This is a genomic window from Halogeometricum sp. S3BR5-2 (assembly GCF_031624635.1).
Taxonomy (GTDB): Archaea; Halobacteriota; Halobacteria; order Halobacteriales; family Haloferacaceae; genus Halogeometricum; species Halogeometricum luteum.
In genome coordinates, this window is sequence record NZ_JAMQOQ010000002.1 from 981,688 (window position 1) to 1,037,223 (window position 55,536).

At 68.3% G+C, this 55,536-nt stretch carries 56 protein-coding genes (2 of these 56 cut by a window edge); 28 read left to right on the top strand and 28 right to left on the bottom strand.

The window, feature by feature from the left end; translation table 11 throughout:
* Positions 1-807: the 5' portion of an MFS transporter gene (locus NDI79_RS11700; protein WP_310928736.1), read on the bottom strand. The gene continues 492 nt to the left of window position 1, outside the view; 807 of the gene's 1,299 nt are visible here — the first part of the coding sequence; the start codon lies at positions 805-807; its stop codon lies beyond the left edge, outside the window.
* Positions 808-1,100: 293 nt separating this feature from the next.
* Here NDI79_RS11700 and NDI79_RS11705 point away from each other — a divergent pair, with 293 nt between their 5' ends.
* A complete protein-coding gene (locus tag NDI79_RS11705) occupies positions 1,101-1,349 on the top strand; it encodes a DUF8015 family protein (protein ID WP_310928629.1) in 249 nt (82 codons plus the stop codon).
* A 122-nt stretch (positions 1,350-1,471) separates the two neighbouring features.
* Positions 1,472-2,470, top strand: a complete 999-nt coding sequence (locus NDI79_RS11710; RefSeq protein WP_310928630.1) for an ornithine cyclodeaminase family protein — start codon at positions 1,472-1,474, stop codon at positions 2,468-2,470.
* A 9-nt stretch (positions 2,471-2,479) separates the two neighbouring features.
* Here the strand turns inward: NDI79_RS11710 and NDI79_RS11715 are convergent, their stop codons facing one another.
* The 6 genes from NDI79_RS11715 to rqcH form a co-directional block, all read right to left on the bottom strand.
* Positions 2,480-2,914, bottom strand: coding sequence for a DUF8215 family protein (locus tag NDI79_RS11715; protein ID WP_310928631.1), 435 nt, complete (start codon positions 2,912-2,914; stop codon positions 2,480-2,482).
* A gap of 43 nt (positions 2,915-2,957) precedes the next feature.
* Positions 2,958-4,025 carry an mRNA surveillance protein pelota gene (locus tag NDI79_RS11720; protein ID WP_310928632.1) on the bottom strand — a complete coding sequence of 356 codons (1,068 nt, stop codon included), beginning with the start codon at positions 4,023-4,025 and terminating at the stop codon, positions 2,958-2,960.
* 108 nt (positions 4,026-4,133) lie between these two features.
* Positions 4,134-4,565, bottom strand: coding sequence for an ester cyclase (locus NDI79_RS11725; RefSeq protein ID WP_310928633.1), 432 nt, complete (start codon positions 4,563-4,565; stop codon positions 4,134-4,136).
* Between the two features lie 155 nt (positions 4,566-4,720).
* On the bottom strand, positions 4,721-5,401 hold the full coding sequence (locus NDI79_RS11730; RefSeq protein ID WP_310928634.1) for a DUF4013 domain-containing protein: 681 nt from the start codon (positions 5,399-5,401) through the stop codon (positions 4,721-4,723).
* Positions 5,402-5,473: 72 nt separating this feature from the next.
* On the bottom strand, positions 5,474-6,190 hold the full coding sequence (locus NDI79_RS11735; RefSeq protein WP_310928635.1) for a DUF4013 domain-containing protein: 717 nt from the start codon (positions 6,188-6,190) through the stop codon (positions 5,474-5,476).
* Positions 6,191-6,455: 265 nt separating this feature from the next.
* The gene (gene rqcH / locus NDI79_RS11740) at positions 6,456-8,561 is read right to left on the bottom strand and encodes a ribosome rescue protein RqcH (protein ID WP_310928636.1); all 2,106 of its coding nucleotides are present in this window, start codon (positions 8,559-8,561) and stop codon (positions 6,456-6,458) included.
* Positions 8,562-8,760: 199 nt separating this feature from the next.
* Here rqcH and NDI79_RS11745 point away from each other — a divergent pair, with 199 nt between their 5' ends.
* From NDI79_RS11745 to NDI79_RS11755, 3 genes are all read left to right on the top strand, one after another.
* A complete protein-coding gene (locus NDI79_RS11745) occupies positions 8,761-8,979 on the top strand; it encodes a DUF7835 family putative zinc beta-ribbon protein (RefSeq protein ID WP_310928637.1) in 219 nt (72 codons plus the stop codon).
* Between the two features lie 82 nt (positions 8,980-9,061).
* On the top strand, positions 9,062-9,571 hold the full coding sequence (locus NDI79_RS11750; protein ID WP_310928638.1) for a GNAT family N-acetyltransferase: 510 nt from the start codon (positions 9,062-9,064) through the stop codon (positions 9,569-9,571).
* 60 nt (positions 9,572-9,631) lie between these two features.
* The gene (locus NDI79_RS11755; RefSeq protein ID WP_310928639.1) at positions 9,632-11,137 is read left to right on the top strand and encodes a methyl-accepting chemotaxis protein; all 1,506 of its coding nucleotides are present in this window, start codon (positions 9,632-9,634) and stop codon (positions 11,135-11,137) included.
* A 262-nt stretch (positions 11,138-11,399) separates the two neighbouring features.
* Here the strand turns inward: NDI79_RS11755 and NDI79_RS11760 are convergent, their stop codons facing one another.
* The 7 genes from NDI79_RS11760 to NDI79_RS11790 all read right to left on the bottom strand — a co-directional run bounded on the left by NDI79_RS11760 (position 11,400) and on the right by NDI79_RS11790 (position 21,112).
* Entirely contained in the window at positions 11,400-13,583 is a 2,184-nt protein-coding gene (locus NDI79_RS11760) for a PAS domain S-box protein (protein WP_310928640.1), read from the bottom strand.
* A gap of 254 nt (positions 13,584-13,837) precedes the next feature.
* On the bottom strand, positions 13,838-14,908 hold the full coding sequence (locus NDI79_RS11765) for a DUF2891 domain-containing protein (protein WP_310928641.1): 1,071 nt from the start codon (positions 14,906-14,908) through the stop codon (positions 13,838-13,840).
* A 76-nt stretch (positions 14,909-14,984) separates the two neighbouring features.
* Positions 14,985-16,658 (bottom strand): tRNA uridine(34) 5-carboxymethylaminomethyl modification radical SAM/GNAT enzyme Elp3, encoded by a 1,674-nt coding sequence (locus tag NDI79_RS11770; protein ID WP_310928642.1) that lies wholly within the window; start codon positions 16,656-16,658, stop codon positions 14,985-14,987.
* Between the two features lie 175 nt (positions 16,659-16,833).
* Positions 16,834-19,014 (bottom strand): DHH family phosphoesterase, encoded by a 2,181-nt coding sequence (locus NDI79_RS11775; RefSeq protein WP_310928643.1) that lies wholly within the window; start codon positions 19,012-19,014, stop codon positions 16,834-16,836.
* Between the two features lie 222 nt (positions 19,015-19,236).
* The gene (locus tag NDI79_RS11780) at positions 19,237-19,839 is read right to left on the bottom strand and encodes a YIP1 family protein (RefSeq protein WP_310928644.1); all 603 of its coding nucleotides are present in this window, start codon (positions 19,837-19,839) and stop codon (positions 19,237-19,239) included.
* A gap of 9 nt (positions 19,840-19,848) precedes the next feature.
* Positions 19,849-20,436, bottom strand: a complete 588-nt coding sequence (locus NDI79_RS11785; protein ID WP_310928645.1) for a thymidine kinase — start codon at positions 20,434-20,436, stop codon at positions 19,849-19,851.
* A 94-nt stretch (positions 20,437-20,530) separates the two neighbouring features.
* The gene (locus NDI79_RS11790; protein WP_310928646.1) at positions 20,531-21,112 is read right to left on the bottom strand and encodes an NADPH-dependent FMN reductase; all 582 of its coding nucleotides are present in this window, start codon (positions 21,110-21,112) and stop codon (positions 20,531-20,533) included.
* Positions 21,113-21,220: 108 nt separating this feature from the next.
* Here NDI79_RS11790 and NDI79_RS11795 point away from each other — a divergent pair, with 108 nt between their 5' ends.
* A complete protein-coding gene (locus tag NDI79_RS11795) occupies positions 21,221-21,559 on the top strand; it encodes a DsrE family protein (RefSeq protein ID WP_310928647.1) in 339 nt (112 codons plus the stop codon).
* A 72-nt stretch (positions 21,560-21,631) separates the two neighbouring features.
* On the opposite strand, the gene NDI79_RS11800 is transcribed toward NDI79_RS11795, so the two are convergent.
* A complete protein-coding gene (locus NDI79_RS11800) occupies positions 21,632-22,009 on the bottom strand; it encodes an SHOCT domain-containing protein (protein ID WP_310928648.1) in 378 nt (125 codons plus the stop codon).
* A gap of 109 nt (positions 22,010-22,118) precedes the next feature.
* Positions 22,119-23,384, bottom strand: a complete 1,266-nt coding sequence (locus tag NDI79_RS11805; protein WP_310928649.1) for a cation:proton antiporter — start codon at positions 23,382-23,384, stop codon at positions 22,119-22,121.
* 92 nt (positions 23,385-23,476) lie between these two features.
* On the opposite strand from NDI79_RS11805, the gene NDI79_RS11810 reads away from it, so the two are divergent.
* The 5 genes from NDI79_RS11810 to NDI79_RS11830 all read left to right on the top strand — a co-directional run bounded on the left by NDI79_RS11810 (position 23,477) and on the right by NDI79_RS11830 (position 28,307).
* Entirely contained in the window at positions 23,477-24,025 is a 549-nt protein-coding gene (locus NDI79_RS11810) for a DUF8159 domain-containing protein (protein ID WP_310928650.1), read from the top strand.
* A gap of 84 nt (positions 24,026-24,109) precedes the next feature.
* The gene (locus NDI79_RS11815; RefSeq protein WP_310928651.1) at positions 24,110-24,862 is read left to right on the top strand and encodes a helix-turn-helix domain-containing protein; all 753 of its coding nucleotides are present in this window, start codon (positions 24,110-24,112) and stop codon (positions 24,860-24,862) included.
* Between the two features lie 140 nt (positions 24,863-25,002).
* Positions 25,003-26,517: an amidohydrolase family protein gene (locus tag NDI79_RS11820; RefSeq protein ID WP_310928652.1), complete on the top strand. Its 1,515-nt coding sequence runs from the start codon at positions 25,003-25,005 to the stop codon at positions 26,515-26,517.
* 107 nt (positions 26,518-26,624) lie between these two features.
* Positions 26,625-27,515 (top strand): carbonic anhydrase, encoded by an 891-nt coding sequence (locus tag NDI79_RS11825; protein WP_310928653.1) that lies wholly within the window; start codon positions 26,625-26,627, stop codon positions 27,513-27,515.
* A 297-nt stretch (positions 27,516-27,812) separates the two neighbouring features.
* Positions 27,813-28,307, top strand: coding sequence for a universal stress protein (locus NDI79_RS11830; protein ID WP_310928654.1), 495 nt, complete (start codon positions 27,813-27,815; stop codon positions 28,305-28,307).
* A gap of 60 nt (positions 28,308-28,367) precedes the next feature.
* Here the strand turns inward: NDI79_RS11830 and NDI79_RS11835 are convergent, their stop codons facing one another.
* On the bottom strand, positions 28,368-29,315 hold the full coding sequence (locus tag NDI79_RS11835) for an HhH-GPD family protein (protein WP_310928655.1): 948 nt from the start codon (positions 29,313-29,315) through the stop codon (positions 28,368-28,370).
* Positions 29,316-29,459: 144 nt separating this feature from the next.
* On the opposite strand from NDI79_RS11835, the gene NDI79_RS11840 reads away from it, so the two are divergent.
* A complete protein-coding gene (locus tag NDI79_RS11840) occupies positions 29,460-29,783 on the top strand; it encodes a ribbon-helix-helix protein (protein WP_310928656.1) in 324 nt (107 codons plus the stop codon).
* 285 nt (positions 29,784-30,068) lie between these two features.
* Here the strand turns inward: NDI79_RS11840 and NDI79_RS11845 are convergent, their stop codons facing one another.
* Positions 30,069-31,685 (bottom strand): methyl-accepting chemotaxis protein, encoded by a 1,617-nt coding sequence (locus NDI79_RS11845; protein ID WP_310928657.1) that lies wholly within the window; start codon positions 31,683-31,685, stop codon positions 30,069-30,071.
* Positions 31,686-31,911: 226 nt separating this feature from the next.
* Between NDI79_RS11845 and NDI79_RS11850 the strand changes: the two genes are divergently transcribed.
* Entirely contained in the window at positions 31,912-32,181 is a 270-nt protein-coding gene (locus NDI79_RS11850; protein WP_310928658.1) for a BolA family protein, read from the top strand.
* Between the two features lie 28 nt (positions 32,182-32,209).
* Here the strand turns inward: NDI79_RS11850 and NDI79_RS11855 are convergent, their stop codons facing one another.
* The 4 genes from NDI79_RS11855 to NDI79_RS11870 are packed head-to-tail and all read right to left on the bottom strand — an operon-like array spanning position 32,210 to position 36,657.
* The gene (locus NDI79_RS11855) at positions 32,210-33,349 is read right to left on the bottom strand and encodes an ABC transporter ATP-binding protein (protein WP_310928659.1); all 1,140 of its coding nucleotides are present in this window, start codon (positions 33,347-33,349) and stop codon (positions 32,210-32,212) included.
* A complete protein-coding gene (locus tag NDI79_RS11860) occupies positions 33,350-34,246 on the bottom strand; it encodes a carbohydrate ABC transporter permease (protein ID WP_310928660.1) in 897 nt (298 codons plus the stop codon). It abuts the gene before it with no gap.
* Positions 34,243-35,262 carry a carbohydrate ABC transporter permease gene (locus tag NDI79_RS11865; protein ID WP_310928661.1) on the bottom strand — a complete coding sequence of 340 codons (1,020 nt, stop codon included), beginning with the start codon at positions 35,260-35,262 and terminating at the stop codon, positions 34,243-34,245. The genes NDI79_RS11860 and NDI79_RS11865 overlap by 4 nt, the downstream gene beginning before the upstream one ends.
* A gap of 9 nt (positions 35,263-35,271) precedes the next feature.
* The gene (locus NDI79_RS11870; RefSeq protein WP_310928662.1) at positions 35,272-36,657 is read right to left on the bottom strand and encodes an ABC transporter substrate-binding protein; all 1,386 of its coding nucleotides are present in this window, start codon (positions 36,655-36,657) and stop codon (positions 35,272-35,274) included.
* 349 nt (positions 36,658-37,006) lie between these two features.
* Here NDI79_RS11870 and NDI79_RS11875 point away from each other — a divergent pair, with 349 nt between their 5' ends.
* The 3 genes from NDI79_RS11875 (at position 37,007) to gatE (ending at position 40,822) form a co-directional block, all read left to right on the top strand.
* Positions 37,007-38,413, top strand: a complete 1,407-nt coding sequence (locus tag NDI79_RS11875; protein WP_310928663.1) for a class II fumarate hydratase — start codon at positions 37,007-37,009, stop codon at positions 38,411-38,413.
* Positions 38,414-38,587: 174 nt separating this feature from the next.
* Entirely contained in the window at positions 38,588-38,752 is a 165-nt protein-coding gene (locus NDI79_RS11880) for an HVO_2901 family zinc finger protein (protein ID WP_008383308.1), read from the top strand.
* 201 nt (positions 38,753-38,953) lie between these two features.
* Positions 38,954-40,822 carry a Glu-tRNA(Gln) amidotransferase subunit GatE gene (gene gatE / locus NDI79_RS11885; protein WP_310928664.1) on the top strand — a complete coding sequence of 623 codons (1,869 nt, stop codon included), beginning with the start codon at positions 38,954-38,956 and terminating at the stop codon, positions 40,820-40,822.
* Here gatE and NDI79_RS11890 read toward each other — a convergent pair.
* From NDI79_RS11890 to NDI79_RS11905, 4 genes are all read right to left on the bottom strand, one after another.
* Positions 40,819-41,226 carry a hotdog family protein gene (locus NDI79_RS11890; RefSeq protein ID WP_310928665.1) on the bottom strand — a complete coding sequence of 136 codons (408 nt, stop codon included), beginning with the start codon at positions 41,224-41,226 and terminating at the stop codon, positions 40,819-40,821. The genes gatE and NDI79_RS11890 overlap by 4 nt on opposite strands.
* Positions 41,227-41,674: 448 nt before the next feature.
* Entirely contained in the window at positions 41,675-42,601 is a 927-nt protein-coding gene (locus NDI79_RS11895) for a M48 family metalloprotease (protein ID WP_310928737.1), read from the bottom strand.
* Positions 42,602-42,716: 115 nt separating this feature from the next.
* Positions 42,717-43,478, bottom strand: a complete 762-nt coding sequence (locus tag NDI79_RS11900; protein ID WP_310928666.1) for an RNA methyltransferase — start codon at positions 43,476-43,478, stop codon at positions 42,717-42,719.
* A gap of 5 nt (positions 43,479-43,483) precedes the next feature.
* Entirely contained in the window at positions 43,484-44,059 is a 576-nt protein-coding gene (locus NDI79_RS11905) for a DUF8114 family protein (protein ID WP_310928667.1), read from the bottom strand.
* A gap of 115 nt (positions 44,060-44,174) precedes the next feature.
* Here NDI79_RS11905 and NDI79_RS11910 point away from each other — a divergent pair, with 115 nt between their 5' ends.
* The gene (locus tag NDI79_RS11910) at positions 44,175-45,374 is read left to right on the top strand and encodes a dihydropteroate synthase (protein WP_310928668.1); all 1,200 of its coding nucleotides are present in this window, start codon (positions 44,175-44,177) and stop codon (positions 45,372-45,374) included.
* 185 nt (positions 45,375-45,559) lie between these two features.
* On the top strand, positions 45,560-46,234 hold the full coding sequence (locus NDI79_RS11915) for a 6-hydroxymethylpterin diphosphokinase MptE-like protein (RefSeq protein ID WP_310928669.1): 675 nt from the start codon (positions 45,560-45,562) through the stop codon (positions 46,232-46,234).
* A gap of 38 nt (positions 46,235-46,272) precedes the next feature.
* On the opposite strand, the gene NDI79_RS11920 is transcribed toward NDI79_RS11915, so the two are convergent.
* Positions 46,273-47,205 carry a DUF8054 domain-containing protein gene (locus NDI79_RS11920; RefSeq protein WP_310928670.1) on the bottom strand — a complete coding sequence of 311 codons (933 nt, stop codon included), beginning with the start codon at positions 47,203-47,205 and terminating at the stop codon, positions 46,273-46,275.
* A 271-nt stretch (positions 47,206-47,476) separates the two neighbouring features.
* On the opposite strand from NDI79_RS11920, the gene NDI79_RS11925 reads away from it, so the two are divergent.
* From NDI79_RS11925 to NDI79_RS11940, 4 genes are all read left to right on the top strand, one after another.
* Positions 47,477-48,895, top strand: a complete 1,419-nt coding sequence (locus NDI79_RS11925; protein WP_310928671.1) for a cryptochrome/photolyase family protein — start codon at positions 47,477-47,479, stop codon at positions 48,893-48,895.
* A gap of 74 nt (positions 48,896-48,969) precedes the next feature.
* On the top strand, positions 48,970-49,584 hold the full coding sequence (locus NDI79_RS11930) for a DJ-1/PfpI family protein (protein ID WP_310928672.1): 615 nt from the start codon (positions 48,970-48,972) through the stop codon (positions 49,582-49,584).
* Between the two features lie 102 nt (positions 49,585-49,686).
* Positions 49,687-50,286, top strand: coding sequence for a superoxide dismutase (gene sod, locus NDI79_RS11935; RefSeq protein WP_310928673.1), 600 nt, complete (start codon positions 49,687-49,689; stop codon positions 50,284-50,286).
* Between the two features lie 147 nt (positions 50,287-50,433).
* A complete protein-coding gene (locus NDI79_RS11940) occupies positions 50,434-50,739 on the top strand; it encodes a DUF5827 family protein (RefSeq protein ID WP_310928674.1) in 306 nt (101 codons plus the stop codon).
* A 15-nt stretch (positions 50,740-50,754) separates the two neighbouring features.
* Here NDI79_RS11940 and NDI79_RS11945 read toward each other — a convergent pair whose 3' ends face one another.
* Entirely contained in the window at positions 50,755-51,333 is a 579-nt protein-coding gene (locus NDI79_RS11945; protein ID WP_310928675.1) for an MBL fold metallo-hydrolase, read from the bottom strand.
* A 122-nt stretch (positions 51,334-51,455) separates the two neighbouring features.
* On the opposite strand from NDI79_RS11945, the gene thyA reads away from it, so the two are divergent.
* The 6 genes from thyA to NDI79_RS11975 all read left to right on the top strand — a co-directional run.
* On the top strand, positions 51,456-52,454 hold the full coding sequence (gene thyA / locus NDI79_RS11950; protein WP_310928676.1) for a thymidylate synthase: 999 nt from the start codon (positions 51,456-51,458) through the stop codon (positions 52,452-52,454).
* A 1-nt stretch (position 52,455) separates the two neighbouring features.
* A complete protein-coding gene (locus NDI79_RS11955; protein ID WP_310928677.1) occupies positions 52,456-52,968 on the top strand; it encodes a dihydrofolate reductase in 513 nt (170 codons plus the stop codon).
* A gap of 57 nt (positions 52,969-53,025) precedes the next feature.
* Positions 53,026-53,205 (top strand): HVO_2922 family protein, encoded by a 180-nt coding sequence (locus NDI79_RS11960; protein ID WP_310928678.1) that lies wholly within the window; start codon positions 53,026-53,028, stop codon positions 53,203-53,205.
* A gap of 121 nt (positions 53,206-53,326) precedes the next feature.
* On the top strand, positions 53,327-54,079 hold the full coding sequence (psmA, locus tag NDI79_RS11965) for an archaeal proteasome endopeptidase complex subunit alpha (RefSeq protein ID WP_310928679.1): 753 nt from the start codon (positions 53,327-53,329) through the stop codon (positions 54,077-54,079).
* Positions 54,080-54,085: 6 nt separating this feature from the next.
* Positions 54,086-54,979: an MOSC domain-containing protein gene (locus tag NDI79_RS11970; protein WP_310928680.1), complete on the top strand. Its 894-nt coding sequence runs from the start codon at positions 54,086-54,088 to the stop codon at positions 54,977-54,979.
* A gap of 96 nt (positions 54,980-55,075) precedes the next feature.
* On the top strand, positions 55,076-55,536 hold the beginning of the coding sequence (locus NDI79_RS11975) for a metal-dependent hydrolase family protein (RefSeq protein ID WP_310928681.1). Its footprint extends 757 nt past the window's final position; only the first 461 of its 1,218 coding nucleotides appear in the window; it begins with the start codon at positions 55,076-55,078; its stop codon lies beyond the right edge, outside the window.

Here is a 55,536-nt window from a genome sequence, read left to right on the forward strand (position 1 = left end):
CGCGGTGACGCCGAGCGCCCCCGCGAGGCCTGCGGGCAGCAGCGACGCCAGCGGCACCGGTTCGAACGTCCCCAGCCCCGACAGCAGGTCCGGGAGGAAGGTGAGGACGCCGCGGTAGTACAGCCCCGAGCACATGACGACGAGGAAGACGACGACGAAGCCGCCCGCGACCATCCGCCTCGACTCCGCGAGGAACTCCTCGACGGAGTCGACGCCGGCGTCGGCCTTCGAGGAGCCGCCCGCGCCGGCGTCGACGGCGGCGTTCTCGTCGAACTGCGCGCGCGTGGCGTAGGCGCCGGCCGCGAGAGCGGGGAGCGAGAGGAGTATCGCCACCGTCGTCCAGTCCAAGAACATGAGGAGGACGGCGGTCAGAAGCGGGCCGAGGCCGATGCCGACGTTGCCGGCGATACCGTGGTAGGCGAAGCCGGTGCCGCGTTCGTCGACGCCCTTCGAGATGAGGGCGAGGCCGGCGGGGTGGTAGACGCTGGCGGCCGCGCCCCAGCAGAGCAGCGCGAGGGTGACGACGACGAGGTTCGGCGAGAGACCCAGAAGGACGAACGAGCCGGCCATGCCGAACAGGCACAGCGAGATGAGCCGCCGCGAGCCGATGCGGTCGACGAGGACGCCGCCGGGGAGGGCGCCGACGCCGAACAGCCCGTAGCCCGCCGTCACGACGAGACCCAGCGTCGCCGCCGTCACCTCGACCTGCGTGAGGCCGAGATTCACCACGTCGAACTCCGTCAGCCAGATGGAGACGAAGATAGGGATGGACAGCTCGTAGGTGTGGACCATCCCGTGCGCGAGCATCACGAGGGCGACTATCGAGCGGTCGTTGCGGTTCACGTCGGTAGGTCCGACCAGCGCACAGTTGAACGCTCGGATGGGGGCAGAATGTGGGACAGTTACATAAGAAATAATACCTGTTTTGGCGTGTATATGTTTACATCCTGAGTAAACCGCCTGTACGATGTGCTAACAGCCCACGTGCCCGTGGTTCGGGACTCATAACTTATGAGAATCCTACGCGGTGCTAACGGAATAGATACTGGTGAGCAATGGGAAAGAACTATATGACGTGTACCCGTAGAATACTATGTATTATGACAGGGTACTACGACTACGTTCTCGGCCTCATTCCGCTCACACTGTTCGGTCTCACCGGCACGCTATCGCTCGTCGGCTTCGATCTGACCCAGGCGGTTCCCGTCGCCGCCGCCGTCGCCGCCGGCATCGTCGGACACGCGCTGTTCGTCAACGGGCCCGTCTCCGCCCGCGCGGGGCGGACCTTCGAGGCGGACGCGCCGACCAACGCGCACTCGAACCCCGCGACGCCCGTCGACGCCGACTAGTCGTTTCGCCCTGTCACCCCGACGACGTCCGCGTTCGCGTTACCACTTTTCTGATACCTTCCCCGCGAGCCACGGCGCCGCCGTCCCGCACGTTCATCACGGTGGCGTTCGATGTACCCCCCATGACGGAGACGCTGTTTCTGACGAGCGACGACGTGACGGGACTCGCGACGCCGGCCGAGTTCGTCGACGCCGTCCGCGACGCCTACCGACAGCGCGGCGAGGGGGCGCCGGCCGAACCGCGGACGAAGCTCACGAACGAGGAGCCGCCGGGCTTTCTCACCACCTACGCCGCCGTCCTCCCCGAGACGGGCGCGATGGGCGGGTACGCCTACAGCGCCGGGTTCGGCGCGGGCGACGCGTGGTTCATGACGCCGCTGTTCGACGCCGAGTCGGGCGAACCGCTGGCGCTCCTCGACGGCGCGAGCATGAACCCGTTCAAGACGGGCGCCGCCGGCGCCGTCGGCGTCGACGCCCTCGCCCGCGAGGACGCGACGACGCTGGCGATAATCGGAAGCGGCGCGCAGGCCCGGGGACAGCTTCGAGCCGCCGCGACGGTGCGGGACTTAGAGACGGTCTGGGTGTACTCGCCGACGAAGGAGAGCCGCGAGTCGTTCGCCGGCGAGATGGACCGCACGCTGGACGCCAGCGTCGCCGCCGTCGCCTCCCCGGCCGCGGCCGTCGAGGGGGCGGACATCGTCGTGACGGCGACGAACGCCTCGGAACCGGTGTTCGACGGCGACCGGTTGGAGGACGGCGCGCACGTCACCGCGATGGGCCAGTACACGCCCGGAAAGCGCGAACTCGACGCGACGACCATCGAGCGCGCGAAGTACGTGCCCGACCTGCGGGCGCGGGCGACGCAGGACGCGGGGTCGTTCATGCACGCCCTGGAGGAGGGCGTCGTCGACGAGGACCACATCTACGCCGAACTCGGCGAGGTGGTCGCGGGCGAAGTCGAGGGCCGCGAGGACGACGAGGAGGTCACCGTCTTCGACAGCGGCGGCACCGGCATCGAAACCGTCGCCGGCGCGTACCTCCTCTACGAGAAGGCGAAGTCGGAGGGCCTCGGCACGACCATCGACTTCTCGCCGGCGAGCGAGTCATTGACCGGCGAGTAGTCGGGAGCCTCACAGCGAGAGCCGAGAGAGTCGAGCGAGCGACCGGAACGCCCGCGGCAGCGCCGAGACGGCGACGGCGCAGGCGACGGCGGGCACGAGCACCCCGAGCGCGAACGACCCCCAGTGCAGGTTGGCGGCGACGCCGAGGTACGTCCCGCCGCCGACGACGAGGCTGTAGTACGCCGACCGGCCGGCGAGCGTCCCGAGGTGGCCGGGCGCGGGCCACTGTGCGCCGCCCACGTACCCGCCGCGGAACGCCGCGACGGCCAGCGGGGTGGCGCAGAGCGCCGTCAGCGCCGACAGCGCCACCGCTTCCGCCGGCCGGGCGAACAGCAGGAACCAGAGCGTCGGCACCGCTAAGGTGGATACTTCCATCCCGGCGGTCAGACTCTGGTTCAGGTACCGGTCGAACCGCCGGATCGTTCCCGCGGCGCGTCGAACCACACGAACGATTAGGGAAGAGTCGGCAAAACGCTTCGGTCGACGTTCACTGTAACCGATAGCGCAGGATAGCCGCGATGCCGCCGAGGTTCTTCAGTTGGCGGCCGGGGTCGAACTCCGAGGAGAAGACCGCAACTTCGCCGCCCTGCCGTTCGACGGTCTGGATGACCTCGTTGACGTCGACGTCCCACTCGCCGGCGCCCTGTCGCTCCTCGCGGAGTCGCTCGTCGAGGACGAGAAGCGTCTCGACGGCGCCGAAGTCCGCCGCCTCCGCGACTTCCTCGATGCCGTACGACACCTTCTCGCCCGTGGCGATGCCCTCCATCAAGTCGTCGATGAGGTCCGCCTCCTTCGAGATGCGCGTCTGCGTCTGCACCTCGTCGACGGCGCCCCGCTTGAGCACCTCGTGGACCCCTCTGTCGCCGACGCCGGAGGTGTCGACGACGGTCATCTTCTCGACGAGGTCGCGGTGGTTCTCCGCGATGTAGTCGCGGGCGTCCTGCTTCGTAAAGCCCGGCCCGGCGAGGATGATGGCGTCGACGTCCATCCGGGCCAGCGCCTTTCCGAGTTCCGCGAACAGTTCGGACCGGGGCCGGGCGTACTCGCCCTTCCCCGTCGGTGCCGTGAACGAGAAGCGCTCCTCGGTGCCGTACTGCGCCACCGTGTGGATGTACGCCGCCCCCTCCTCGACGGTGGCGATGACCACGTCGGGGTTCTCCGCGGCCTCCTCGGCCTCCTCGATGCGCTTCTTCTGGTCGGGCTTGAAGTGCTTCTCGATGGTCACCTCGTCGTGCTCCTCGACGTTCAGCGTGTGGTGGTGGCCGAGTTGGTCCTCGCGGGAACTGCCGACGATTTCGCCGCCGACGCGGAGGCGGTTGGCGAAGCGGGCGAACTCCACGTCGCCGACGCTGATGGTGACGTTCATGTGTTCGCGCTGGCCGCCGGTGTCCCGCATCTGGTCGTCGTCGCGTTGGATGCGGCGGGTGGTGTCGCCGGAGACCAAATCGCCCGATTCGAGGACGTGCGAGAGGTGCCAGAGGTCGTCCACGTTCTCGGGGACGAGCGTGATGCGTTCGCGGCCCTCCTCGCCGCGCCCGCGACTCGAAATGCGCATGTCCGGACGTGCGGCGCGGGCGGGGAAAGGTGCTGCTATACTCGCGTCCGGCGGACTGACGGCCGACGGAATCGGTCGGATCCGAAAAGTCGAGAGGGGTCTACGGGCTCACGCGGGAATCTCGGACGCGCCGAGTTGCCGCAGCAGTCCGAGGGCGTCCGGGTGGACCCACCGCTCGGCTATCTTCCCGTCCTCGATGCGAGTGAACACCGCGTTCGAGACTTCGACGCGCTCGCCCGTCGGTTCGAGACCCATGAACGGGCCGTCGTGCGTCCCTCGGAGCGTCACGCGCATCGCCACCGTGTCCCCCTCCGCGACCACGTCCTCGACGGTGGCCGAGAAGTCCGAGAACGCGCCGACGAAGGCGCCGACGCTCTCTTTGATCCGCTCGCGTCCGCGGTGTTCGCCGAACGGGTCGTGTTCGACGGCGTCCTCGGCGTACAGTTCGTCTATCAGGTCGAGGTCGCCCCCCGTGGCGACGTCCTCCGGGACGCGCCGCGCGATTCGTTCGTTCTGTTCGGTACCGGTCGTCATCTCCATCGTGCTCACGCCTCCACCGCGCTCCCTCCGCGGCCGCCCGTTCGCGCGGCTACGCGGCGAGCGCTACCCGTATATACGACTCGCGAGACGTTAATCGTTACCGGATATCACGGTTTCGGCGGGAACGTCCGAAGCGCCGGGTTCGTCGCCGTCGGTCAGACGCTCGACTCGACGACGCCGCGGCGCTTCTTGCTCAGTCCCTCGGCGAAGCCGCGGCCGTAGAGGTAGTACATGGCGACCTGCACGTAGAACAGGACGAGAAAGCCGACGAGGACGGGGGAGAGCAGCGACCCGATAGCGCCGAGGACGAGGCCGACGAGGGCGGCGAGCACCCACGCCTTGAAGTACTCGCCGGTCGTTGCCGCCGAGGCGATAGTCGAGATATCGAACGCCGCGCCGAGCGAACCCTCCACGGCGAAGTTGGCGAACCCGGCGGGGGCGAAGTAGCCGACGACGAGACCGAACAGGGCGAGGACGAGCGACCCGAGGAGGAAGGTGGCGCCCACGGCGGCGCTCGGGTCGCCGGACGGACTCGTGAGCGATCCGACCACCCCGAGGACGACTGCGAGACCGAAGAACGGGACGACGACGACGAGCGCGTACGCGAGGTTGACGACGAGCAGTTTCAGACCGTCGACGACGAGGCCACCCCAGTCGGTGAACGAGGGAGCGGCGCGTTCGCCCTTCGCTGCGCTCTCGAGAACGCGGACGAGGTAGCCCTGGACGATGACGACGGGGAGCACGAAGATGGACAGGAGCGTGAGTACCCCGCCGATGATGACCGTCGGTATCCAGTCGTCGCTGTTCTTGAGATACGAGAGCGCGTCGCCTAACATCGACCGAACCGAGAGCGGTCGCTCAGTTAACTCTTTGCGAAAAAACCGAACGACGGCGGGGGACGGGGGCGCTCAGATGACGGCCTGTTCGTCGGGCTGTTCGCCCATCTCGCGCATCTCGATGTTGCGCAGGTCGCCCCACGCGTGACCGATCATGTAGTAGGCGGCGACCGCGGCGTAGAAGCCGAGGAACGCGCCGGGTATCGCGCCGATGAACGGGAGGATGCCGCTCAGCATCCCCGCCACGATACCGGCGACGAAGATGACGGCGAAGCCGCTGATCCACGCCGTGAAGTACTTCCCCGAGGTGAGCACGGGGCGCAGGTCGCCGAACGAGAACGCCTTGCCCACGCGGTCGGTCTCGACGAAGTTCGCCACCGCCGCGGGGATGACGTACGCGGCGAGGAGGCCGAGCACCACGGAGACCAGCAGTCCCGCGAGGAAGCCGAGGCCGCCGAGCACGTTCGCTCCGTTGGAGCCCTGCCCCACGAAGATGGTGAACAGGCTCCCGGCGACGAGAACGCCGGCGACGACCATGGGCACGAGACCGTACACGAGGGCGATGGCCGCGGCCTTCAGGCCGTCGACGGCCATGTCGCCCCACTCGTCGAACACGGGGGGTTGCTCGTCGCCGCGCATCGTCGCGCGGACGACGCGGACGAGGTAGCCGGCGACCAGGATGGTGGGAACGACGAGGAAACCGAGCAGGCTCAGGATACCGCCGATGAGGACGGTCCGTATCCAGCCCTCCTCGTCGTTTCGTAAGTAGGTGAGTGATTCGCTAATCATGGTGTATCACGAGCGTCCCTCCTCCCCCGCGTTGCGCCGCACGTACGGTTGACCGGCGCGCCGGATTTCGGTCGCGCCGGGCCGTCGTTCCGCCGAAAGGACGGAGTGGTACGCTCGGGTGTAATGACTCCGTTCCGAAGGATAAATATATATTATAGTTCTGTCCGAATAACGGAACGTTATAGCTCTTTTGGCCGTCCTACCGTCGGCGATGACGGACGACGGCCGCCGACTCGGAGGCGTCTCGGCGGCGACGGGCCGGGCGTCAGTCCTCCAGTATCTCGCTCCCGCCGGGCGGCAGGAACTCCTGAATCTTGTCCGGACTCGCCACCTTGCGGAGGAACGACTGGTCGGCGAACACCTCCTTGAATCGGCGGTACACCATCTTCGCGGCGTCGTTCTGGGCGTAGCGACCGGGTTGGAGTCGCACGCTCGCCTCCAGGCGGTCCTCGACGGCCGACGGCGGTCCACCGAGGACGCGCGTCTCGCCCTCGCACTGCACGCCGACGGCCACCTTCGCCTCCACGTCACGGAAGTACGTTCGGTCGCCGCGGACGACGAACGACCCCTTCTCCAGATATTCGCCGGATTCGGGGGTCTTCGACACCTGGTCGGGCGTCACCATGTACGCCTCGTCGGCGTACCGACCCTCCTTCCAGATGGAGGAGTAGGAGACGGCGAACTGCGCCGCCTCCCGCTTCGTCGAGTCGGGGAAGTCGACGGCCTCGGAGGGTTCGGAGGGGCCCGTCGCCTTCACGACGGTGACGGGGCCGCCGTGCGCCTGCGTGTGGAAGAACAGGTCGTGTTTGTTCAGATATTTCTTCACTATCTCCTCGTTCTGGTCGGCGTTGCGCCCGCCGATGACGAGGTAGCCGTCGGAGGTGTGGAACCAGCGGAACTGCTCGAACCAGTGCTCCTCGGTGCGGAGCGGGATGGACGTCCGAGAGAGCCAGTCGATATCCTCGGGTTCCTCCTCCTCCTCGTCGTCCTCGTCGTCGGCCTCCCACTCGTCGCGGCGGCGCTTCACCTCCGCTAACTCCTCGCGGGTGTCCTCGATGGCGGCGAGGGCGCCCTCCTTCTTCCCCTCGACGCGTTTCGCTTCCTGATACAGTCTGTCGGCGTTCTTCTCGACGCCCGTGTCGACGACGACTTCGACGCGCGTGCCCTCGAGTTCGACGGTGACGGTGCCCTCGGCGCCGTCGACGTCGACGACGGCTTCGGCCGCCGGGATGCCCCGTTCGGCGCCGTCCTCGAGCGTCTCTCGGATATCGTCCCACGGCACGTTCTCCTCGCGGGCGTCGCGGACGGTCGTGAGCACGTCGTCCACCAAGTCGTAGTGGGCGTACAGCAGTTCGGCGCGCTCTCGCTCCTCTTTCGCCTGCTCCTCGAAGCCCTCGATGGCGCCCTCCTGCTGCTGGATGATGCGCTTTTTCTTCTCTATCTCCTCTTCGAAGTCCGGGCGGTTCGACCCCGCTTCCTCGTCGGGGTCGTCCTCCGCCGAGCGGTCGAGTCGGAAGAAGTACTCGTCCAACGCGTCGTTGAACGTGTCGTGGGACTCGCTGTTGAGCCCCTCGGCCTCGTGCTCTTCGAGGGGGAACGGCGTCGCGTCGACGACGGCGCCGTCCTCCTCGTAGACGCGCGGGTCGAAGTCGCCCGACTTCAGGCGGTCGCGGAACGACTGGATGGCGTCGTAGACGGCGCGGAACTCCTCGTCGCCCGCCTCCGAGATGTCCATCGTCTTCTCGACGCCCGCGCGGGTGCAGAACTCCTCGGCGTACAGGCCGCCGAGGTTCACCTGCGTCGCCAGCGTCCGCACGACGTCGGTGTCGGAGTCTTCCATCCGGCGCTTGAATCCCTCGTAACTCACCGTGAAGGGGTGCAGGCGCGAGGAGGGGAACTCGTACTGCGCGCCCGGGGCGACGGTCCGCGACTTCAGGCGCACCGTCTCCAGACTCTGGACGACTTCGCCCGTCTCGTCGAGGACGGCGACGTTGCCCTGTCCGAACAGTTCGACGACGATCTGCGTGTCCTCGTCGTCGCGTTCGAACTCGAAGGTGAGGATGCGGTCGAACTCGTACTGCTCGACGCCCGCGAAGTCCGCGCCGCTGAGTCGGTTGCGAAGCATCATCGCGAAGTTCGGCGGCCGGCCGGGCGCGTCGGGAACGTGCTCGGGTTTGGCGGCGTGCGCCCGCTTGACGTCGCCGACTTCGAGGATGAGTTCGACGCGGCCGCGGTCGAAATCGCGCATCCGCAGGCGAAGCAGGTCGTCGCCGTAGAGATAGGCCTTGTCGACCTTCGCCCCCTCGTACCGGTTCAGTTCGGTGACGAGAGCGCTGAGGTCCACGCTCGTCAACTCCCGCTTCGGGTCCATACCCCCGCCTTCACGGCCGCGGATGAAAAGCCGCACGTTCGACTGACGAGGGTGCGGCGTCGGACGCCGACGAGACTGACCCCGAGGTTCGAGAGCACGACGTGTCTGATGTAGCAGTCATACTTACTGGCGTGGTGTGAGGATAATCAGAACAGGGGCCAAAACGGCTATCTGTCTGATAGGCAACTAATCGACAACCATGTCGAAGCCGCATCGGAGCGTCGACGAGGAGGAGGGGGAGACGATCAGACACTGTTCGGAGTGCGGCGGCGACCGGGAACACGAGGTGAGCGTCACCGTGGCGGAGACCGACGCGCACGACTACGTCCGCGAGGAGAACGAGGAGTACGCCCGGCAACCGCACCGCGTGTACGAGTGCGTCTACTGCGGGAACACGGAGTTGGAGTCGCTTCGGTGAACGGAGGCGGGCCGTCGGGGTCGGTTCGCCGACCTCGGACCGCACCGAAACGCTCAGTCCCCGGGCGGGCGTGCGAGAGGACATGACCGACCGGAACGCCGACGGCGACGCGGACTCGGACGCGACGGCGGACGACGGGGTGCGCACGGGCGTGTCCATCGTCCGAACCGACGAGGAACGCGAAGACGCCTTCGCCGTCCGCTTCGACGTGTTCGTGGACGAACAGGGCGTCGACGAGGAGTTGGAGTGGGACGAACACGACGAACCCGGCGCCGAGGCGACGCACCTCGTCGCCTACGACGACGGCGCCGTCGTCGGCGCGGCGCGGGTCCGCCCGTACGACGAGGAGACGGCGAAGGTCGAACGCGTCGTCGTCGCCGCGGACAGACGCGGCGAGGGGTGGGGCGAACGCGTGATGCGCGCCGCCGAGGAGGAGGCACACGCGGCCCGGTTCTCACGAGTGAAACTCCACGCGCAGATCCGCGTGCAAGAGTTCTACGAGTCGCTCGGCTACCGCGCCGTCGGCGAGGAGTTCGAGGACGCCGGCATCCCGCACGTCGAGATGCGGAAGTCGCTCGACCGAGAACTGTAAGATATCATATTTGGTATTCAGAGACGTACGCTTTTCCCTCACAAAACGGTGATAGACACGATGTTAGAGATACTTTCCGCGGGAGTGGCGGCCGCGATGCGTCCAACCGGCGACGACGGCGGGCTGGAACGGGTCACCGCGGTGCGTCAGGTGCTCGACGCGCTTCCGATGCCGGCGTTCGTCCTCGACACCGACCACACGGTCGTCGGGTGGAGCGACGGGATGGAGACGCTCCTCGGAATCGCTCCCGAGGACGCGCTCGGGTCCGACAGCCGAGAGACCATCGTCGTCGGAGGCGACGACGAGCAGTCGCTCTCGTTCGCCGACAAGGTGCTTCTCGCCCCGCGCACCGCCGCGGAGGAGTACGGCGTCGACCGGCTCGACAGCCCGTACACGAGCTACCGCGTCTACGAACGCGAGAGCCGCCTGCGCACGGCGTCCGGCAGCGACGTCGACATCCGGTTTCAGGTGATGCCGCTGTTCGACGGCGGACCGGACGGCGAACTGATGGGCGTCCTCGAAGTCATCCAGGACCGGACCGAGGAGCTCCGGCGGCGCGAGGCGCTGCAGTCGCTCGTGACCGAGGTGACCGCGACGCTTCGGAGCGCCGCAACCGGGGCGCTCGACGCCCGCGTGGAGTACGAGTGCGACGCGCACCTCTTCGAAGACGGACTGCTGGACGTCGTCGGCGAGGTGAACCGAACGCTGGAGCGCTTCGAGTCGCTGGTCGCGAACGTCGAAGGGCACGCCGCGGACGTCAGCGGCGCGGCGACGACGGCGAACGACGCCGCACACCACATCGACGGCCGCGTGACGGAGCAGCGACTCGCGCTGGAGACGGCCCGGGACGACCTGGCGGCGTTCAGCGCCACGATGGAGAAGGTGGCGGCGAGTTCGACCGAGGTCGAGGCGGGGGCCGACCGGGCGCGCGTGAACGTCGCCTCGTCGCTCGATTCGACCGCCGAGACCCGGTCGGTCACGGACGAGGTCAAAGCCCGCAGCGACGAACTCCTGGAGACGGTTCACGCCCTCGAAGCCGACATGACGGAGATAAGCGAGGTGGTGTCGCTCATCTCCGAGATAGCCGAGCGGACGAACATCCTCGCGCTGAACGCGAACATCGAGGCGGCCCGCGCCGGCGAGGCCGGGTCGGGGTTCGCCGTCGTCGCCGGGGAGGTCAAATCGCTCGCCAACGAGACGCAGACCCACACCGAACAGGTCACAGAGCGCATCGAGCGCGTACAGTCGCGCGCGAACGAGACGGCGCGGTTGGTCGAGACGACCCACGAGGACATCGGCCGCGCCGACGCGGCCATCGACGACACCGCCGAGTCGCTCCGCGAGGCGGCCGACGCGGTGGACGAGGCGGTCGAAGGCGTGAGCGAACTCTCGACGGCGAGCGACGATCAGGCCGAATCGGTGGAGAGCGTCGTCGTCACGGTCGAAGACGTCAGCGACGACGCCGCGGAGATAGAGGAGGCCATCGGCGATATCGTCGCCGTCGTGGAGTCCCAACACGAGTCCGCGGACCGACTGGACGCCATGCTCGCGGAACTGACGCGGTAACGGGAACGGCGCGGACCGAACGCGGAGCGACGAGGACTGAGGTTCTCCGATGCGTCCCGAGGCCGTTCCGAAGCGTTTCGAAGAGTCCGCGGACGGGTCAGTCGTCGCCGGTGCTCACCGACGACGTCTCGCGTACGGCGTGACCCGTCCGCCGGACCCTGAAACCGCCGGCCTCCTCGCGGCCGTATACTCGTAGAGGGGGAAAGTGAAACGATACAACTTTCCCTGATAGACAGTATTTCTGATAATACAGCGGGGCCAGCTACTCGGTGGCGGGGGGGACGCCGGAGAACTCGAAGCGCGCGCCGCCGGTCTCGCTCTCGGTCAGTGCCACCGACCAGCCGTGCGCCTCGGCTATCTGCGCGACGATGCGGAGCCCGAACCCCGTACCGTCCCGCGACGTCGAGTAGCCGGCCTCGAACACCGCTTCGCGCGACTCCGGCGGGACGCCGGGACCGTCGTCCGCGACGAAGAAGCCGTCCGGAAGCGCGCCGACGGTGACCGTCACGCCCTCACCCGACCCCGTCGAGTCGGCCGCGGAGCCGTGTTCGACGGCGTTCCGAAGCAGATTCTCGAACAGTTGTCGGAGTCGGCTCTCGTCGGCCCGAATCGAGCGGTCGACGTCGACGGCGAGCGACGCGTCGCCCGTCTCGACGTTCAGCCAACTCGCCTCCGCGGTCGCGGCGAGTTCGACGTCGGCGGGGCTCTCGACGGCCGCTCCCTCCCGCGCGAGCGTCAGCAGGTCGTCGATGAGCGTCCGCATCCGCCGGTGCGCGCGCCGCACCGCGTGGAGGCTGTCCGCGTCGTCGGTCGCTATCAGTTCGAGATGGCCCTCGGCGACGTTCAGCGGGTTCCTGAGGTCGTGCGAGACGACGCTCGCGAACTCCTCTAGGCTCTCCTTCTGCCGTCTGAGCTTCCGCTCCTGCCGCCGTCGCTCGGTGACGTTCTGCGACATCGCCATGCCCGCCTCGACGCCGTCGTCGCCGCGTATCGGGAGCGTCCGGATCCGGTACTGCTCCCCGTCGAGTCGCTGCTCGAAGGTGTGGCTGTTCCCCGCGAACGCCTCCCGGTAGTAGTGTTCGAGTTCGTCCGCGATGGCCGCCGGGAACAGGTCGTACGGCGTCCGGCCGAGGAAGTCGTCGGGCGACAGACCGACGTTGCGCAGTTCCTCCCCCTCGGCGAGCGTGTACCGCAGGTCCTCGTCGAACAGGAAGACCCCGCCGTCGGGGACGTTCTCGACCAACGTTCGGTAGCGGTTCGTCGTCGCTTCGAGGCGTCGCTCGCGTTCGACCCGCTCGGAGATGTCCCGACTGATGACGAGAAAGCGGTCCTCGCCGTTCAGCGCGAGGCGTCTGAGGTGCACCTCGACGGGGAGCGACGAGCCGTCTCGGCACCTGTAAGACCCCTCTAGTTTACACCGGTCACCCGCCTCCATCTCGGACCACAGCGCCCGCGCCTCGTCCGGTCGGATCTCCTCGTCGAGGTCCCAGACGCTCGTGCCGACGAGTTCGTCGGCGTCGTAACCGGTCTTCGCGCACAGTTCGGGGTTCGTCTCGGTTATCGTCCCCTCGTGGTCGTGGACGTTTATCATGTCCGGCGAGTTCTCGAACAGCGCTTCGAGTCGGACCGTGGTCCGCCGGAGACGCTCCTCGCGTCGGTGCCGCTCGGAGATGTCCCGGAACTGCGAGAAGACGGCGACCATCTCGCCGTCCTCGTCGGTGACGACGCGGTTGTGCCACTCGCAGACGATGCGCTCGCCGTCCCGGCGCACGTTCTCGTCGACGCTGTGGTAGCCCCCTTCCGACTCCATCAACGCGGACGTGACCGCGTCGACGTTCTCGTAGCTGGCGTCGGCGACTATCTTCTCCCAGGTGTGTCCGCGCAGTTCGCCCTCGTCGTAGCCGAGTATCTCCGTGGCGGCCTCGTTGACGTCGACGATTCGGAAGCGCTCGTCGTACTCTATCACGCCGAGCGGCGACTGCTCGACGAAGAGGGCGAGTCGTTTCTGACTGGCCTCCAGCGCGGTCCGCGAGCGGTGCTGGTCGACGGCGTTGCGGACGCGGTTCGCCAGCACGGCGTACTGTCCGTTTCCCGTCTCCTTCTGGAGGTAGTCGGAGACGCCGGTCGAAATCGCCTCGCTGGCTATCTCCTCGCTCCCCCGACCCGTGAACAGGATGAAGGGGGCGTCGACGCCCGCGGCCCGAACCGACTCGAAGAACGCCAATCCGTCGGTCTCCGCCAAGTTGTAGTCCGAGACGACGCAGTCGAACTGCCCTTCATCGAGCAGTCCCAGCGCTTCGGCGGCGGTGGTGGCCGTCTCGACGGTCGTCCCCTCGGACTCGCGTTCGAGGAACGCGGCGGTCATCTCGGCGAAGCCGGGTTCGTCGTCGACGTGGAGGACGCGGACCGGCCGGTCGGCCTCGAACGCGTCCGGCGACGAGGTCATCCGTCCGCCCCGTGGTCCGCTGGCGTCCCGGCGAGAGACCGCCGGGCGGCCGTGTTCCGTTCGAGGACGGAGACGAAGACGTAGGAGAAGGATGCGGTACCGACCGTGCGCGCGGGTGTCGTGCGAGTGGGTGACATCGGTGTGTCGAACGGGGCGAGTCGGACGGGAGCGGCCGACTCACACCGGTGCGTCCGGGCCGTTCGTGCCTCCCCTTCGATAACATACACTATAAATGATTGGTCAGATTCGCCTCATTAGGTGGGCGCGACGCCTCCCTCGCCTCTCGTGAGGAGGTAGCAGACGAACGAGGAGAGCCAGTGGGACCCCGCGTAGTCGTCGGTGAACGCCCCTTCGACTCCCGACTCGGCGTGTCGGCGGGCGCTCTCCGCGAACGGGTCGGCGTAGGGGTGGTCGCCGAGGGCGTCCACGACGCCCGCCAGCGCCCACGCCTTCGAGACGTTCAGACCGACGAGGTGGAGTGCGACCCCCTCGTCGGGGTCGGCGTCGACGCGCGCGGGGTCGAGGAGCGACGCGTACGGCGCCGTCCGCACGTCGGGGAAGAACCGGTCGGCCCACGCCCGGAACTCCCCGCGGTCGTACACGCGCCGCATCAGGTCCGCTTCGGTCAGCGACGGCGACAGGAAGTCCCAGCCGAGCGGTTCGTACTCGACGGGGTACGCCTCATCCCCGTCGAAGAACGACTCGGCCGCCTCGTCGACGGCGTCGGCCAGGGAGTCCTCGCCGGTCGTCCGCGCGTAGTCTCGGACGCAGTGGAGGGCGAACGCGGAGTTACCGTGCGTCCCCACTCTGAACGGGCGCTCCTGCGCCAGGAACTCCGACTCGACGAGCGAGCGCACCGTCCGCGTCAGCGGTTCGAGCGCCGACCGCCACCGCTCGGCCGTTTCGCTCCCCCACAGCGACAGTTCCGCGTCGAGGTGCAACAGCCACGCCCAGCCGTACGGTTTCTCGAAGGCGGGGTTCGCCTTCAGGTACTCGGCCTCCCGTCGGACGTTCTCGGGCGTCAGTCGCGCGTCGAGGCTCTCGACGATGTCCGCGCGGTTCGGGTGTTCCTCCGACAGTCTGAGCTGTCGGACCAGCGCCCAGTGGCTGTGGACCGCCGAGTGCCAGTCGTAACAGCCGTAGAACGCGGGGTGTCGCTCCTTCGGGCGCGGCGCGCCCTCCGGGGAGTCGACCTGCCGGACGTAGTGGGGAAACTCCGTGTCGACGGACTCCAAGGGGTGTCGCGCGAGCCGTTCCCACATTTCGGGGGTGAGCCAGTCGCTCCGGCCCCGGAGAATCCGCTCGGGGTCGGTGATGTCGTCCATGCGAAAGCGTCTCGGGGGCCGGACATAGTCGGTCCGGTCCCGCGAGAGTCGGTGACACGGGAGAGACCGCAGCCGCTCAGAACCGCTTCGACACGTACGGACCGTCCTGGTGGTAGCCCAGTTTCCGCTTGTAGTACTCGCGGACGCCGATGCCGGAGATGACGCTCACCTTGTCGTAGCCGGCGTCGCGGGCCATCTCCTCGGCGCGTTCGAGGAGGCGACGGCCGTAGCCCTTGTGCTGCCAGTCCCCGTCCGAACCGATGCCCGCTTCGGAGCCGTACACGTGCAGTTCGCGGACGAGGGCGGCGTCTTCGAGTTCCCGCCGGACGGGATTGTTCGGGAACCGAAGCCGACAGAACCCGACGAGGAGGTTCTCCGCCGGGTCCTCGAACGAGAGGAAGTGCTCGGTTCCCCCGGCGGCCTCGTACGTCTCCACCCGGAGTTCGACGCGTTCCGGGTCGGGGTCCGCCTCGTTCATCCCCACCTCGCGGGCGCGGATGTCGTTCACCTCGATACCCTTCTCCTCGGCGCGCTGTTCGGCCAACTGGCGGAGGTTCGACTTCCAGACGCCGGCGTCGATGAAGTCCGCGGGGATGTCGCGCTGGACCCGTTGGAGGCGCGTGTACTTCGGAATCATCCCCATCACCTCGCTTATGACCTCCGCCGCCTCCTCGTTGTTCAGCGGGTCGTACTCCTCGTTGCGCCACATGTCGTACGTTATCGTGTCGCGGACGACGAGCGTCGGGTATATCTTCAGGTAGTCGGGCCGCCAATCCGAGTTCTCGAACAGTTGGCGGAAGTCCTCGATGCACATCTCCTTGGTCATCCCGGGCTGACCGGGCATCATGTGAAAGCCCACCTTGAACGCCGAGTCGCGGAGGCGGCGGTTGGCGTCCAGCGAGGCCTGCACGCCGTGCCCGCGGTGCATGTCTCGGTTGACGCGTTCGTAGGTGGTCTGGACGCCGACTTCCACCTTCGTCGCGCCCAAATCGAGCATCCGGTCTATCTGTTCGGGGTCGCACCAGTCGGGTTTCGTCTCGAAGGTCGTCCCGATGTTCCTGATATCGGCCGTCTCGTTCTCCGCGATGACGTCCTCCAGGTAGCTGAACTCCACGTCCTCGGGGTCCGGTTTGAACGACCGGTCCTCGGCGGGGTTCGGCTCCGAATCGAGGTCGTAGTCGTTCATCGCTTCGAGGGCGCGCTTGACGAACCACTCCTGGTAGTCGTGGCTCCGGGCGGTCATCGTCCCGCCCATCAGGATGAGTTCCACCTTGTCGACGGGGTGCCCGATGTGTCTGAGCTGTTCGAGTCTGAGCGTGACTTGACCGTAGGGGTCGTAGTCGTTCTGGACGCCGCGGGCGGCGGCGGGTTCGTGACCCGTGTACGACTGCGAGGAGGAGAACTCCGAGGCCGGGCCGCCCGGACAGTAGAGGCACTTGCCGTGCGGGCACATGTGCGGGGAGGTCATGATGGCGACGGGCGAGACGCCCGAGGCGGTCCGCACGGGTTTCCGTCGTGTGACCTCCTGTACCTCCTCGCGCCGGCCGTCGGGGGCGTGTCGGAGGATTTCGGCGTTCTTCGGCACCTTCGGTGAGGAGTGCTCCGAGCAGGCGTCGAGCTTCGCGGATTCGAGGCTCTCTCTATCCACCTCGCCGTCGAGGATGCGCTCGACGAGCGTCTCGCAGGTGCGGCGGAACGCCTCCGTCTCGGTGGGCTCTTGCTCCTCCTTCGCGTCGGCGTCCGCGCTCACGGCGCCACCACCGCCGCGACGGACGTTCGGACGAGAGACATCGTTGCCTCTCAGTCGCGTCGTTTCGCGGTTAAGGGTGTCGCTCGGGGGCGTACCGTTCGTCGGCACAGAGGAGAGCGCCGCCGCTGGGAGCCGAGGGGAACGGGACGGGGGGGGTGCCGCGTGAGAACGAGAACTAGAACTGGTCGACGACGGCGTCGATGACCGCTTCGACCACGTCGTCGCGCGCGCCCGAGAGGAACTCGATGCGGTTGTCGCGGACGGCGACGGCCGTGACGCCGCCCTCGGGGACGGCCTCGCGGGCCGCCTCGGCGACGGCGCGGATGTCCACGTCGGCGGTGCCGCGGACGAACAGTTCGTCCGTCGAGGTGGCGACGGTGACGTAGTCGTCGCCCTCGCGGTTGCGGCGGTGGAGTTCGTCGACGAGCAGCGACGTCGGCGGGAAGTCGAAGCGGTGGGTGTACGCGTCGGCGTCGAGGACGGCGACGGTGACGTCGCCTTCCGTTCGCTCTTCGAGGTTCGCCTGCGCCGTCTCGACTTCGGTGTCGAGTTTGATGCGGAACTGCTCGGCGATGTGGCCGGCGAGGTTGCCCTCGACGGCGTCGGCGGCGCGCTGTGCGCCCGCCGAGACGCCGTCGTCGAACAGCAGGTCGGTGATGAGTTCGCGCTTGTCCTCGTAGGACTGGTAGTACGCTTCGAGGGCGATGGCCTCGCGGAGTTCGCGCGTCCGGTCGGCGTCGTAGCCGGCCTCCTCCGCCAGTTCGAGGTACGCCTCGGGCGTGTCCTCCCAGTAACTCACGGCGGGGAGGTGACCGATGTCCTCACGGATATCGGTATCGAGGGCGGCGGCGAGGTTCGCGCCGAGGGCGCCCGTCGAGAGGTCGGACGCGTCGGCGCCGACCAGTCCGGGGCTGACGACCACGTCGGCCTCGTCTTCCACGTCCTCGTCGGCGTCCGCGGCGTCGACGACGACGCGGTTCGCGCCGTAGACGCCGAGGAGGCCGAGTCCGTCCAGCGACTCGGCGGTCGCGCCGACGCCGAGCAGGAGGACCAAGGGCAGTTTCTCGCCGTGGCGCTGTTCGTCCTGGAGCATCCGCGTCACGTCGTTCGTCGCCGCGTCCATGCCGTAGACGGGGTCGTCGAGCGGTCGGCGGGTGAAGTAGTGGTACTCGGCGTCCGCGCGGTCGTGCTCCTCGCGGATGCGGGGGAGCACGGCGCGTTCGACGGCCGCGCCGGCGACGTAGCCGTCGGCGGTGGCCGGGTGGCGGACGACGATGGGCTGGGATTCGAGGATGGCGCGGTTGAGCGCCTCCGCGGCGTCGGTCAACCGCTCGGTGACCGCCTCGACCGACGCGTGGTCGGCCAGCGGTTCGACCGACTCGGGGCGGGCCTTCGCCGCCAGCGCGTCTTCGAGGCGCTGGAGGACGGCCTGCTCCTCCTCGCCGTCGAGGGCCGCGAGGTCCTCCGTCTCGACCTGCAGTTCGTCGCGGCGCATCTCCACCTCGCCGTCGAGGCGGACCACGTCGCCCTCCTCGATGTCGGGGTAGGCGCGGACGCCCGCCTCGACGAAGGCGGCGCAGTCGACGACGCCCGTCTCGTCGCGGAGTTCGAAGATGGTCGGGCCGCCGGTCTGTCGCGTGCTGACGATTTCGCCCTCGAGGCGCACGTCGTCGCCGACGCGCTCTTCGAGGCTGTCGACGGTGACGAGCGTGAAGCGGTCCTCGTCGGCGTCCGTCTCGGCCACGTCGTCGGCGTTGCCGTCGTCGCTCGGAACCGCTCGCTCCTCGCTCTCGTCGGCCTCGCTCTGCGCGTCCGCGTCGGCGCCGGTATCGTCGGCGTCGGACGACTCGGCGTCCGCGCCGTCGTCAGCGTCGCTCCGCCCGGCGTCGCTCTCTTCGTTCTCCTCGTCGCTCCGGGACTGGCTCTTCCCGTTACCGCGGCCGGAGGTCGACCCCGTCGACCCCTTCGGCTTCATCTTCACCGGGCCGGAGTCGTCGTCGTCGGAGGAGTCGACCGGTTCGCCGTCGTGGTCGCCGTTCGGGTCGTGAACCTTCGAGCCGCGGAACTCGCGTTCGGACTGGCGGATGGACCAGCCGAGGTCGATGTTACCGTTGTCGCGGATGTTCTTCACCTGCACGAACACGGTGTCGCCCGACTCCCAGTCGAGACTCTCCAGTCGACGGTCGAGTTCGCTGCGGTGCAGCAGTCCCGTCACTCCCTTCGCGAGGTCGACGAACACGCCGAACTCGGCGAACCCGTCGACCGTACCCTTGTAATAGCGCCCCGGCGTCAGCTGTTGTGGGGAATTTCCCCGAAACTCGAACCACACGTCTTCGTCGTGCGTAATCCAATCCATTGCGTGCAACAAACGACCCGGGACTAAAACCCTTGTCGAATCGCTCTCGGCGGCCGTTCGTCTCTGCGCCGTTGCTCCGCTCTGCCGCCGGATTCGACCGAAGACGGAAGGAATAGTCGGCCGGCCGATACGTCGCCGCCCGTCGATTCTCGAACGTCGGCGGCGCCTTCGGAGCGCAGGACGGTCGGCGTCGACCCGGGAGGAACGCGGCGCGCTGGGGGCTCAGATGAGACCCGCGAGACGGAGGACGTGCTCGAACGCCGCCCACCCCTCGAAGACGTAGCCGAACAGGAACGCCGCGGGGAGGGCGCCGACGGCGAGCGCTCGGCGGGTGCTCACGCCGTGTACCTCGCTCAGGCCCACGACGAGGAGCGTCGCGCCGTAGGCGGTGCAGACGAAGCGGAGTTCCGGCGAGGGGAGGCCGGCGAGGGCGCACGGCGCCGTCGCGTAGGCGACCACCTGTACCGTCTGGCTGATTCCGCCCCTGTCGCGGACGCCGACGAGGAGCAGGACGGTCTGTATCGCCGCGGTGAGATGCAGCACCGCCGGGGCGAGGAGGAGGGCGACGAGGGCGAGGCCGAGGAGCGCCGAGACGGCCGGGCCGCCGGCGAAGGCGGGGATGCGGCCGGGCGCGAACGCGAACAGGCCGGTGGTGTACGCGACGGCGACGACGACGGCGAAGACGAGTCCGGGCGCCTGGTCGCCCGGCGCGACGCCGTTCTTGAAGAACCGGCGGGGGCGGACGAGCACCTCGACCCACGCGCGGGCGACGCCGCGGGGGCCGCGTTCGCGCCCGCCCTCCGGATTTTCGACCCACGTAGTCACGTCGCTAGCTTATTCGCGTTGCAGCGTATGACAGTTGCGACATCGCGCCTCGTAGGACTCCTCCGCTCCGACGACGATGGTCGGGTCGTCGTAGCGGGCGGGTTCGCCGTCGACGAGCCGCTGATTCCGGGTCGCGGGTTCGCCGCAGACGGTGCAGATGGCCTGCAGTTTGTCGACGTACTCGGCCGTCGCCATCAGTTGCGGCAGGGGTTCGAACGGTTCGCCGCGGAACGTCTGGTCGGTGCCGGAGACGAGGACGCGGCGGCCGTCCGCCGCGAGGCGTTCGCAGACGTCCACGAGTTCGGCCGAGAAGAAGTTCGCCTCGTCGACGGCGACGACGTCCTCGCCGTTCAGTTTCTCTACGATATCCCAGACGCCCTCGCCCTCGGCGGGCACGACGTGCGCCTCCCACTGACTGCCGGCGTGCGACCCGACCGTCGTCTCGCCGTAGCGGTCGTCGACGGCGGGTTTGAACACCCCGACCTCCTGTCCGGCTATCTCGGCGCGCCGCAGTCGACGGAGCAGTTCCTCCGTCTTCCCGGAGAACATCGACCCCGTGATGACCTCCACCCACCCGCTCTTCGTGATGGCGTGCATACCTCCTTCGGGTGCGAGCGAACGGCAAAACCGTTGCTCATTCCGCGCCGCGCGGGGGGCGGTGACGCACCGCGTTCGCTCGGCGTGCGGGGTCCTATCGGCCGGCCGCGCCCACGTTCTCGCCCGCCTCGAACGTCGCCGGGTCGGGTTCGATGGTCGCGTACTCCACGACTCGCCTGCCGAGGACGCGGACCCGGCGGTCCAGTCCCTCGTTCGTCAACTCGTCGCCGTCGAACTGCGCGGAGACGTGCGGCAGGGCGGCCTGATGCGGGAGGACCCACGCGTTCAGCGCCCGGCAGACCGAGCGGAGGTGGTCGAGCGCCGTCACGGGGAAGCCGCCGCCGGCGACGGCCAGCAGTCCGACCGTCTTCCCGTCGAACTCGTCGAACCCGCAGTGGTCCAGCGCGTTCTTCAGCACGCCCGAGTACGACCCGTGGTAGACGGGCGTTCCGAGGACGAGGGCGTCGGCGTCGCCGACCCGTTCGACCACCGCCTCGCTGTCTCCCTGCGCGTCCTCGTCGGCGTCCAGCACCGGCAGGTCGTACTCCCGCAGGTCGAGCACCTCGCCCGTGCCGCCCGCCTCGCGGACGCCGTCGAGCGACCGCTCCAACGCCAATCGAGTGTAACTCCGCTTCCGAAGGCTCCCGCAGACGGCCACCACGTGTGTCGATGTCATATTACACGGTTCGCCCACGGGGACAAAAGTGGTGCGCGGTGGCGATGCGAGCGCCGCCGACGGCGAACGGCGGGAACGCTGAAGCGTGCCGCAGACGTGGAGCGCTGTATGAAGACGGTGTTCCACCTCACGAGCGGCGACGTGAGCGACTGGCGGCACGCGCTGGGGAACGTGAGCAACCTCCTCGACGACGGGACGGTCGAGGTAGAGGAGGTTGCGCTCCTCATCAACGGCGACGCCATCCACCTGTTCACCGAGGGGTCGCCGCTGGCCGAGGAGGTGCGGGCCCTCGGCGACGACGTGCGCTGTCTCGGCTGTCGCAACTCGCTGACCGGGCGCGACATCCCCGAATCGAGGCTGCTGGCGAACGTCGAGTCCGTCCCCTCGGGCGTCGGCGAACTGACGCGGTTACAGTCCGAGGGGTACGCGTACCTGAAAGTGCCGTAATCGAAGGGATCCGAAACCCGAGCCGCGAAGGGCGCTGTCGGCCGTTACCGGTCGGCGACGACTAATCGACGGCTACTGGCCGCTCAGCCGCCGCTTCCGGCTCTCGAACTCCGCCTCGTCGATTTCGCCGCGGGCGTATCGCTCCCGGAGTTCGTCCATGGCCGGATCGGTTCGGCCGTCCTCGCGCCGCGCGAGGAACCAGTAGGTGACCGCGACCGGGACGCCGACGAGGAGAGCCGTCCAGAGGAGGCCGACGAACAGCATCCCGAGGCCCCAGCCGCCCATCCCCATCCATCCGGCGGTTCCGGGTCCCATCCATCCGCCCGCGCCCATGTGAGGCATCCACCACCCGTTCGTTCCGCCGCCGGACACCACCGCGGTTCCGAGGGCGAACGCGCCGACGACGGCGACTGTACCGACCGCCCAACCGAGGAGTTTTCGCTCGTTCATCGTAGCTCACTCGTCTAGAGGGAGGCGGCCTAATAGGATAAGATGGACATCGGTTCCCTCGAACCGGGAACCGCGAGCGGCGACTCGGGAGCCGCGGATGTCGAGTTCCTCACGACGACCGGCGTTCGAGCAGCTTCAGCGCCGGCGTGGCCGAGACGCCGTGGACGACGACGGAGACGAGGACGACGGCGCCGACGAGCGCCCAGAGCCGCCGGGCCTCGGGGAAGGGGGCGACGTTCAGCGCGTGCGCGAGGTAGTAGAACGAACCCAGCCCCCGGATGCCGAACGACGCGATGACGCCGCGTTCGAGGGGGTCGCGGTCGAACCCGAAGAGACCGACGGCGCCGGCGAGGGGTCGGACGACGAACACGAGCGTCAGCGCCACCGCGACGCCCGTCGTCGTCAACGGGTCGAGCAATCCGGCGGCGAGCGCCCCGCCGAACAGCACCATCAGCACCGTCATCAGCGTCTGTTCGCTCTTCTCGGCGACGTCGTGGAGCGTCTCGTTGTAGTCGTGCTCTCGCTCGGCGTCCCGGACGACGAGGGCGGCGACGAAGACGGCCAGGAAGCCGTACCCGCCGACGAGTTCGGTGAACGCGTAGACGAGGAGCGTCCCGCCGAGCGCCTCCATCCCCCGAACGCTCCGGGCGAGTTCCGAGTCCGGGCTACCGGCGAAGACGACCCAGCCGAGCGCCCGGCCGACGAGGTACCCCGAGAGCAGTCCGACCGCGAGTTTGTACCCGACGTCGACGAGCGCCCACTCGCCGAGCCAGAGGCCCGGGTCGACGCCGAGAAGCGCCACGGCGATGGCGAGGTTCGTGAACGGGAACGCGAGGCTGTCGTTGAGTCCGGCCTCCGAGGTGAGCGCGAAGCGGACCTCGTCGGTCTTCCCGGCCGCCCCCTCGGCGGGTTCGTCCTCCGCGCCCGCGCCGGGCTCTTCGACCTGCATCTCGGAGGCCAACACCGGGTCGGTCGGCGCGAGCACGGCCCCGAGCAGCAGTGCGGTCGTGAGCGCGAACCCGGCGACGCCCCACCCCAGCAGCGCCGCGGCGGCGATGGACAGCGGCATCGTCACGCCGAGCAGTCGCCACGTCGACGCCCAATCGCGGAGGCCGGGGGTGCGGTCGAGTTTCAACCCGGCCCCGGTCAGCGCGAGGATGACGCCGAGTTCGGTTAGCTTCTCCGCGAGGGTGCCGTACTTCAGAGGGTCCGGCGCCGGGAGTCCCAGCGGAAGCGAGAAGGCCGCGAAGCCGAGGCTCACGTAGAATATCGGGAGCGAGACGGGCCAGTCGCTGACGAATCGGGGGAGCACCGCGAGACCGACGAGGGCGAGCCCGACGACCAACTGCGCGAAGAAGTACGGTTCGAGGGCCATGGCGGCGACTCTCCCCGGTCCCGTAAATAAATACTCGCCAATCTGCAAAAATATTTATTCGTAGTGGCGTAGAATAAACATCCATCCATCCCATGCGACGACGCCACATCCTCCGTCGCGGCGCGGCCGCCCTCGCAGTCGGTCTCACCGCCGGGTGCGCGGCGAAGGCGGACGGCGGGAGCGACACGCCCACGGCGGCGAAACGGCAGACCCCGGCCCACGGCGACCTGCCGGCCCTCCCCGTCGAGGAGCGGTGGTCGGTCGCCGGGCGGTCGGTCGGGGACGCCGCGTCGACCGACGTCGCCGACGCCGACGCGTTCGAGGCGGCCGTCGCCGAGGGCGGACCGGCCGTCGAGAAACTGACGAAGCGCGGAAAGAAACTCGAACTGAAGGCGACTCCGAGCGACGCCGCCGGGCGGGGCGTCGTCACCGACGTGGGACACGTCGCGGGCGCCTACGCCGCCCTCGTCCGGAGCGACGACTCCTTCGAGCGCGTCAGCGTCGCGCTTCTCGACGGCGGAAAGAAGCCGTTCGGGTCGTTTCAGGTCGTCACGCCGTGGGCGGAGCGGTACGTCGACGGCGAGTGGACCGCCACGGAGTACGGCGAGGCCGTCCTCGGGACGCTGAAGACGAAGTCGTAGTCAGTCGCCCGGAAAAGGGCGGAGATACCGGCGGCGAGTTCCGGGCGACCGAGCGCTCACTTCCACGCCCCGCGTAACGCGTTCGTGCGAGAGTTTGCATTCACGGTGACCTACGAGGAGGGCGCCGACCACCTGATGGACGTGTTCATCGCCAACCCGGGGCTCTACGCGCGGACCGTCTCCTGCCACGCGACGGCCGATACGATGTGGCGGGTCGACGAGGTGACCGGCCCCCGGGAGGCGCTCTCGGCGTTCGACGAGCAACTGGCGCGACTCGACCGGTGTTCGAACCTCCGGGGGATGGGCGGGTGTCCGGTCGACCTCTCCTACGAGGTGCTCGCGAAGCGACCGACGAGTCGGGTCGTCTACTCCCGGCAGTCGGAGGGGGGCGACTGCAGGTCGGTCCCCTATCTCGCCGCCGCTCACCTCGGAGACGGGACGCTCTGCCGGGCCGAACAGCACGGCCGCGAGTACAAGTGGCGCATCCTCGCCGACGAGGACGCCGCGGTCGGCGCCGTCTACGACGAACTGGAGGCGAACCTCCGGGATGGCTTCGAACTCGACTTCGAGCGGCTGAGCCGCTCGCCCGACTGGGCCGACGACGCGGGCGGGGACCTGCCGCTGGAACAGCGGAAGGCGCTGGAACTCGCGGTCGAACACGGCTACTACCGGAATCCGCGGGAGAAATCGCTCCAAGAAATTGCGGAGGCCGAGGGGCTGCCCACCTCGACGCTGCAGTACCGCCTCACCCGCGCGGAGGCGTGGCTGGCCACGACGTTCGTCTCGAACGGGGGCGCGACCGCCGCACCGGCGGCGGAGTCGCCGGCGGACGACTGACCGGAGCGGCGAAGGGAGGGAACGCCGTCGCCGGGTCGCGCGGACGGCCTCGCCCCGCGACTCTCAGCGGTGCGGACCGGTGTTGGGATATCACGAACGAGCGTCCAACGTGGTTCGGACCCAACTCGAAACCGTAGACAATGACCGAGAACGCGGACGCGACGGGAACGGACGTATCGCGGCGACGAGTGCTTCAGGCCGGCGGAACGGCGCTCGCGGGACTCACCTTCGCCTCGTCGGCGAGCGCGCACGAGTCCGACGCCGAGCGGGGACGCGGCGCGGACGCGTCGGGGCGAGGAGCCGTCGACCGGACGCTCATCGAGGATGGCATCGTCGTCTCCGTCGACCCCGACATCGGCGTGCAGTACGGGGCCGACGTGCTCGTCGAGGACGGGCGAATCAGCCGAATCGAAGCGGACATCGAGGACGCCGACGCCGACGTCATCGACGCCAGCGACGCCGTCGTCCTCCCCGGGTTCGTCAACACCCACCTGCACACGTGGCAGGCGGGGGTCCGGGGCGTCGCAGGCAACTGGACGTTCCTCGAGTACCTGGAGACGATGCTCGGCGAGATAAGCGCGCAGTACGAGCCGAGAGACGCCTATCTCGGCAACCTCTTCGGCGCCGTCGAGCAGTTGAACGCGGGGACGACGACGGTGCTCGACTGGTTCCACATCGCCAACACCCCTCGTCACACCGACGCCGCGATAGACGGACTGGCGGACGCCGGCATCCGGGCGCTGTTCGCGCACGGGCCGCCGGGCGACGACAGCGCGACGTGGTGGGAGGACAGCGGCGTCACCCACCCCGACGACATCCGCCGCCTCCACGAGGAGCGGTTCCCCTCCGAGGACGGCCTGCTCTCTTTGGCGATGGGCATTCGCGGCCCCGACTACTCGACGGACGAGGTGGTGACCGACGACATCGAACTCGCCCGCGAACTCGGGATTCCGGCGTCGATGCACATCGGGTCGCTCGGCGGCGGCGGCGTCGAGAAACTGCACGAACTGGGGCTGCTGGGCGACGACCTCAACTACGTCCACGGCAACCGCCTCTCCGCCGAGGAGTTCGCGCTCATCGGCGACTCCGGTGGGTCCCTCTCGACCACCCCCGAAGTCGAGATGCAGATGGGGATGGGCATGCCGGCGCTCGGCGACGCTATCGACGGCGGCGCGATTCCATCCGTCGGCGTCGACATCGTCTCGAACGTGAGCGGCGACATGTTCACGCAGAACCGGATGGCCCTGCAGGTTCAGCGAGCGCTCGACAACCAGCCGACCGTCGAGCGCGGCGAGCAGATTCAGAGCGTCTCTCTGAGCGCCCACCGCGCGCTCGAACTGATGACCATCGAGGGCGCCCGGGCGCTCGGCATGGAGTCGGAAATCGGGTCGCTCACGCCCGGGAAGCGGGCCGACATCACGCTGATTCGAGCGGACGACATCGGCACCGCTCCCGTGCACGACCCCGTCCAGACGGCGGTGTTCCAAGCGGGCGTCGCGAACGTCGACACGGTGCTCGTCGACGGCCGCGTCGTCAAGCGCGACGGCGACCTCTACAACGCCACGGCGAAGCGGCGTCGGGAGCAACTCGTCCGCTCGGGCGAGCGGGTGCTCCGGGAGAGCGGCCTGCTGGAGGACGGTCGCTTCCAGCGGTGAGGCCCGTCTGGTGCCGTCGCCGGCCGTGAGGGGCTGACGCCCCTCGAATCAGCCGAGGGCGCCGCGGCCACCGCTTCTAAGTACGGATTGAGAGAAGCGGCAAGAGCATGAGCGACGACACCTCGATGAGCAGACGGACGGCGCTGAAAACCGGCGGCGCGGGCGCGGCGATGCTTGGTATCCTCGGGTACGGGGCGGGAGGGGTAGCGGCCGCCGACGCCGAGTCAGGGGCGGACGAGGGCCGCGAGGATTCGGAGTCGAAGCCGGAGGCGGAGGCCGAATCGGCCGGCGACGAGTTCGCCTTCGGCGGCGACCTCCCGGGACTGCTCGAACGCAACGGTCTCTGGTCGGGCGCGCTCCCGGAGGGGTACTTCGAGGGCGTCCGGACCTCGCAGTCCCCGGCGGTCGTCTCGGTCTGTTGCTCGGACTCGCGGGTCTCACAGGAGGGGATGTTCGCGGCACCCCTCGACGCCGGCTTCCTGTTCAAGCCGTCCAACATCGGCAACAAGGTCACGACGCGCGTCGACGGGGAGCGAGCGGTCGACGGGAGCTTCCTGTACGGGTTGGAGGTGTCCGGCGCCTCCTCGGGCGTCGTCGTCGGTCACACGGGATGCGGGGCCGTCACGGCCGCCTACGAGTCCGTCGTCGGGGAGGCGGGGGAGCAACCGCCCGGAATCGAGGAGGAGGTCGCACCCATCGTCGACGTGGTCGAGGAGGCCCTCGACGGCGGCGCCGTCGAGACGGACGCCGAGAAACGAGCGGTCGTAAACCAACTCGTCGAGTACAACGTCCACGCGCAGGTGGAGTACCTCCGCGAGAGCGACGAGGTGTCCGAAGGGAAGGACCTCTACGGCTTCGTCTACGACTTCCAGAACGCCTACGGCGACGTGGACGGTCGGACCGTACTCGTCAACGTCGACGGCGAGACCGACACCGACGCGCTTCGGGAGGCGGTTCCGGACGGCTACGAGGAGTTCGTCGGGAGTCTGCTTCACTGAGGTCGTCGCGTCGTTCGCCTCTCGGAGGCCCGTTCGCCGCCAAAGCCGTTCGGGCGGGCGCGTGCTTCGGGAGAGCGGTCTCTCGGAGGACGGTCGCTTCGAGCGATGAGTTGAGAGAAGCGCCAAGCGCGTGAGCGACGGCACCGAGGTCGGCAGACGGGGGGCGCTGGAAGCCGGTGGCGCAGACGCGACGCTACGGCCCGTTGTCCGACCCTCACGAACGTACGGTACAGATATTTACTCGAAATAGAGTTAATCTGCAGAAGCCTTATTAGCGCTTCTCGCGTACGGTTTCGTATGGAAACGCCCGTCGCGACTCAGAAACCCACGCAGACCGGACTTCAAAACGTACTCGTCGCCGTCGGACCGACCGACAGCGACCGCCTCGACCGCCTCGTCGAGGAGACGATCGACGTCGCCGGCCCCACTGGCGCGACGGTCGTCCTCGCGCACACCTTCAGCCCCGAGGACTTCGAGGACCGGGTCGAGGCGCTGGGCTTCGACGAAGCGACGAACGACGTCTCCCCCGACAGCGTGGCCGTCCGGTACTCCGTCATCCGCGAGTTCGCGGCCCGCCTCGACGCCGAGGGCATCGACTACGAGGTTCGCGGCACCGTCGGCGACGAGGACGAGGGTATCACCGCTCTGGCCGAGGAGTCCGACGCCGACCGCATCCTCGTCGGCGGCCGCAAGCGCTCTCCCACCGGGAAGGCGGTCTTCGGGAGCCTCGCACAACAGATCATGCTCTCCGCGCCCTGCCCGGTGACGTTCGTCCGCGCGGACACCGAGTAGTGCCCCGTTGCCTCTCGAACTGATCTTTTCGACGTCCGCTCTCTCCCGCGTGGCCGACGCTCAGCCTCGAAGCCGGGCGACCGTCCCGCCGTCGCGTTCCGCGAGTTCGACCAACTCGTCGGCCGCGAGGTCGGAGAGGAGGCCGCGCAGCCACTCTTCGCCCGTTTCGCCGCCGTAGTCGACGCGAACCCGCGGCCCGAGTTCCGCCAGGGAGAGTTCGTCGTACTCGCCGAGCACGCGAACGACCCGGCCCCGAAACTGTCGTCGACTCCCCTCGAACTCCGGTTGCGTCGGCACGTCCGGCGCGGTGAAGTCGCCCGTCTCGTAGGCGTGACACCACCGCCTCCACGGACAACCCTCTTCGTCGCACCGCGGCGTCTTCCCGCAGGCGACCCCGCCGAGTTCCATAATAGCGTTGTTCCAGACGCGCGACTCGCCGTCGGGCATGAGGCCGGAGGCGACGCGTTCGAACGCGGCGTCGTCGTCGGGGACGTCGAAGGCGCGGTGCAGAACCCGTTTCACGTTCGTGTCCACCACCGCGTCCCCGTTATCGAACGCGAACGAGGCGACGGCGTTCGCCGTGTAGGGACCGACGCCCATCAGTTCCGACAGTTCCTCGGGCGTGCGCGGGAACTCGCCGTCGTACTCTTCGACCACCTGTCGGGCCGCCTCGTGGAGGTACTTCGCGCGGTTGTTGTAGCCGAGGCTGTGACCGCTCCAGAAGGAGACGACGTCGCTGCGGTCGGCGGCCGCGAGGTCGGCGGCGGTGGGCCACTCCTCGAGGAAGTCCGCCCACGCCTCGACGACGCGGCCGAGTTGCGTCTGCTGACTCATCACCTCCGAGACGAGAATCTCGTAGGGGTCGTGCGTCCGCCGCCACGGGAAGTCGCGGTGGTCCGCCTCGTACCACTCGACGAGGGCGTCGCGGACGGCCTCTACCTCCGCGGGGTCGTCGGGAAGGGCGGGCGCGTCGCCGGCGTCGAGGGTCGAAGCGTCGCCGTCGGTCATCGTGCGGAGGTGGGCCGGCGCGGGCTTAGGGGTGGTGATTCCGCGTCGGTCGGGTCGGTTCGACGGTCCGGATAGTCGCCGGTCCGAGCGGGGGTCCGTCCCGAGTCGCAGAAGCCTTACGGGCCGCAGTCCTCGGGGGAGGATATGGGACTCGACGAACTCACCGACGACGTCGAAGCCGCGTACGCCGACATCGACGCGGAGTCGACGGCGTCGCTGGACCGCGAGACGCGACACGAACTGGCGATGCTGTCGGCCGTCTTCGAGACCGACGAGACGGACGAACTGCTCCGTCGGGCGGTCCACCTGCTGTTTCAGACCACCGTCGACCGGGGGACGCTGGACTTCCACCTCCGGCAGGGCTACGACGTGACGTACGACGAGTACCTCTCGGGGATGACCTACGACGAGGTGACGGGTCAGGACCAGTACCCGCAACGCGACGACGAGCGGCGCTACCAGATGTAGGGCGGGCAGACCCCGAGGATCCCACAGGTCGGCGGAACTCGACCGCTCACCCCACTCGGCCGCGACGGCGTCTGCGCAGGTCGCGAGACCGCAGCATTCGTTCGATTCGTGCGACGCCCGAGCAGGTAGAACGGTTCGCCGCTACTCATCGAGATCGAATCTGTGTGTCGAGAGACGTCGCCGAGGTCGTTCTCGGGGAGGCGCAACGGAGACGGTCGCAAAAAGGGTCGTCCGCGGTCGGGTGTCGTTCGAGAGCGGTCCGGTCGGAGGGCCGTCGGAACCCGGCTACGGTCGGCCGCCGTCCGTTGCCACGGTCGCGCGCTCCCGCCCGGGGTTCGCTGCGTCACCGCCCGTCGCGTCGTCGACGCCGCTCGTCGGCCGGTCGTTCGGCGCGTCGGCCGCGCCGGCGCCGTCCGCCGACGCGCCCACCTCGAACTGGGCGAGTCGCTCTTGGAGTTCGTCGACCTGCTGCGCCAGTCGAGTGGCGCTGTCGGTCACCTCGCCGAGCGAGGCCGTCTGCTCCTCGGCGGCCGCGGAGACGTTCTCCGCCTCACTGGTCGTCTCCTCGACGACGCTCGCCACCTCGTCCGTCATCGATTGGACCTCCTGGGCGGCGTTCGCCTGCTCGGAAGTGGCCGAGGATATCTCGTCGGCGCTGCGGTTCGCCTCGCCGATGGCGTCGTCGATGTCGTCCAGCGTTCGGAGCGCGCTTGTCACGGACTCGGTCCCCTCGGAGACCGACTCGCGCATCCCCTCGATGCCCTCGGTCACGTCCGTCCGCTGCTCGCGCACCTCCTCGACGAGCGTCGCGATGTCGTCGGCGAACTCCCGCGTCTCCTCGGCCAGCGACTTCACCTCGTTGGAGACGACCGCGAAGCCCTCGCCGGCCTCGCCCGCGCGGGCCGCCTCGATGTTGGCGTTCAGCGCGAGGATGTTCGTCTGCTCGGCCAGACCGCCGATGAGGTCGGTTATCTCGCCCACTTTGACCAGTTTTTCGTCCAGCCGCTCGACGGCGGTGACCGTCTCTTCGGTCTCGCGTTCGATGGCGTCGATGCCGGAGAGGGCGTCCTCGGCGAACGCCTGCCCGCGTTCGCTCTGGGTCGCCGCCTCGTCGGCCTGCGCCGCCACCTCGTCGGACGCGGCCGCGACCTGCTGGATGGCGGCCGAGAGCGTCTCTATCTCGCCCGAGAGCGAGGTGACGCTGTCGGACTGCTCGCGCGCGCCCGAGGATATCTGCTCGACGGACTCGGCGACTTCCTGGCTCGCGCGGTTCACCTCGCCGGCGCTGGTCGCCACCTCCTCGCTCTGCGCGGCGACGTCGTCGGAGAAGCGCTTGACCGCGAGCACCGTCCCCTCCAATCCGACCATCATCTCGTTGAAGGCCTCGGCGATGCGGCGCATGTCGCGGCTGTTGCTGTCCTCGTTCATCCGCGCGGTCATGTCGTTCGCGGCGGCCGCGCGCATCGTTTCGAGGTGCGCGCTCGTGTCGTCGCGTTGGTCCCGCAGGTCCCGACGAAGCATGTCGACGCCGTCGGAGACGCGGCCGAGTTCGTCCGGACGACCCAAGTCGGCGCGTTCGTCCAAATCGCCGTTCCGGATGCGTTCGACGCGCCCTTCGAGCGTTCGGAGCGGTGCAGCGACGTATCGGGCGAGAAAGAGCGCGATGCCCACGAGGCCGAGGAGCGTCCCCGCGAACAGGACGCCGAGGTCGACGAGCAGCACCTGCTCCAGGTCCCGCGCTACCGCCGCCGATGTCTGGCTTTCGATCTTAGCGGCGAGACTGACGTAGGTGTAGACGCTGGCCCCGCCGACGAACACCGTGACGACGAGGAACAAAGAGACGAGCACCTTCGTGAAACTGTCTCTGATCTGATTCAATAGGGGGATATGTTCGACTTTCATCGTACGATTCACACCTAGGAAAACGTGAAGGTTATAGCTGCCCGTCCAATTATCGGCAGTGATTTTTGACGTATTCGAATTCGCTCGGCGGTACGTGGAAATAGTAATGACCGTTCGAGATACGACGGCACGTCGTCGGTCGTCTCGCCGCCGCCGCGGCCCGGGTCGAGCCCGGTCGTCGGTCGTTCCCGGAGGACTTTATCGGCCGGCGGCCCCACCTGCGGGTATGGAGACCGCAGAAGTCGAACGACTCATCGAGTCGGGTATCGAGGACGCGGAGGCGACGGTGACGCTCCCCCGGGTCCCGGACGAGGACCACGAGGACGCGCACTTCGCGGCCGTCGTCGTCTCGACGGCGTTCGACGGGAAGACGCTCGTCCAGCAACACCAGATGGTGTACGACGCCCTCGGGGAGTCGATGACGACGGACATCCACGCGATGGAGTTGAAGACGTACACGCCCGAGGAGTACGAGGCCGCCGGCGAGTCGGCGTGAGGAAGGGGTAGCTACCGGGGCGGTCCGCTCAGAGGCGGGGTTCCGTCTCTTCGAGTTCGGCGAGCGAGCGGTTCTTCAGCGCCGCGCCCGTGTCGGTGTCGAACAGGTGGATTGCGTCCTCGGGGATGCGGGCGACGACCGGTTGCCCGGCGTCGAGGCTCCGCATCCCGTCGATGGTCGCCACGAAGTCCGCCGGGTCGTCCGTCTCGAACGACAGGTAGACGTTGTTCTCGTTACCCATCGGTTCGACGACGTCGACGACGGTGCCGAAGTCGTGGTCGCCCTCTCCCTCGTCGACGAGTTCGACGTCCTCCGGTCGGATGCCGAGCGTGACGTTCGTCGCGTCGCCGACGGCCTCGCGCGTCTTCTGGGAGATGGGGTAGTCGAACCGGTCGCCGCTCAACCGGTCGCCCTGCGTCTCCATCTCGAAGAAGTTCATCGAGGGTTCGCCGATGAACCCCGCGACGAACAGGTTCGCGGGCTGGTGGTACGCCTCCAGCGGCGTCGCCACCTGCTGGAGCACGCCGTCGTTGAGGATGGCGATGCGGTCGCCCATCGTCATCGCCTCCGTCTGGTCGTGGGTGACGTAGACGGTGGTGACGCCGAGGTCCTCCTGCAGGCGCTGAAGCTCCGTGCGCATCTGCGAGCGGAGTTTGGCGTCGAGGTTCGAGAGGGGTTCGTCCATCAGGAACACCTTCGGGTCGCGCACGATGGCGCGGCCGAGGGCGACGCGCTGTTGCTGCCCGCCGGAGAGTTCGCCGGGTTTCCGGTCGAGCAGGTCGCCGATGCTCAGCATCTCGGCGGTGTCCGTGACGACCGACGATATCTCGCCGTCGGCCATGTCGGTCGACTCTTCGAGGCCGAACGACATGTTCTGGCGGACGGTCATGTGGGGGTACAGCGCGTACGACTGGAACACCATCGCGATGTCGCGGTCGCGGGGCGGTCGGCCGGTGACCACCTCGCCGCCGAGGTTGATATCCCCGCTGGATATCGTCTCCAGCCCCGCTATCATCCGGAGCGTGGTCGATTTCCCGCACCCCGAGGGACCGACGAGGACGAGAAACTCCCCGTCGGCGATATCTATCGAGACGTCGTCGACCGCGACGATGTCCGAGCCGTCGTCGTCGTACACCTTCGTAACGTGATCGAGTGTGAGTTCTGCCATTTATGATTCACCTGCGACCCCTTCGGCGAACTGGTCGCCGAACAGGACGTACACCAGGAGCGTCGGAAGCGCCGCGACGAACGCGGCGGCCATCTGGACGTTGTACTGCTGGACCATCGAGCCCTGGAGTTTGTTCAGCGCGATCGTCGCCACCTCGCTCGTCGGCGAGGACACCAACACCAGCGCGAACAGGAAGTCGTTCCACACCTGCGTGAACTGGTAGATGAGCACCACCGCGAACATCGGCTTCGACAGCGGGAAGATGATGCGCCGATAGATGCGCGTGAACGTCGCGCCGTCGATACGAGCCGCCTCCAGCATCGAGGCGTCGAAGCTCGCGTAGTACGACCGGAACAGGATGGTGCAGATGGGAATCCCGTAGGCCGTGTGCGTGACGACGAGTTCGATGAGTCCGACCCGCTGTGCGAGGAACGGCACGCCGGCGAGGTGATTCTGCAGGCCGACGATGGTCCAAAAGCGCGTCAGCGGGACGAGCACGGACTGATACGGGACGAACATCCCGGCGACGAACAGCATCAGCACCGCGGCCTGTCCGCGCCAGTTGAGGTTCGTCAGCCCGTACGCCGCCACGGAGCCGATGAGGCCCGACAGCACCGTCGCCGGGATGGCGACGAACGCGCTGTTGTACAGCGCGCCGGAGAAGTCCGTGAGCGGACCCTGCATCGTCGCCCACGCCTCGTACCACGGTTGGAGCGTGAAGCCGTCGCCGAACGGCGGGACGAACGGCGTCGACGAGAAGAACGCGTCCTGCGTCTTGATGGCCGTCATCAGCCCCGTCTCCAGCGGCGCGAGGTAGAACAGCCCCATCGCGACGAGGACGGCGTACAGCGCGATGCGGGAGACGCTTGGGAAGCGCCCGTCCGTGTCGGTGCTCATAGGTCACCCCGCTGGTACTGCACGTAGAGGTACGGACCGATGACCACCAACGCGAGCAGGAACAGCACGGTGGCGATGGCCGCCCCGTACGCCCAGTTCGAGGAGCTGAACGCCTCGCGGAACATCATCGTCGCGAGGATGTCCGTCGAGGGGCCCGGCGTGTCGCCGAACATGACGTAGAGGAAGTCGAACGCCTTCAGCGCGAACACCATCAGCACGACGGCGGCGCTCATCGTCGAGGCGCGCAGTTGCGGGATGATGACGCGCCAGTACATGCGGAGCGTCGACGCGCCGTCGATGCGCGCCGCCTCGAACTGGTCGCTCGGGATGGCGCGCAGGCCGGCGAGGTAGACGACCATGCAGTAGCCGCTGAACTGCCACATCAAAGCGAAGATGACCGCCCAGAGCTTCGTGCTCGGGTCGCTGATCCAGTCATTCGCGAGGAAGCCGAGACCGATGCCTCTGAGAACGACGTTGATGAGACCGAACTCGGGGTTGTACATCCACGCCCAGAAGATGGCCGTCACGACGAACGACAGGCTCATCGGCAGGAGGTAGATGGTCCGCAGTGTGTTCTCGAAGCGGATGCCCCGGTCGACCAAGATGGCCACGAGGAGACCGACCACCAGCGAGACGACGGTGAACGCGACCAGGAGGACGACGGTGTTGCGCGCGGCCGCGACGAACGTCGGGTCCGCCAGCATCTGCGCGTACATCGAGAAGTCGAGGTCGCCGTAGTCGGGACTGCCGAACCCCTCCCACTCGGTCAGCGAGATGACGGCGTTCCAGCCGATGGCGCCGTAGACGAACAGGCCCATGAGGAGCGCCGGCGGGAGCCAGAAGGGCAGCGAGCGGACGAACTCCGACTCGCGCCACGAGCGCTGGGACCCTTCGGTCGATCCCGCCGTCTGCGTGACGGTGCCGCCGTCGGTCCGGACGTCGCCGTCGCTGCCGCCGCTCCGGTCGCTCTCTTCGCCGCCGCGGGTCGCGAGTCGTCGAAAGAGTGATTCGAGCATCGTCGCCCGTTAGTTGGACGGGAAGGCGTTGACGAGCGCGGTGGTCGTCGACTGGACGTTCCACTGCTCGTTGAAGCCCGCGAACGCCTCGTCGATGTTGCCGTGGACGTCCGGGGTGACCGCCGTCCCGTGCGCGATGGTCGGCGGCTGGGAGTCGGAGTTCTTGAAGTCCTCTATCTGCGAGGAGAGGAACGGCCCGAACTGCTCGGTGGGCACGTCGGTCCGCGGCGGGATGGACCCCTTGATGGGGTTGAACCGCTCCTGCGCGTCGACGGTGCCGCAGTAGCTCAGGAACTTCCGCGTCGCGTCGGGCGAGGGGTTGTTCTTCGGGAAGACGAACGAGTCGGTCACCACGGAGTACATCGAACCGGTGCCCGGGAACGGGACCATGTTCCAGTCGCTCTCGTACTCGAAGTCCGAGGCGGACTTGTACTGCCCCGCCGCCCAGTCGCCCTGGTGGATGAACGCGGCGTTGCCGTTGACCACCTTGCTGTTCGCCTGGTCCCACGAGATGGAGCCGGCGTCGTCGTTGAAGTGCTGGTGGTAGTCCTTCAGCGTCTGGAGCGACTCGCTGACGGCGCTCTCGTGCTGACCGATGTTGCCGTTGACGATGGCGTCGTTGTACGCGTCGACGCCGTTGTATCCGAGGAAGATGGTCTCCCACAGTTGGACGGACGACCACGGCGACTGCGTCTGGTGGGCCATCGGCACCGCGTCGGTGTTCTCTGCGACGGTGCCGAGCGCATCCGTGACCGCGGCGGGGTCCGAGAGGCTGGACGGGTCGACGCCCGCCTCCTCGAGGACCGCCGTGTTGTAGAAGAGGTTGTTGAGCCGGTGGATGTTGAGCGGCACCGCGACGTAGTTACCCGCCGGTTGGGCGAGTTCCTGGACGCCCTGCCGATAGGCGTCGCGCATGTCCTGGCTCCACACCGAGTCGCCAAGCGTGTTCAGCACGTCGCCCTCGACGTACTGGGTGAGCGCCTTACCCGGCCATATCTGGAACGTGCTCGGCGGGTTCTGGTTGAGCACGCGGTTCTTGACGACCGTGTCGAGCGCCGACCCCGCGCCGCCGGGCGCCGGGTTGTTGTTTATCTGGACGTCGGGGTACTCCTGTCGGAAGCCTTCGAGCAGGGCGTTCAGCGCGTCCTGCTCGCCGCCGGCCGTCCACCAGTGGACGAGTTCGAGGGCGTTGCCGCTGCCGCCGCCGCTCTCTTCGGTCGCCGTGTCGGTGGACTCGCCGCTCGTCCCCTCGCCGCCCGCCTGCGTCGTCTCCGTGTCAGTCTGTTCGCCGCCGCTCGAACAGCCGGCGAGTCCGGCCATACCGGCACCCGCCAGACCGCTGAGTCGAAGATACGTGCGTCGGGAGAGTCCGTCGTCGTTGGTGTTTTCGTTCATGGTAATTTGTCGCTGACAGTTGCGCGTAGACTATTCTGCATACCTTACTTAAACGTTGTCGGTCTTTACTGATATATGAGTGAATCAGTATGTCACTGAATCGGGTGAGGTACTAAATGGACCGACGCAACGCTGCCACGGCGGGAGTGAATAATTTTTCAGATAGGTCTGCGCTGACGGCGGCGAAGAAAATCGTGTCGAATCGCCGTGTTTCGGGTCGCACCGCGGAGATTTCGTTCCCGGTCTCCGAATATTGTTTTCGGTTCGTGAAACGCCTTCGTAGGCGCGCCGAGGGCGAATCGAGCCGGGACCAACGGGTTTTACGCGCACACCCTTCGTCTCCCGACGTATGAGCGAGGACTTCCGTACCGAACGGGACAGTCTCGGTGAGATGCAGGTGCCGGCGGACGCCTACTGGGGCGCCCAGACCCAACGCGCCGTCGAGAACTTCCCCATCTCGGGCATCACGTTCAGCCGCCGGTTCGTCCGCGCACTGGGCGTCGTGAAGAAGGGGGCCGCGCAGGCGAACCGCGACCTCGGACTCGTCGAGGAGGAGAAGGCCGACGCCATCGTCGAGGCCGCCGACGAGGTCATCGCCGGCGAACACGACGACCAGTTCCCCGTCGACGTGTTCCAGACGGGGTCGGGCACCTCCTCGAACATGAACGCCAACGAGGTCATCGCCAACCGCGCCGCCGAACTGCTGGGCGAGGAGATAGGCGACCGGGCCGTCCACCCGAACGACCACGTCAACTACGGACAGTCCTCGAACGACGTCATCCCGACGGCGATGCACGTCTCCGCGCTCGAAGCGGTCGAGAAGGACCTCCTGCCCGCCCTCGACACCCTGCGCGAAGCGCTCGAAGCGAAGGAGGAGGAGTTCTCGGGCGTCGTCAAGACGGGGCGCACCCACCTGCAGGACGCGACGCCCATCACGCTCGGACAGGAGTTCGGCGGCTACCGCACCCAGATAGAGAAGGGTCTCGGCCGCGTCGACAACGTCCGCGAGCACCTCTCGGAACTCGCCCTCGGCGGCACCGCGGTGGGGACGGGACTGAACACCCACCCCGAGTTCCCCGAGAAGGCGGCCGAGTACATCTCCGAGGAGACCGGCGTCGAGTTCCGCGAGGCCGACGACCACTTCGAGGCGCAGGCCGCCCACGACGCGATGAGCGAGGCGCACGGCGCCCTCCGCACCGTCGCCGGGTCGATGAACAAGATAGCCAACGACCTGCGCCTGCTGGCTTCCGGCCCGCGCAACGGCCTCGGGGAGATAGAGCAACCGGAGAACCAGCCCGGCAGTTCCATCATGCCAGGGAAAATCAACCCGGTCGTCGCCGAGGCGGTCAACCAGGTCCACAAGCAGGTCGTCGGCAACGACGCCGCCGTCTCCGCCGGCGCCGCCGAGGGGCAGATAGACCTCAACCTCTACAAGCCCGTCATCGCGCACAACTTCCTCGAGTCGACGCAGATGCTGTCGAACGCCGCCGAGACGTTCGGGACGAAGTTCGTCCGCAAACTGGAGGCCAACGAGGAGGTCTGCGAGGAACAGGTCGAGCGCTCGATGGCGCTGGCCACCGCCCTGAACCCCACAATCGGCTACGACAAGGCGAGCGAAGTCGCCAAGACGGCGCTGAAGGAGGGCAAGACCGTCCGCGAAGTCGTCGTCGACAAGGGCTACCTCTCCGAGGAGGAGGCCGCCGAGGTGCTCGACCCCGAGAAGATGACTCACCGGGGCATCCTCGGCGACGACTGAGGGGGCGTCGCGGCGGGCCGGAGCGGTCCGCGTCGGGTGTGGCACGGTTTCTCAATAGTTTCTTTCGGAAGTGTCAGTTCGGAAACCCGGCGACGGAGGCGCCTCCGTGCGGAACAGTCACGAACGGCGGACAGAATCGGTATTTTGATGCCGGAATCCGTAGAAATAGCAATCATGCCGAGCCTTCAGTATCGGCGTGAGCACGGCCGCGACATGTTGGAGTGTCGAGGTTGCGGCGCCACGTTCCCGGAGGGGCAAGCGACGAACGACGGTTGGCACTACGAGTGCCCCGAGTGCAACGAGGCGACGGGTCTCGGTCAGGGCTTGCGTCGCGTCTAAGCGACGGACAGGACGGGTCCGTGGCCGGACCCGAAACGGATGGATGGAGCGCGGAGCGTCGATTTCTCGCGGGCGCGGTATCGACCGCGTCCGCCCGTTGATTCGAAACCTGAGTGGTTCCTCCGCCGACGGCCCACAGTCCCGACCGCGCCGGCGTCGGTTGTGAATCCTTTTTACACCCCGCACTCGCATTGGCTATCAATGAGCGCGTACGACTACGAGGGCCTCGGACTCGTCGCGGGGCTGGAGATCCACCAGCAACTCGACACCGCGACGAAACTGTTCTGCGGGTGTCCGACCGCCATCCGCGACCCCGACGACGCCGAGCGGACGTTCACCCGGTTTCTCCACCCGACGAAGAGCGAACTCGGCGAACTCGACGAGGCGGCCTTAGAGGAGAGCCGCGTCGACCGCGAGTTCGAGTACCTCGCCTACGACACCACCTGCCTGGTCGAGGAGGACGACGAACCGCCGCACCGACTCGACGAGGAGGCCCGCGAAGTGGTCATGCAGATAGCCTCGCTCCTCGATATGGACGCGGTGGACCAGGCGCACGTCATGCGCAAACTCGTCATCGACGGCTCGAACACCTCCGGTTTCCAGCGCTCCTCGCTGGTCGCGCAGGACGGCGAAATCGAGACGAGCGACGGCCCCGTCGGCGTCGAGGACCTGATGCTCGAAGAGGAGTCCGCCCAACGGGTCGAGGAGCGCGAGGACGGCGTCACGTTCTCGCTGGACCGACTGGGAATCCCGCTCGTCGAAATCGGCACCCGGCCGGACATCTCCTCGCCCGAACAGGCGCGCGAGGCGGCCGAGACCATCGGAATGCTGCTGCGTTCGACGGGGAAGGTCAAGCGCGGCCTCGGCACCATCCGGCAGGACGTGAACGTCTCCATCGCCGACGGCGCGCGCGTGGAGATAAAGGGCGTGCAGGCGCTGGACGCCATCGACGACATCGTCCGCAACGAGGTGGGTCGGCAGGTCGAACTGCTCGCCATCCGCGACGAACTGGAGTCGAGAGACGCCTCGGTCGGCGAGGCCACCGACGTGACCGAGGTGTTCGAGGGAACGGATTCGGGCGTCATCGGCGGCGCCCTCTCCTCGGGCGGCGCCGTCCGCGCCGTCCCCCTGTTCGGCTTCGACGGCCTCGTCGGGCGGGAGATTCAGCCCGACCGCCGCCTCGGCACCGAACTCTCGGACCACGCCAAGCGCCACGGCGCGGGCGGCATCTTCCACACCGACGAACTGCCCGCCTACGGCGTCACCGACGAGGAGGTCGAATCCCTCCGCGAGGCGGTCGGCGCCGGCGAGGACGACGCCGTCGCCATCGTCGCCACCGACCCCGAGACGGCCGAGTTGGCCATCGACGCCGCGAAGGCCCGCGCGGAGACGGCGCTGTCGGGCGTCCCCGAGGAGACCCGCGGCGCGAACGACGACGGCACGACGCGCTACCTGCGCCCCCTGCCCGGTGCGGCGCGGATGTACCCCGAGACGGACGTTCCGCCCGTGGAACTCGACCCCTCGGAGGTGGAGACGCCCGAACTCCTCACCGAGAAAGTCGAACGCTATCAGACTCAGTTCGGCCTCGGCGCCGGCCTCGCCGAACAGGTCGCCTACGGTCGGCGGATGCCGCTCTTCGAACGCGCGACGGACGAGGGCGTCGACGCAACGTTCGCCGCGGGCCTCCTCGAATCCACGCTGACGGAACTGCGCCGCGACGACGTGGCCGTCGGGAACGTCTCCGACGAGCACCTCCTCGACCTGATGCACCTCGTCGAGGACGGCGAGTTGGCGAAGGAGGGCGTCAACGACGTGCTGACGGCAATCGCGGAGGACCCCTCGCTGTCGGCCGAGGAGGCAATCGAGGAGGCCGGCCTCTCGGGCGTCGACGAGTCCGAGGTGCGCGACGCCGTGAGCGAGGTCGTCGAGCGCAACCGCGGACAGGTCGAAGAGCAGGGTATGGGTGCGTTCTCGGCGCTGATGGGCGAGGCGATGGGCGCCCTCCGCGGGAAGGCCGACGGCGAAGTCGTCAGTTCGGTGCTCCGCGAGGAGATTCAGAAGCGCGCCTAAGGTTTCCGGACGAGTCCGGTCACCGTCCCCGTCATCACTACCGTCGAGTCGTCGCCGTTCTCACTTCCATTCTCCCGCGTGCAGGTCACGTCCACCGAGAGGTCGTACCGGTCGTCTCGCTCCTCGACGCTCTCGACGACGCACTCACAGCGGACGGCGTCGCCGGTGTACACGGGTCGATGAAACTCGAAGGCGAACGAACGGCCGAGCACGCCGAGGTCGCCGCCCACCTCGGTCGGCAGCGTCGCCGTCAGGAGGCCGTGGACGAGTAACCTCCCGTCCGCGTCGGGTTCGGTGTGTCTCGGTTGGTCGTCGTTCGAGAGCGACGCGAACTGTCGAACGTCCTCGGTCGAGAACGACCGCTCGACGGCGTGCGTGTCCCCCTCGCGCGGGTGGTCGGGCATGAATCGGACGCACTCGCCGGCGGGGCAAGAAGCTGTCTCCGCGGCGTCGTCGAACTTCCGTTCGTTCGAGATTGTCCTCCCGAAACAACCGTTCGGTAGCGCCTGCGAACTCGCCGACTCGAATCGGACCGCGATTACCTCGTCGCGGGCGTGAGTTGTGACTCCCTACCGTGACGAATCAGGACGGAAAGACAGACTTGACGGGCCGGGCGTGCTGACTCTCGATGACTTCTCCCCGATAATCAACGAGGAAGCGTATTCACGCGTTTGGGTTGCTAGCTAACGCACAGGTTCTAGTTGGGCCTGTGTGCCCGTCGAGTCTGCCAGAAGGCCATCGGCACCGGCCTTCCCATGTGAGTGTATATGTCGCATGTTGTTTAAATCCAACGGATATAGTGCGATATTCGAACGGGCGTCTCCGTCTTCTTCCACCATCGCCGCCACCGCGTCACCGAACCCCGATTCGCACCCGGTCGTCCTCGGCGCGGCGGAGTCGCTCGACGCGGTCCTCCGTCCGCGGGTGCGTCGAGAACAGGTCGCGGAGAGCGCGTTCCTCGCCGGACTCCACCTCCCCGCGAATCCACAGCGGCGAGAGGATACCGAACTCGGGGGTCGCCGCTCGCTCTATCTTCTCCAACGCGCGCGCGAGGGCGAGCGGTCGCCCCGTGACGGCGGCGGCACGGGCGTCGGCGGCGTACTCCCGGCGGCGCGAGTGCGCCCGCGCGAACAGCGTCACCGCGGCCATCGCCACGGCGACTCCCTGTTCGAGGCGCCGGCGGGCGCGGCCGGGGACCGTCTCGGCCCACGAGGCGGGGTCGCCGCGGAACCACGCCGCCGCGAAGGCGAGGCCGCTGACGAGGAATACGACCGGCGAGACGGCGGCGTAGGCGAGGCTGACGACGGTCTGGACGGCGCTGAACGCGAGCGTCTGGACGAGGCTGTCGCGGCGTTCGAGGTGCGCCAGTTCGTGCGCCAACAGCCCCTCGAACTCCGCGCGGTCGAGGAGTCGGAGCAGGGCGGCGTCGACGACGACGGTGTCGCGGCCCGCGGTGTCGAGGGCGAACGCGTTCGGCGTCTGCAGTCTGACCACCATCAGGCGCGGCGCCGCCACGTCCATCCGCTCGACCAGGCCGTCGAGCACGTCGTAGGCGCCCGGGACTCGCGCTCTGGACAGTTCGCGGGCGTCGAGTTGGGCGAGGAGGCGCGCCGTCCCGACCCGGAGGCTGAGGTAGCCGAAGACGACGGTGAGGACGGCGACGGTGAGGACGGCCGTCGTCGGGTCGGGGCGCAGGCGCCACAACGTCGCCAGCGCGACGTAACTGCCGTACGCCAACAGCCCGTAGAACAGGAGGACGACGACGCCGACCAGGACCATCAGGAGTCGGATACCGCCGCGGGCGGGGGAGGCGGACATCGAGGGTCGATAGGGCACCGAACGTCAAAACGGTTCGTCCGGCGGCGGGACGGCGTTCGCGCGGCCGACGGCGCGGTCAGTCCTCGCGCCCGTCGGAGTCGGCGCTCCCGAACCGGTCCAGTCGGTCGGTGGCCCGGCGGAACACGCCCGTCAGCGTGTGTATCTCGCGGTCCGTAGGATGAGCGCGGCCGACGACGCGGCGCATCATGCGCATCGTCTTCGGGCGCTTGTGGTCGCGGTGTTCGACGCGTTCGAGGAACGACCCGAAGTTGTCGTAGAAGCGCTCGATATCGCCCTCCTCGGCCCTGTCGCGTTCCACGTCGGGCAACTGCGTCTCCTCGACGGTCAGCGAGCGGAGTTCGTAGAACAGCACCGTCGCCGCCTGTCCGAGGTTGAGAACGGGGTACTCGCCGCTGGCCGGGATGGAGCACACCTCGTCGAGGACGGCGAGTTCGTCGTTGTTGAGGCCGCGGCCCTCCCGACCGAAGACGAGGGCCGTCTTCGTGTCGACCGCCTCCAGACTCTCCCGCACCTCGACGGGCGTCTTGAACGGGTAGCGGACGTGCTTTCGACTATCTTCGTTCGTGATGGCCGTCGTCCCGACGGTGTGGTACTCCGAGACGATTTCGTCGAACGTCACCTCCTCGGCGTTCGGGAGGACGTCCTCGCGGGCGTGGCCGGCGAAGCCGTACGCCTCGCCGTCCGGTTCCAGTTCCGGGGGGTTCACGAGTTTGAGGTCCGTCAGCCCGAAGTTCTTCATCGCGCGGGCGATGGTGCCGACGTTCCCCGGCGTCTCGGGTTCGACGACGACGACGACGGGCGTGTGACTGCGCGGCATCCTCGTCACTTCGTGGGGTAGTCCTGCCCCATGTCGAGTCGGTTCTGGTCCTCGTCGTTCCAGTCCTCGTACGTTATCTCGCCCTCCTTGAAGTCGATGCGCTTGCGCTTGCCCTCCTGGCCTTCGTTGAGGCGACGGTTGAGTTCGGCCGGGTCGGGCGGCGTCGGGAGTTCGTTGGGGCCGGTGTCGACGTGGTCGGGGCCCTCGTAGCCGTCGGGGGCGCGGCCGCCGGCCGCGAACCACTCGTGGAACTCGTCTCTGAACGTCTCCTCGCCGCGGTAGTCGGACCCGCCGGCCTCCCGATACCAGTAGAAGAAGTCCGCCTCGTGGTCCGAACAGAGGAGCACCTCCTCCATCGGTTCGCCGTACACGACCGTCGCCTGGTTACAGCGCCTCTTCTCCCCCTCGCCGTGCACCAAGTAGCAGGCGTCGCAGGGTTTCGACTGCAGGTAGGTGAGTCGGATGAGTCGCGTCCGGGCGTCCTCCGGCACCTCGTCGAGCGGACGGAACTCCCCGTCGTCGGTGAACACTTCCGACTCGTCGAAGCGCCACCCGCGGAGTCCGATGCTGACCTTCGCCATTGGCGAATGGTAGCGGGTGCGCGGATAAAAAGAGCGTGACTCCGGCGTCCGGCGGTGGCAGCGAGGGGCGCCGGGACCGGACCGCATATGTCGGTCCCATCCTACGTTCCCACCAATGCAGACCGTCGACGCGGCCGGACTCGAAATCGGCGACGACAGCCCCCCGCGAATCATGGGGGTCCTCAACGTCTCGAAGGAGTCGCCGTACTCGCCGAGCGTGTTCGACGACGCCGGCGAGGCGGCCGAGTACGTCGACGACGCCCTCGTCGGCGAGGGCGCCGACATCGTCGACGTGGGGCTGGAGTCGGCGAACAAGCGCTTCGAGGTGCTGTCGGCCGAGGAGGAACTCGACCGCCTCGACACCGCCGTCGAGGCGATGGAGAGCGTCTCCGGCGACGCCGTCTTCTCCATCGAGACGCGCTACCACGAAGTCGCGGACGAAGCGCTCTCGCGGGGGTTCGACATGGTGAACGACATCTGCGGCTTCGCCGACCCGGAGATGCCCGTCGTCTGCGAGGACCACGACGCCGCCGTCGCCAAGATGGCGTCGCCGCCGGACCTCGAACGACCCGGCGCCGTCAAGGAGGTGGACGACATCTACGACGCCCTCGCGCGGAACGGCTTCACCGACAAGACCATCGTCGACCCGGCGTTCGGCGGGTGGTCCGAGGCGAAGACGCTCGAAGACGACCGGGAGACGTTCCGCCGCCTCCGCGAGTTCCGCGGCTACGGCCGGCCCGTCCTCGTCTCCATCAACCGGAAGAACTTCCTCCGCGAGGTGGCCGGACGCGACACCGAAGACGCCCTGCCCGTCTCGTTGGCGGCCACCTCGATGGCCGTCGAACGCGGCGCGCACGTGATTCGGACGCACGACGTGGCGGAGACGCGGGATGCGGCCCTCATCGGGAAGGAGTTCGCCCGCCGGCGGACGAGGCGGACCCGCAGCGGCGCCTCGAACGCCGACGTCGACGGCGGCGACGTGAGCGTCGAGGAACTCGACGTGACGACGCCGCGGGAGGCCGAACGCCACCTCGACCGTCTCGGCGTCGACGCGCCGGCGTCCGTCGCCGAGGAGTCCGTCGTCCGCGTCTTCGAACTCGACGGCCTCGCCGACGGGGACGTGCGGACGCTGGCGGCGGCGGCGGGCGACGCCGGGGCGACGTTCGCCCGAGGGACGACGGAACCGGGGGCGGCCGGTCACGACGTCCTCCTCCTCGGGACTCCCCGCGCCCTCCGCGAGACGGCGACTGTCGCCGAGGGGGAGTCCGACGCGCTTCGGTCGGCGCTCGATTCGGTGAAACGGGCGGTGTTCTGAGGGCCGTGGCGACGTCGAAGAGCCCCGAGGGTGCCTCTGAGCCCGTTTCCCTTCGGCGCTTAGTTAAGAGAAAACTTATGCCGGACGGCCGAGAAGCGGTCCACTGGAAGCCGGAAGGGCACACGGGTAGGGGTACTTGGTGCCATTCCGGCCCACACCGAACTATCTTTGCGGAGTCCTAACCGATGGAGTTCACCGACTGGGAACCCGTCTACGAGCTGATTCTGGCGGATTTCGGCTACCCGCGGGAGGGCGACGAACGCGCCCGCGACGCGATGGCGGCGTACGCGCGCCCGTTCGACGCGACGGGCGTCGACTGCGCGGGCGAGACGGTGGCCGTCGTCGGCGCCGCGCCGTCGCTCCCGGCGGAGGTGGACGCCGTCGCCGGGGCCGACCGGGTGTTCGCCGCGTCGACGGCGGCGGACGTCGTCCGCGAGGCGGGGTATCGAGTGGACCTGATGGTGACCGACTTGGACAAGAACCCCGAGACGGCGCGGGAGCGCACGCGCGCCGGGCGGCCCGTCGCGGCGCACGCCCACGGCGACAACGTCCCCGCCGTCCGCGAGTGGATGCCCCGATTCGATGCCGAGCACGTCCTGGCGACGACGCAGGCGGCGCCCGTCGGGAACGTCGTCAACCACGGCGGGTTCACGGACGGCGACCGGGCGGCGTTCCTCGCCGACGCGTTCGGAGCCGCCGAACTCCGGTTCGTCGGGTGGGACTTCGACGACCCGAGCGTCGGCGCCGCGAAGGCGCGGAAACTGCGGTGGGCGGAGCGACTGCTGTTTCTTCTCGAACGGCGCCGCGGCGAGCGGTTCGCGGTGCTGGACGGGCGGCGAGAGTCGATACGGCGACTGTGAGGAGGGAACCGAGCGACCGGCGCCCGCGAGCGGTGCGTTCAGGCCTCCGCGTCGGCGTCGCGTCGGAGCGGCCGGTCGAGGGGTACCGGGTCGACCGACGCCTCGAACAGGCGGGAGGCGCAGGCCTCGCAGGTGGCCGCGAGGACCGACTCGCGGGCGGGGTGAGGAGAGTCAGGGTGGGGGTCGGGACCCGCGCCCCGCGGTCCGACGCGGGAGACGGAGACGGCGCCGTCGCAGGCCGGACACCAGTCGAGGTGGAGTCTGAGCGCCGCGAGGACGCGGACGCGCGTCGTCGCGTCGAGCGCCCACCACTCGGGGAAGCGCGTCCGGAACTCCTCGACGGCGGCGACGTCCGCGAGGAACGCGGCGCGCGAGGGCCATCGACCCGCGGATCGGTCGCCGACCGAGGCGACGAGCGTCCCGTCTTCGGCCTCCCACGACAGTTCCACGTCGCGGCGCGGGACCGAGAGCAGGTCGGCGAGCGCCGCGGCGTCCTCGCTTCGGCCGCCCATCGAGAGGATGCGACGGCGCCACGTCCGCTCGAATCCCGGGTCGACGCGCGGGGCGCCGGCCCCGCCGCCCTCACCGTCGACCAGTAAGTCGGCGCGGCGGAGGCGCGACTCGGCAGGGTCGAGGCCGGCGTCCGTGGGGGTTCGGGAGTCGTCGCCGCCGAAGAGGCCGCGGGCGCCGACGACGGCGCGACGGGGGAGGCGTCGGACCGCGGCGCGGAGCGCCGGGTTGTCGGCGACGACGAGCGCCGCCGTCCCGGCGAGGACGAACGAGACGACGACGCCGGCGGTCGGCCACCGCGCCGCCGTCCCGACGACGACGCCCGCGAGGACGGCGAACGCCGCGACGGTCAGCACGACGACGCGGGGGTCCCGGCGGCGTCGCGCGGCGAGGGCTATCGAACGGAGGGTCGTGCCTGCTGTCGCGGTGCGTCTGCGGACGCGGTCGAACACTCTCGCCACTACCTGAACACCAACGAACGCTCCGGGTTAGGTATGCGGCGCTTACTCCCGATTCACGACACGTCCGCCGTTTTTTCGCCCGTCCTATCGACCGTTAAGTGCCGCATCGTCGAATCCGCCCGATGCTAACCGCCGGATACCAGCGAATAACGTTCACCAAAACGGAACGGAATGGGCGGCCGGGCGGAAATTACCGCCGCGTTCTCGAAGCGTGAGAGCGGCTCTCACCGGATGCCGATAGCTTGAGGGGGACTTCGTCCTTGCCACCGGTATGCAACTCCACTGGCACCGCCGCGACCTGCGCGCGTCGGACAACCGGGGACTCGCGACGGCGGCGGAGGCGGCCGAGGGTGAGGGTGGGGTCGTCCCCGTCTTCGTGTTCGACGACGGCGTGCTGGCGCACGCCGGCGCCGCGCGGGTTCGGTTCATGCTCGACGCCCTCGCTCGGTTGCGGGAGCGGTACCGCGAACGCGGCTCCGACCTCGTCGTCGCCCGCGGCGACCCGGCCGAGGAGATTCCGCGCCTCGCGGCCGAGTACGACGCCGAACGCGTCGTCTGGAATCAGGATTACTCGGGGCTCGCGCGGACCCGCGACGCGGCGGTGCGGCGGGCGTTGGACGACGCGAGCGTCGCCCGCGAGTCCGTCCACGACGCGATTCACCACGAACCGGGGTCGATAACGACGAACGCGGGCGACCCGTACTCGGTGTACACCTACTTCTGGAAGAAGTGGCGCGACCGGGAGAAAGCCGACCCTTACCCGGCACCGGAGGCCGACTCGCTGGCCGACGTGACCGGCGGCGACCTGCCCGATATCGGAGACTTAGGCTTCGAGCAACCGACCGCCGACGTGCCCGAGGCGGGGACCGAAGCGGCCCGCGAGCGCCTCTCGTCGTTCTGCGAGGACGCCATCTACCGCTACGACGAGGACCGCGACTACCCCGAACGCGACGCCACCTCGCGGCTCTCGACAGACCTGAAGTGGGGCACTATCGGGATTCGAGAGGTGTACGAGGCGACCGAGGAAGCCGCCGAGAGCGCCGACGGCGAGGAGGCCGACTCGGTCGAGGAGTTCCAATCGCAGTTGGCGTGGCGGGAGTTCTACGCGCACGTCCTCTACTTCAACCCCGAGGTGGTGACGGAGAACTACAAATCGTACGAGAACGGAATCGAGTGGCGCGAGGACGAGGAGGGCCTCACCGCTTGGAAAGCGGGCGAGACGGGCTACCCCATCGTCGACGCCGGGATGCGGCAGTTGCGCGAGGAGGCGTACATGCACAACCGGATGCGGATGCTCGTCGCCTCGTTCCTGACGAAGGACCTCCTCCTCGACTGGCGCGAGGGCTACGCGCACTTCCGGGAGTACCTGGCGGACCACGACACCGCCAACGACAACGGCGGGTGGCAGTGGGCCGCCTCCACCGGCACCGACGCCCAGCCCTACTTCCGCGTGTTCAACCCGACGACGCAGGGCGAGCGGTACGACCCCGACGCGACGTACATCAAGGAGTACGTGCCCGAACTCCGCGACGCCTCCGCCGAGGAGATTCACAGTTGGAACGAGCTGTCGCCGACCGAACGCGAGTCGGCCGCTCCGGATTACTACGACCCCATCGTGGACCACGCCGAGCGCCGCGAGATGGCCATCTCGATGTTCGAGGACGCCCGCGGCGACGACGAGGACGACTGACGGCCGGCACCGGAGGGAACGGCGTGTCTCTCCCGCGAAGGTACACTCATACTCCCGGCTCTCGATGCTCCGATATGCACGTCGACATCCTCCTCTACGACGGCTTCGACGAACTCGACGCCGTCGGTCCTTACGAGGTGTTTCAGACGGCGGGCGCGTTCGGCGCCGACTGCGCGGCGCGGTTGGTTACGCTCGAATCGACCGACTCCGTGACGGCGAGTCACGGCCTCCGCGTCGGCGTCGACGGAACGCTCGGCAACGGGGACGCCCTCGAAACCGGCCCGGACGTCCTCCTCGTCCCCGGTGGCGGGTGGTCGGACGCCTCGAAACCCGGCGCGGGGATGGAGGCCGAGCGAGGGGAAATCCCCGAGGCCGTCGCCGCGCACGCCGACCGCGGGGGCGTCGTGGCGGGCGTCTGCACCGGCGGGATGCTTCTCGCCCGCGCGGGCGTCCTCGACGGCCGACGGGCCGTGACCCACGCGAGCGCACTCGACGACCTGCGGGCGACGGACGCCGTCGTCACCGAGGCGCGGTTCGTCGACGACGGCGACGTGCTCACGGCCGGCGGCGTCACCTCGGGGTTGGACCTCGCGCTCCACCTCGTCGAACGCGAGTGCGGCGTCGACGCCGCGGACCGGGTGGCCCGCGAGATAGAGTACGAACGGCGGAGCGACCCGGCGGGAAAGTAGCCGCCCGCGAGACGGTCACCGAATATGACAGTGGCGTGTTAGCATAGACCTCCTCAACGTTTAACAGCAGTCCGGGACAAATACGAGGTGGAGGAATCTCTCATGAGCTACGAACTCGATCCCTTACCGTACGACTACGACGCGCTGGAACCGCACCTCTCCGAGCAGGTGCTCACGTGGCATCACGACACCCACCATCAGGGCTACGTGAACGGCTGGAACAGCGCCGAGGAGACGCTGGAGTCCAACCGCGAGGAGGGCGACTTCTCCTCGTCGGGCGGCGCGCTTCGTAACGTCACCCACAACGGCTCGGGCCACATCCTCCACGACCTGTTCTGGCAGAACATGTCGCCGGAAGGCGGCGAGGAGCCCTCGGGTGACCTCGCCGACCGCATCGAGGAGGACTTCGGCTCCTACGACGCCTGGAAGGGCGAGTTCGAGGCCGCCGCGAAGGACGCCAGCGGTTGGGCGCTCCTCGTCTACGATTCGTTCTCGAACCAGCTACGGAACGTCGTCGTCGACAAACACGACCAGGGCGCACTCTGGGGTTCCCACCCCATCCTCGCGCTGGACGTCTGGGAACACTCCTACTACCACGACTACGGCCCGGCACGTGGCGACTTCATCGACGCGTTCTTCGAGGTCGTCGACTGGGAGGAGCCCAGTTCCCGCTACGGCGAAGCCGTTCAGCTCTTCGAGTAAGCGACGAGATTCGGAGGTCGCTCGTTTCGAGCGCTCCGAACGTACACCCCGACTTTTCTTTCGACGCCGCATCCGACCCGCGAGCGACGCCTCCCCCGGCGCCGCGCAGTCACCGCGCTTACGTGCGCCGCCGCCGACCGTGTCGGTATGCCCAAACGCAAAGACGAGTTCGACACGCTGTACCCCTACCAACTGTACGAACCCGAGGAGATACTGGAGGAGGACCTGATGTACACGGTCCCCGAGATATCGCGCGTCCTGCAGGGACTCGACCCGGAGACGGAACTCGACGCCGAGACGGAGGAGCGAATCGTCGTCTGGACGGTGCCGTGGCTGATGGCGCACGCCGACGAGTTGGTCATCAACGACCCCGAGGGCGACGAACCGGGCTACTTCGGTCTGCAGTCGCAGTCGCGCCCCGCCGACGAGATTCCCGAGGACGCCGACGAGTAACCCGGATAGCCCGAGCTATCCCATCCGGGCGGCGCGCCCGGCCGCCTCGACGTCGTCGAACGGCCGCCGCGTGACGCTCGGGCCGTGGCCGACGTGCATCTCGGAGAAATCGTCCTCGACCGCCTCGCGGAGTCTGTCGAGGCTCTCGACGAGCGTCGGCCGGTCGCCCTCCTCTAAGTCCGTCCGACCGAACCCGCCGTTGGCGAACACCAAGTCGCCCGCGAACAGGACGCCCGCCGCGCGCGAGTAGAAACAGAGGTGGTCGTTCTTGTGTCCGGGGGTGTGGAGCGCCTCGTAGGAGTCGTCACCGATGGGGACCGCCTCGCCGTCGGCTATCGCGTTGTCGACCTCCGGGCGGCCGGCGTCGAACCCCCACGTCTCTACGTCGAATGCCTCGCGAACGGCGTCGACGTTCCCGACGTGGTCCGGATGCGTGTGCGTGAGGTACACACGGTCGAGTTCGTCGACGCGCTCTTCGATTCGAGGGACGACGTCGAAGTTCGCTCCGGGGTCGACGACGGCGGTGGTGTCGCCGGTGACGAGGAAGACGTTGCTGGTGAACGCCTGCACGCCCTGCGCGAGGTTGGTTATCACGGTCGGAGGTAGAGGCGAACGGGCCTTTCGTCTTTCTCTCCGGGGCGGACACGCGTTCGCTGTTCGAGACTCGAAAAGCGTTTGACCGCCTCCGAGAAACAACGCTGTAACCCCACTCCCTCATGCGCCAGTATCTCGACTTAGTCTCGGACGTGCTGTCCGGCGGCCGCCACAAACCGAACCGAACCGGCGTCGACACGATTTCGTCGTTCAGCCGCCACTACGAGGTGGATCTGCGGGAGGGTTTCCCGCTCCTCACGACGAAGGATCTCTCCGGGTTCCGCTGGAACTCGCTGCTCCACGAGTTCGTCTGGTATTTATCGGGAGATGAACACATCAGGACGCTGCGCGAGGAGACGAGTATCTGGGACGCCTGGGCCGACGAGGAAGGCCGCCTCGACACGGCGTACGGCCGCTTCTGGCGGCGATTTCCCGTCCCCGAGTCGGGACTGCCGGGCGAGGCGTGGCCCGAGGACACCCACCGCTGGATGAACGACGAGGGGACCTTCGACCAGATTCAGTACGTCCTCGACACCCTCCGAGAGAACCCGAACTCCCGGCGCATGGTCGTCAACGCCTGGCACCCCGCCAACGCCGCCGTCTCCACCCTGCCGCCGTGTCACTACTCGTTCGTGTTCAACGTGCAGGGCGACGAACTGAACCTCCACCTCACCCAGCGGTCGGGGGACATCGCGCTCGGCGTCCCGTTCAACGTCGCGGCGTACGCCCTCCTCGCCCACGCCGTCGCCCAGCGGACGGGCTTCGAGGTGGGGAAGTTCGCCCACACCGTCGTCGACGCGCACGTCTACTGCGGGACGGGCGACCGCGGCGCGTGGTACGGCGAGCACCTCTCGGACCTGCAGGAGCGGCTTGCGGGCGTCGGGTCGCGAGAGGAGTACCTCGACGTGCGCGACTGGGTGGTCGAGGCGGCGCCCGACGAACCCGAGGGCGAGGAAGACTACGACCACGTTCCCGGCCTCCTGACCCAGTGCGCCCGCGAGCCGGGTTCCAAACCGACTATCGAGGTGGCCGACAAACCCCTCGACGAACTCGCCCGAGAGGACGTCGAACTGCGCGACTACGACCCCGACGAGGGTATCCGCTTCGCGGTGGCCGAGTGAGATGCGCGGGAACGTCGAGTTCGTCCTCGTCGCCGCCGTCGCGGAGAACGGCGTCATCGGGCGTGACGGCGGGATGCCGTGGCATCTCCCCGAAGACATGGCGCACTTCAAGCGGACGACGACGGGTCACCCCGTCGTCGTGGGTCGGAAGACCTACGAGAGCGTCGTCGAGGCCATCGGCGGCCCGTTCCCCGACCGGACGAGCGTCGTGCTCTCTTCGCGTGACCTCGACCTGCCCGAGGGCGCGGTGCTCGCGCAGTCGTTCGGGGAGGCGGTCGAGACGGCCGAAGACGCCGCCGCGGAGATGGGCGTCTCCACCGTCTACGTCGCAGGCGGCGCGCGCGTCTACGAGCAGTTCCTTCCGCGGGCGAGTCGACTGATCCTGACCGAGATTCCCGAGTCCTACGAGGGCGACACCGCGTTCCCCCCGCGCGACGAATCGGCGTGGCGGGAGGTCGAACGGGACGAACGCGAGTCGTTCGACTTCGTGACGTACGAACGAGTCTGGGAGTAGGGACCCGGCGGCCGCCCGAGACGACGCTTTTTGTCGCCCCCCAACCAACCCGAGAGCGTGACCGCCACCTTCGAACTCTACGAGGACCGGGAGGGGAAGTATCGCTGGCGACTCGTCCACCGCAACGGGAACATCCTCGCCGACAGCGGCGAGGGGTACGCCACGAGACAGAAAGCCAAACAGGGGATTCGGAGCGTGAAGGAGAACGCCCCCGACGCGCCGGTCGAGACGGTCTGAGTCGGCCGGCCGCGCGGCAGCAGGCCCGCCGCTCGCGCGGTGCACGTAAATACGTTACCGGGATGCGGTACTATCGGCCCTCGGTGGTGCTTTTATACCTCCGGGGGTCGGATATGGGGGCATGAATCGGAACGATCAGCAGGCGTACGACCGAGGTACGTCGCTGTTCTCCCCCGACGGCCGTATCTATCAGGTCGAGTACGCCCGCGAGGCGGTCAAACGAGGCGCGCCGAGCCTCGGCATCCGGACCGCCGACGGCGTCGTTCTCGCCGCGCAGCGCCGGACGAGTTCGTCGCTCATGGAGGCCGAGAGCATCGAGAAGATACACAAACTGGACAGCTACCTCGGCGCCGCCACGGCGGGACACGTCGCCGACGCCCGGCAACTCGTCGACGACGCCCGACAGGAGGCGCAGGTGAACCACCTCCGCTACGGCGAGCCCATCCGCGTAGAGACGCTGACGACGTCGCTCTCCGACATGATTCAGGAGACGACCCAGCGCGGCGGCACCCGCCCGTTCGGCGCCTCCCTGCTCATCGGCGGGATGGACGGCGAGGGCGAGGACGCCCAACCGCGTCTGTTCCAGACGGACCCCTCCGGGGCGCCGCAGGAGTGGAAGGCCGTCGCCATCGGCGCGAAGCGCAACGACATCCAAGAGTTCCTCGAAGAGGAGTGGACGGAGGAACTGTCGCTGTCCGACGGCGTCGACCTCGCCGTTCGCGCCCTCCTCGTCACCGACGACGAACTCGAATCGCCGGACGTGAGCGCCGTCACGCTCTCCTCGGAGGGGTACCGCGACGTCGACGAGGACGAGATAGACGAAGTGCTCTCCGAACACGTCCCCGGCAAGGACGACTCCGACGAAGCCCAGTAGGGCGCGATGACGAACGACCGGACCGAACCGACGTCGGGAACCCGCCTCGACCCGGACGACCCGGACGACGCTCCGACGGCCGTCGTCCGGCGCCTCACGACGTTTCCGGTGAAATCGCTCGACGGGTGCGACCGCGACTCCGTCGGCGTGGTCCGAAACGGCGGCCTCGGCGGCGACCGGGAGTTCGCGCTGTTCGATTCTGCGGGCGAGTACGTCAACGGCAAGCGGGAGCGCTCGATACACCGCGTCCGAACCGAGTTCGACCCCGAGACGCGGACGCTGGCGGTGATTCTTCCCGACCGAGAGACCGAACGGTTCGACATCGACGACGACGCCGGCAGGGAGCGACTGACCGACTTGCTCTCGGAGCACGTCGGTTACGAGGTGTCGCTCCGGCGGAACCGCGACGGCGGCTTTCCGGACGACGCCGAGGCGTCGGGGCCGACGGTCATCAGCACCGCGACGCTCCGCGAAGTCGCCTCGTGGTTCGACGGTATCAGCACGGAGGAGATGCGCCGCCGCCTACGTGCGAACGTCGAACTCGGGGCGAGCGAGGCCGACGCGGCGGAACTCCCGCCGTTCTGGGAGGACCGCCTGTTCGACCGACGTGGCCGCGTCGTCGACTTCCGAATCGGCGACGTCGAGTTCGCGGGCGTCAACCCCTGTCAGCGCTGCGTCGTCCCCTCCCGCGACCCCGACACGGGCGCGGAGTACGACGGCTTCCGCGAGACGTTCGTCCGGCGCCGGCGGGAGACGATGCCCGCGTGGTCGGAGAGCGACTGGTTCGACCACCACTTCCGCCTCATGGTGAACACCCGAGTGGCCGAGTTCTCGTGGGGCGAGACGCTCGCCGTGGGCGACGAGGTCCGCCTCGGGGAGTCGCGGCCGGCGGGCGAGTGAACCGCCCGCTCTCTTCTCTCCCGGTCTCGCACCCGCCGGCCCCGTAGGATACCGCTACCCGGACGCTTAGGCCGGGAGGCGCGAAACCGACGCGGCATGGACGCAGACAGACTCGCCTTCGTCGGCGGCCGCGTGGCCGACGCCGACGGGACGCGACGGGCGGACGTAGTCGTCGATGTCGACTCGGGGACCATCGTCGGGGTTGGTGCCGACGCGGTCGATTCGGTTGACCACGACGGGCACGGGAGCGAAGGCGAAGGCGAAATCGAAATCGAGACGGTCGACATCGACGGGAAGGTGCTCGCGCCGGGGCTGATCGACTCGCACGTCCACTTGATGATGGACGGCCGACCGGACGTGGCGACGGTCGACGCCGAGAGCCGCGAGATGCTGAGCTACCGCGCCGCCGCGAACCTCCGCGCGACCGTGGAAGCCGGCGTGACGACGGTTCGGGACCTCGGCGCGCCGGGAACGCTGGCCCTCGACGCCGGCCACGCGGTCGAGGCGGGCGTGCTCTCCGGCCCGCGCGTCGTCGCCTGCGGGCGGAACGTCGTGAT

Excerpts from the sequence above, each read along its gene's own strand:
- NDI79_RS11730 (WP_310928634.1), bottom strand. The coding sequence starts at position 5,401 with ATGTTAGGCGACGCGCTCTCGTATCTCAAGAACAGCGACGACTGGATA.
- NDI79_RS11825 (WP_310928653.1), top strand. The coding sequence starts at position 26,625 with ATGAGCGACGACACCTCGATGAGCAGACGGACGGCGCTGAAAACCGGC.
- NDI79_RS11845 (WP_310928657.1), bottom strand. The coding sequence starts at position 31,685 with ATGAAAGTCGAACATATCCCCCTATTGAATCAGATCAGAGACAGTTTC.
- gatE (WP_310928664.1), top strand. The coding sequence starts at position 38,954 with ATGAGCGCGTACGACTACGAGGGCCTCGGACTCGTCGCGGGGCTGGAG.
- NDI79_RS11800 (WP_310928648.1), bottom strand. The coding sequence starts at position 22,009 with ATGAACGAGCGAAAACTCCTCGGTTGGGCGGTCGGTACAGTCGCCGTC.
- NDI79_RS11760 (WP_310928640.1), bottom strand. The coding sequence starts at position 13,583 with ATGACCTCGTCGCCGGACGCGTTCGAGGCCGACCGGCCGGTCCGCGTC.
- NDI79_RS11890 (WP_310928665.1), bottom strand. The coding sequence starts at position 41,226 with ATGCCCGACCACCCGCGCGAGGGGGACACGCACGCCGTCGAGCGGTCG.
- NDI79_RS11745 (WP_310928637.1), top strand. The coding sequence starts at position 8,761 with ATGTCGAAGCCGCATCGGAGCGTCGACGAGGAGGAGGGGGAGACGATC.
- NDI79_RS11925 (WP_310928671.1), top strand. The coding sequence starts at position 47,477 with ATGCAACTCCACTGGCACCGCCGCGACCTGCGCGCGTCGGACAACCGG.
- NDI79_RS11835 (WP_310928655.1), bottom strand. The coding sequence starts at position 29,315 with ATGACCGACGGCGACGCTTCGACCCTCGACGCCGGCGACGCGCCCGCC.
- NDI79_RS11795 (WP_310928647.1), top strand. The coding sequence starts at position 21,221 with ATGAAGACGGTGTTCCACCTCACGAGCGGCGACGTGAGCGACTGGCGG.
- NDI79_RS11720 (WP_310928632.1), bottom strand. The coding sequence starts at position 4,025 with ATGCGCATTTCGAGTCGCGGGCGCGGCGAGGAGGGCCGCGAACGCATC.
- psmA (WP_310928679.1), top strand. The coding sequence starts at position 53,327 with ATGAATCGGAACGATCAGCAGGCGTACGACCGAGGTACGTCGCTGTTC.
- sod (WP_310928673.1), top strand. The coding sequence starts at position 49,687 with ATGAGCTACGAACTCGATCCCTTACCGTACGACTACGACGCGCTGGAA.
- NDI79_RS11785 (WP_310928645.1), bottom strand. The coding sequence starts at position 20,436 with ATGCACGCCATCACGAAGAGCGGGTGGGTGGAGGTCATCACGGGGTCG.
- NDI79_RS11900 (WP_310928666.1), bottom strand. The coding sequence starts at position 43,478 with ATGCCGCGCAGTCACACGCCCGTCGTCGTCGTCGTCGAACCCGAGACG.
- NDI79_RS11870 (WP_310928662.1), bottom strand. The coding sequence starts at position 36,657 with ATGAACGAAAACACCAACGACGACGGACTCTCCCGACGCACGTATCTT.
- NDI79_RS11840 (WP_310928656.1), top strand. The coding sequence starts at position 29,460 with ATGGGACTCGACGAACTCACCGACGACGTCGAAGCCGCGTACGCCGAC.
- NDI79_RS11855 (WP_310928659.1), bottom strand. The coding sequence starts at position 33,349 with ATGGCAGAACTCACACTCGATCACGTTACGAAGGTGTACGACGACGAC.
- NDI79_RS11955 (WP_310928677.1), top strand. The coding sequence starts at position 52,456 with ATGCGCGGGAACGTCGAGTTCGTCCTCGTCGCCGCCGTCGCGGAGAAC.
- NDI79_RS11790 (WP_310928646.1), bottom strand. The coding sequence starts at position 21,112 with ATGACATCGACACACGTGGTGGCCGTCTGCGGGAGCCTTCGGAAGCGG.
- NDI79_RS11705 (WP_310928629.1), top strand. The coding sequence starts at position 1,101 with ATGACAGGGTACTACGACTACGTTCTCGGCCTCATTCCGCTCACACTG.
- NDI79_RS11725 (WP_310928633.1), bottom strand. The coding sequence starts at position 4,565 with ATGGAGATGACGACCGGTACCGAACAGAACGAACGAATCGCGCGGCGC.
- NDI79_RS11865 (WP_310928661.1), bottom strand. The coding sequence starts at position 35,262 with ATGCTCGAATCACTCTTTCGACGACTCGCGACCCGCGGCGGCGAAGAG.
- NDI79_RS11875 (WP_310928663.1), top strand. The coding sequence starts at position 37,007 with ATGAGCGAGGACTTCCGTACCGAACGGGACAGTCTCGGTGAGATGCAG.
- NDI79_RS11970 (WP_310928680.1), top strand. The coding sequence starts at position 54,086 with ATGACGAACGACCGGACCGAACCGACGTCGGGAACCCGCCTCGACCCG.
- NDI79_RS11895 (WP_310928737.1), bottom strand. The coding sequence starts at position 42,601 with ATGGTCCTGGTCGGCGTCGTCGTCCTCCTGTTCTACGGGCTGTTGGCG.
- NDI79_RS11850 (WP_310928658.1), top strand. The coding sequence starts at position 31,912 with ATGGAGACCGCAGAAGTCGAACGACTCATCGAGTCGGGTATCGAGGAC.
- rqcH (WP_310928636.1), bottom strand. The coding sequence starts at position 8,561 with ATGGACCCGAAGCGGGAGTTGACGAGCGTGGACCTCAGCGCTCTCGTC.
- NDI79_RS11755 (WP_310928639.1), top strand. The coding sequence starts at position 9,632 with ATGTTAGAGATACTTTCCGCGGGAGTGGCGGCCGCGATGCGTCCAACC.
- NDI79_RS11915 (WP_310928669.1), top strand. The coding sequence starts at position 45,560 with ATGGAGTTCACCGACTGGGAACCCGTCTACGAGCTGATTCTGGCGGAT.
- NDI79_RS11860 (WP_310928660.1), bottom strand. The coding sequence starts at position 34,246 with ATGAGCACCGACACGGACGGGCGCTTCCCAAGCGTCTCCCGCATCGCG.
- NDI79_RS11805 (WP_310928649.1), bottom strand. The coding sequence starts at position 23,384 with ATGGCCCTCGAACCGTACTTCTTCGCGCAGTTGGTCGTCGGGCTCGCC.
- NDI79_RS11735 (WP_310928635.1), bottom strand. The coding sequence starts at position 6,190 with ATGATTAGCGAATCACTCACCTACTTACGAAACGACGAGGAGGGCTGG.
- NDI79_RS11910 (WP_310928668.1), top strand. The coding sequence starts at position 44,175 with ATGCAGACCGTCGACGCGGCCGGACTCGAAATCGGCGACGACAGCCCC.
- NDI79_RS11905 (WP_310928667.1), bottom strand. The coding sequence starts at position 44,059 with ATGGCGAAGGTCAGCATCGGACTCCGCGGGTGGCGCTTCGACGAGTCG.
- NDI79_RS11820 (WP_310928652.1), top strand. The coding sequence starts at position 25,003 with ATGACCGAGAACGCGGACGCGACGGGAACGGACGTATCGCGGCGACGA.
- NDI79_RS11830 (WP_310928654.1), top strand. The coding sequence starts at position 27,813 with ATGGAAACGCCCGTCGCGACTCAGAAACCCACGCAGACCGGACTTCAA.
- NDI79_RS11940 (WP_310928674.1), top strand. The coding sequence starts at position 50,434 with ATGCCCAAACGCAAAGACGAGTTCGACACGCTGTACCCCTACCAACTG.
- NDI79_RS11775 (WP_310928643.1), bottom strand. The coding sequence starts at position 19,014 with ATGGATTGGATTACGCACGACGAAGACGTGTGGTTCGAGTTTCGGGGA.
- NDI79_RS11750 (WP_310928638.1), top strand. The coding sequence starts at position 9,062 with ATGACCGACCGGAACGCCGACGGCGACGCGGACTCGGACGCGACGGCG.
- NDI79_RS11765 (WP_310928641.1), bottom strand. The coding sequence starts at position 14,908 with ATGGACGACATCACCGACCCCGAGCGGATTCTCCGGGGCCGGAGCGAC.
- NDI79_RS11880 (WP_008383308.1), top strand. The coding sequence starts at position 38,588 with ATGCCGAGCCTTCAGTATCGGCGTGAGCACGGCCGCGACATGTTGGAG.
- thyA (WP_310928676.1), top strand. The coding sequence starts at position 51,456 with ATGCGCCAGTATCTCGACTTAGTCTCGGACGTGCTGTCCGGCGGCCGC.
- NDI79_RS11810 (WP_310928650.1), top strand. The coding sequence starts at position 23,477 with ATGCGACGACGCCACATCCTCCGTCGCGGCGCGGCCGCCCTCGCAGTC.
- NDI79_RS11710 (WP_310928630.1), top strand. The coding sequence starts at position 1,472 with ATGACGGAGACGCTGTTTCTGACGAGCGACGACGTGACGGGACTCGCG.
- NDI79_RS11930 (WP_310928672.1), top strand. The coding sequence starts at position 48,970 with ATGCACGTCGACATCCTCCTCTACGACGGCTTCGACGAACTCGACGCC.